53 protein-coding genes (2 of these 53 cut by a window edge) are annotated in these 56090 nt (G+C 62.8%); 16 read left to right on the top strand and 37 right to left on the bottom strand.

Features of this window, described 5'->3' with window-relative positions; all coding sequences use genetic code 11:
- Positions 1-442, bottom strand: partial view of a polysaccharide deacetylase family protein gene (locus tag KHO49_RS07910; protein ID WP_060837914.1) — the 5' portion only. Its footprint begins 440 nt before the window's first position; only the first 442 of its 882 coding nucleotides appear in the window; the start codon lies at positions 440-442; the stop codon falls past the left edge of the window.
- Positions 443-489: 47 nt separating this feature from the next.
- Positions 490-1848, bottom strand: coding sequence for an amidase (locus tag KHO49_RS07905; protein WP_213664849.1), 1359 nt, complete (start codon positions 1846-1848; stop codon positions 490-492).
- 366 nt (positions 1849-2214) lie between these two features.
- Between KHO49_RS07905 and KHO49_RS07900 the strand changes: the two genes are divergently transcribed.
- Entirely contained in the window at positions 2215-3216 is a 1002-nt protein-coding gene (locus KHO49_RS07900) for a GntR family transcriptional regulator (protein ID WP_102878668.1), read from the top strand.
- A 133-nt stretch (positions 3217-3349) separates the two neighbouring features.
- On the opposite strand, the gene KHO49_RS07895 is transcribed toward KHO49_RS07900, so the two are convergent.
- The 6 genes from KHO49_RS07895 to KHO49_RS07870 all read right to left on the bottom strand — a co-directional run bounded on the left by KHO49_RS07895 (position 3350) and on the right by KHO49_RS07870 (position 8130).
- A complete protein-coding gene (locus tag KHO49_RS07895) occupies positions 3350-3655 on the bottom strand; it encodes a ribbon-helix-helix domain-containing protein (protein WP_047302295.1) in 306 nt (101 codons plus the stop codon).
- Positions 3656-3669: 14 nt separating this feature from the next.
- Positions 3670-4251, bottom strand: a complete 582-nt coding sequence (locus tag KHO49_RS07890) for a DJ-1/PfpI family protein (RefSeq protein ID WP_102878666.1) — start codon at positions 4249-4251, stop codon at positions 3670-3672.
- A 155-nt stretch (positions 4252-4406) separates the two neighbouring features.
- Entirely contained in the window at positions 4407-5642 is a 1236-nt protein-coding gene (locus KHO49_RS07885) for a class I SAM-dependent methyltransferase (protein WP_213664848.1), read from the bottom strand.
- 281 nt (positions 5643-5923) lie between these two features.
- Positions 5924-6541 carry a TPM domain-containing protein gene (locus tag KHO49_RS07880; protein WP_102878664.1) on the bottom strand — a complete coding sequence of 206 codons (618 nt, stop codon included), beginning with the start codon at positions 6539-6541 and terminating at the stop codon, positions 5924-5926.
- A gap of 29 nt (positions 6542-6570) precedes the next feature.
- On the bottom strand, positions 6571-7329 hold the full coding sequence (locus KHO49_RS07875) for a TPM domain-containing protein (RefSeq protein WP_213664847.1): 759 nt from the start codon (positions 7327-7329) through the stop codon (positions 6571-6573).
- Between the two features lie 192 nt (positions 7330-7521).
- Positions 7522-8130, bottom strand: coding sequence for a LemA family protein (locus KHO49_RS07870; RefSeq protein WP_102878662.1), 609 nt, complete (start codon positions 8128-8130; stop codon positions 7522-7524).
- Positions 8131-8370: 240 nt separating this feature from the next.
- Here KHO49_RS07870 and bglX point away from each other — a divergent pair, with 240 nt between their 5' ends.
- Positions 8371-10662, top strand: a complete 2292-nt coding sequence (gene bglX / locus KHO49_RS07865; RefSeq protein WP_102878661.1) for a beta-glucosidase BglX — start codon at positions 8371-8373, stop codon at positions 10660-10662.
- A 238-nt stretch (positions 10663-10900) separates the two neighbouring features.
- Here the strand turns inward: bglX and KHO49_RS07860 are convergent, their stop codons facing one another.
- The 9 genes from KHO49_RS07860 to KHO49_RS07820 form a co-directional block, all read right to left on the bottom strand.
- Positions 10901-12058 carry a phospholipase D-like domain-containing protein gene (locus tag KHO49_RS07860; protein WP_102878660.1) on the bottom strand — a complete coding sequence of 386 codons (1158 nt, stop codon included), beginning with the start codon at positions 12056-12058 and terminating at the stop codon, positions 10901-10903.
- 1 nt (position 12059) lies between these two features.
- Positions 12060-12641, bottom strand: coding sequence for a YceI family protein (locus KHO49_RS07855; RefSeq protein WP_102861522.1), 582 nt, complete (start codon positions 12639-12641; stop codon positions 12060-12062).
- A gap of 100 nt (positions 12642-12741) precedes the next feature.
- Positions 12742-13512: an IclR family transcriptional regulator gene (locus KHO49_RS07850; protein ID WP_102861521.1), complete on the bottom strand. Its 771-nt coding sequence runs from the start codon at positions 13510-13512 to the stop codon at positions 12742-12744.
- 228 nt (positions 13513-13740) lie between these two features.
- On the bottom strand, positions 13741-15183 hold the full coding sequence (locus tag KHO49_RS07845) for an amidase (protein WP_102861724.1): 1443 nt from the start codon (positions 15181-15183) through the stop codon (positions 13741-13743).
- A 17-nt stretch (positions 15184-15200) separates the two neighbouring features.
- Entirely contained in the window at positions 15201-16511 is a 1311-nt protein-coding gene (locus KHO49_RS07840; RefSeq protein ID WP_102878659.1) for an MFS transporter, read from the bottom strand.
- Between the two features lie 98 nt (positions 16512-16609).
- A complete protein-coding gene (locus KHO49_RS07835; RefSeq protein WP_102878658.1) occupies positions 16610-17785 on the bottom strand; it encodes a M20 aminoacylase family protein in 1176 nt (391 codons plus the stop codon).
- A 172-nt stretch (positions 17786-17957) separates the two neighbouring features.
- A complete protein-coding gene (locus KHO49_RS07830) occupies positions 17958-18287 on the bottom strand; it encodes an amidase (protein ID WP_213664846.1) in 330 nt (109 codons plus the stop codon).
- On the bottom strand, positions 18284-19381 hold the full coding sequence (locus tag KHO49_RS07825; protein WP_213664845.1) for a serine hydrolase domain-containing protein: 1098 nt from the start codon (positions 19379-19381) through the stop codon (positions 18284-18286). Before KHO49_RS07825 ends, KHO49_RS07830 begins: the two co-directional genes overlap by 4 nt.
- A 153-nt stretch (positions 19382-19534) precedes the next feature.
- Positions 19535-20434, bottom strand: a complete 900-nt coding sequence (locus tag KHO49_RS07820) for an acyl-CoA dehydrogenase middle domain-containing protein (RefSeq protein ID WP_213664844.1) — start codon at positions 20432-20434, stop codon at positions 19535-19537.
- A 140-nt stretch (positions 20435-20574) separates the two neighbouring features.
- Here KHO49_RS07820 and olsB point away from each other — a divergent pair, with 140 nt between their 5' ends.
- The gene (olsB, locus tag KHO49_RS07815; protein WP_102861515.1) at positions 20575-21330 is read left to right on the top strand and encodes an L-ornithine N(alpha)-acyltransferase; all 756 of its coding nucleotides are present in this window, start codon (positions 20575-20577) and stop codon (positions 21328-21330) included.
- Positions 21330-22124, top strand: a complete 795-nt coding sequence (locus KHO49_RS07810) for a lysophospholipid acyltransferase family protein (RefSeq protein WP_102878654.1) — start codon at positions 21330-21332, stop codon at positions 22122-22124. Before olsB ends, KHO49_RS07810 begins: the two co-directional genes overlap by 1 nt.
- A 104-nt stretch (positions 22125-22228) precedes the next feature.
- Here KHO49_RS07810 and KHO49_RS07805 read toward each other — a convergent pair whose 3' ends face one another.
- A complete protein-coding gene (locus tag KHO49_RS07805) occupies positions 22229-22810 on the bottom strand; it encodes an acyl carrier protein phosphodiesterase (protein ID WP_213664843.1) in 582 nt (193 codons plus the stop codon).
- A gap of 153 nt (positions 22811-22963) precedes the next feature.
- Here KHO49_RS07805 and KHO49_RS07800 point away from each other — a divergent pair, with 153 nt between their 5' ends.
- From KHO49_RS07800 to KHO49_RS07790, 3 genes are read left to right on the top strand one after another with little or no spacing between them, the layout of a single operon-like run.
- Positions 22964-23266 carry an ArsR/SmtB family transcription factor gene (locus KHO49_RS07800; RefSeq protein WP_016965050.1) on the top strand — a complete coding sequence of 101 codons (303 nt, stop codon included), beginning with the start codon at positions 22964-22966 and terminating at the stop codon, positions 23264-23266.
- Positions 23267-23284: 18 nt separating this feature from the next.
- Positions 23285-24451: an MFS transporter gene (locus KHO49_RS07795; protein ID WP_110651862.1), complete on the top strand. Its 1167-nt coding sequence runs from the start codon at positions 23285-23287 to the stop codon at positions 24449-24451.
- A gap of 34 nt (positions 24452-24485) precedes the next feature.
- The gene (locus KHO49_RS07790; protein WP_213664842.1) at positions 24486-25535 is read left to right on the top strand and encodes an alkene reductase; all 1050 of its coding nucleotides are present in this window, start codon (positions 24486-24488) and stop codon (positions 25533-25535) included.
- A 64-nt stretch (positions 25536-25599) separates the two neighbouring features.
- Here KHO49_RS07790 and KHO49_RS07785 read toward each other — a convergent pair whose 3' ends face one another.
- Complete coding sequence (locus tag KHO49_RS07785) at positions 25600-26484, bottom strand: DMT family transporter (RefSeq protein ID WP_102878650.1); 885 nt, start codon at positions 26482-26484, stop codon at positions 25600-25602.
- 162 nt (positions 26485-26646) lie between these two features.
- Positions 26647-27279 (bottom strand): efflux system transcriptional repressor EmhR, encoded by a 633-nt coding sequence (gene emhR / locus KHO49_RS07780; protein ID WP_102861509.1) that lies wholly within the window; start codon positions 27277-27279, stop codon positions 26647-26649.
- 265 nt (positions 27280-27544) lie between these two features.
- Between emhR and emhA the strand changes: the two genes are divergently transcribed.
- Genes emhA through adeC form a run of 3 tightly spaced genes read left to right on the top strand, consistent with a single transcriptional unit; the run spans position 27545 to position 33306 of the window.
- Complete coding sequence (emhA, locus tag KHO49_RS07775) at positions 27545-28702, top strand: efflux RND transporter periplasmic adaptor subunit EmhA (protein ID WP_102861508.1); 1158 nt, start codon at positions 27545-27547, stop codon at positions 28700-28702.
- A 3-nt stretch (positions 28703-28705) separates the two neighbouring features.
- Positions 28706-31849, top strand: coding sequence for an efflux RND transporter permease subunit (locus KHO49_RS07770; protein ID WP_102861507.1), 3144 nt, complete (start codon positions 28706-28708; stop codon positions 31847-31849).
- Positions 31846-33306 carry an AdeC/AdeK/OprM family multidrug efflux complex outer membrane factor gene (adeC, locus tag KHO49_RS07765; protein WP_110651861.1) on the top strand — a complete coding sequence of 487 codons (1461 nt, stop codon included), beginning with the start codon at positions 31846-31848 and terminating at the stop codon, positions 33304-33306. Before KHO49_RS07770 ends, adeC begins: the two co-directional genes overlap by 4 nt.
- 67 nt (positions 33307-33373) lie before the next feature.
- Here the strand turns inward: adeC and KHO49_RS07760 are convergent, their stop codons facing one another.
- The 4 genes from KHO49_RS07760 to KHO49_RS07745 all read right to left on the bottom strand — a co-directional run bounded on the left by KHO49_RS07760 (position 33374) and on the right by KHO49_RS07745 (position 37338).
- On the bottom strand, positions 33374-35320 hold the full coding sequence (locus KHO49_RS07760; RefSeq protein ID WP_213664841.1) for a multinuclear nonheme iron-dependent oxidase: 1947 nt from the start codon (positions 35318-35320) through the stop codon (positions 33374-33376).
- A 15-nt stretch (positions 35321-35335) separates the two neighbouring features.
- The gene (locus KHO49_RS07755; protein ID WP_213664840.1) at positions 35336-36496 is read right to left on the bottom strand and encodes an aKG-HExxH-type peptide beta-hydroxylase; all 1161 of its coding nucleotides are present in this window, start codon (positions 36494-36496) and stop codon (positions 35336-35338) included.
- A gap of 20 nt (positions 36497-36516) precedes the next feature.
- On the bottom strand, positions 36517-36987 hold the full coding sequence (locus tag KHO49_RS07750; RefSeq protein ID WP_253083861.1) for a GNAT family N-acetyltransferase: 471 nt from the start codon (positions 36985-36987) through the stop codon (positions 36517-36519).
- Positions 36988-37080: 93 nt separating this feature from the next.
- Complete coding sequence (locus KHO49_RS07745) at positions 37081-37338, bottom strand: Os1348 family RiPP precursor (protein WP_102861503.1); 258 nt, start codon at positions 37336-37338, stop codon at positions 37081-37083.
- Positions 37339-37960: 622 nt separating this feature from the next.
- On the opposite strand from KHO49_RS07745, the gene KHO49_RS07740 reads away from it, so the two are divergent.
- On the top strand, positions 37961-39223 hold the full coding sequence (locus KHO49_RS07740; RefSeq protein WP_213664839.1) for an OprD family porin: 1263 nt from the start codon (positions 37961-37963) through the stop codon (positions 39221-39223).
- A 69-nt stretch (positions 39224-39292) separates the two neighbouring features.
- Here the strand turns inward: KHO49_RS07740 and pcaC are convergent, their stop codons facing one another.
- The 11 genes from pcaC to pcaR form a co-directional block, all read right to left on the bottom strand.
- Entirely contained in the window at positions 39293-39685 is a 393-nt protein-coding gene (pcaC, locus tag KHO49_RS07735; RefSeq protein WP_102861501.1) for a 4-carboxymuconolactone decarboxylase, read from the bottom strand.
- A 22-nt stretch (positions 39686-39707) separates the two neighbouring features.
- Entirely contained in the window at positions 39708-40496 is a 789-nt protein-coding gene (pcaD, locus tag KHO49_RS07730) for a 3-oxoadipate enol-lactonase (RefSeq protein ID WP_102861500.1), read from the bottom strand.
- A gap of 11 nt (positions 40497-40507) precedes the next feature.
- Complete coding sequence (locus tag KHO49_RS07725) at positions 40508-41872, bottom strand: 3-carboxy-cis,cis-muconate cycloisomerase (protein ID WP_213664838.1); 1365 nt, start codon at positions 41870-41872, stop codon at positions 40508-40510.
- Between the two features lie 48 nt (positions 41873-41920).
- The gene (locus KHO49_RS07720; RefSeq protein ID WP_102878644.1) at positions 41921-43216 is read right to left on the bottom strand and encodes an MFS family transporter; all 1296 of its coding nucleotides are present in this window, start codon (positions 43214-43216) and stop codon (positions 41921-41923) included.
- A gap of 251 nt (positions 43217-43467) precedes the next feature.
- On the bottom strand, positions 43468-44034 hold the full coding sequence (gene pcaG / locus KHO49_RS07715) for a protocatechuate 3,4-dioxygenase subunit alpha (protein WP_102861497.1): 567 nt from the start codon (positions 44032-44034) through the stop codon (positions 43468-43470).
- Between the two features lies 1 nt (position 44035).
- Positions 44036-44740 carry a protocatechuate 3,4-dioxygenase subunit beta gene (gene pcaH / locus KHO49_RS07710; RefSeq protein ID WP_102861496.1) on the bottom strand — a complete coding sequence of 235 codons (705 nt, stop codon included), beginning with the start codon at positions 44738-44740 and terminating at the stop codon, positions 44036-44038.
- A gap of 37 nt (positions 44741-44777) precedes the next feature.
- The gene (gene pcaF / locus KHO49_RS07705) at positions 44778-45983 is read right to left on the bottom strand and encodes a 3-oxoadipyl-CoA thiolase (protein WP_180988530.1); all 1206 of its coding nucleotides are present in this window, start codon (positions 45981-45983) and stop codon (positions 44778-44780) included.
- On the bottom strand, positions 45980-46759 hold the full coding sequence (locus tag KHO49_RS07700) for a CoA-transferase subunit beta (RefSeq protein WP_102861494.1): 780 nt from the start codon (positions 46757-46759) through the stop codon (positions 45980-45982). Before KHO49_RS07700 ends, pcaF begins: the two co-directional genes overlap by 4 nt.
- The gene (locus KHO49_RS07695) at positions 46759-47616 is read right to left on the bottom strand and encodes a CoA transferase subunit A (protein ID WP_102861493.1); all 858 of its coding nucleotides are present in this window, start codon (positions 47614-47616) and stop codon (positions 46759-46761) included. The genes KHO49_RS07700 and KHO49_RS07695 overlap by 1 nt, the downstream gene beginning before the upstream one ends.
- 190 nt (positions 47617-47806) lie before the next feature.
- A complete protein-coding gene (pcaK, locus tag KHO49_RS07690) occupies positions 47807-49153 on the bottom strand; it encodes a 4-hydroxybenzoate transporter PcaK (protein WP_102861492.1) in 1347 nt (448 codons plus the stop codon).
- Between the two features lie 289 nt (positions 49154-49442).
- Positions 49443-50285 carry a pca regulon transcriptional regulator PcaR gene (pcaR, locus tag KHO49_RS07685; RefSeq protein ID WP_016962563.1) on the bottom strand — a complete coding sequence of 281 codons (843 nt, stop codon included), beginning with the start codon at positions 50283-50285 and terminating at the stop codon, positions 49443-49445.
- Positions 50286-50971: 686 nt separating this feature from the next.
- Between pcaR and KHO49_RS07680 the strand changes: the two genes are divergently transcribed.
- Both KHO49_RS07680 and KHO49_RS07675 read left to right on the top strand, forming a co-directional pair.
- Complete coding sequence (locus KHO49_RS07680; RefSeq protein WP_102861491.1) at positions 50972-51172, top strand: hypothetical protein; 201 nt, start codon at positions 50972-50974, stop codon at positions 51170-51172.
- Positions 51173-51548: 376 nt separating this feature from the next.
- Complete coding sequence (locus tag KHO49_RS07675; RefSeq protein ID WP_170002626.1) at positions 51549-53024, top strand: inorganic phosphate transporter; 1476 nt, start codon at positions 51549-51551, stop codon at positions 53022-53024.
- A 127-nt stretch (positions 53025-53151) separates the two neighbouring features.
- Here KHO49_RS07675 and ccoM read toward each other — a convergent pair whose 3' ends face one another.
- Positions 53152-53268 carry a cytochrome c oxidase subunit CcoM gene (ccoM, locus tag KHO49_RS31255; protein ID WP_015634423.1) on the bottom strand — a complete coding sequence of 39 codons (117 nt, stop codon included), beginning with the start codon at positions 53266-53268 and terminating at the stop codon, positions 53152-53154.
- Between the two features lie 144 nt (positions 53269-53412).
- Entirely contained in the window at positions 53413-53574 is a 162-nt protein-coding gene (locus KHO49_RS07670) for a hypothetical protein (protein WP_162884110.1), read from the bottom strand.
- A gap of 205 nt (positions 53575-53779) precedes the next feature.
- Here KHO49_RS07670 and KHO49_RS07665 point away from each other — a divergent pair, with 205 nt between their 5' ends.
- The 3 genes from KHO49_RS07665 to KHO49_RS07655 form a co-directional block, all read left to right on the top strand.
- Entirely contained in the window at positions 53780-54646 is an 867-nt protein-coding gene (locus tag KHO49_RS07665; protein ID WP_123393817.1) for a LysR substrate-binding domain-containing protein, read from the top strand.
- A gap of 88 nt (positions 54647-54734) precedes the next feature.
- Entirely contained in the window at positions 54735-55205 is a 471-nt protein-coding gene (locus KHO49_RS07660; protein ID WP_102878640.1) for a RidA family protein, read from the top strand.
- Positions 55202-56090, top strand: partial view of an aminotransferase class V-fold PLP-dependent enzyme gene (locus KHO49_RS07655; RefSeq protein WP_213664837.1) — the 5' portion only. 320 nt of this gene lie beyond the right edge of the window; 889 of the gene's 1209 nt are visible here — the first part of the coding sequence; it begins with the start codon at positions 55202-55204; the stop codon falls past the right edge of the window. The genes KHO49_RS07660 and KHO49_RS07655 overlap by 4 nt, the downstream gene beginning before the upstream one ends.

Here is a 56090-nt window from a genome sequence, read left to right as displayed (position 1 = left end):
TGTGGTCGTACTTGATGCCCTTTTTCAGCAGCAGCTCGTTGGTTACCTTGCTGAATTCCCACCAGGGCGCGACGTAGCCGGTGGGGCGCTTGCCGGTGACCCGGGTGATCAGCTCGATGGACTTGTCGAGGACGATCTCCTCCTGTTCGGCGGTCATGGCAATGGGGTTCTCGTGGCTGTAGCCGTGCACGCCGATCTCGTGGCCTGCGTCGGCCACCGCCTTCATCTGCTCGGGAAAGGTCTCCATCGAGTGACCGGGGATGAACCAGGTGGTGCGCAGGCCGTAGCGCTCGAACAGCTTGAGCAGGCGCGGCGCGCCGACCTCGCCGGCGAACAGGCCGCGGGAGATGTCGTCGGGCGAGTCCTCGCCGCCGTAGGAACCGAGCCAGCCGGCCACCGCGTCCACATCGACACCAAATGCACAGAGAATTTCTTTAGCCATGAGCGGCCTCCAGTGATTGCTTGTTGTTGGAAAAAAGTCGTCGGGGCTTAGCGCGGCAACACCACCTCCAGCGCCAGGGCCGCGTTCAGCAACTGCCGGTCATGGCCCTGGGGCAGGCTCAGCAACAGCCCGGTGGGCAGGCCCTGGGCATCGCGGCCGCTGGGCAGGGCCACGCCGGGCATGTCGAGAAAACTGCCGGGCATGGTCAGGCGCAGGGTCGCCAGGTTGGTCCGGGCAAACAGCTCGTCGTCCTGCTCCAGCGGCGCCAGGGGCGGCGCCACATGTGCCACGGTGGGGGTGATCAGCACGGCGCCGTCCAGTTCGTCATGGATCTGCTGCTGCAACTGGCGCCGCGCCTGGTAAAGCCGCAGCAGTTGGCTGGCCGGCATCTGCCGGGCGCTTTCCAGGCGCCGGCGGACCCGTGGATCGAGCTGTTCGGCGTACTCGCTGTCGAGCAACGGCTGGTGCAGGGCGAAGGCCTCGGCGGCGCCCAGCCAGCCGTGCTCCTGAATCAGTTGCAGGGTGGCTTGCAGGCTGTGCAGCGGCCGTTGCTCCACCAGCGCCCCGGCCTGTTGCAGGCTTTCGATGACCACCAGCAGATTGGCCCGCACGGCGGCCTGGGTACGGCTGTCGTCAAGCACTTGCGAATCGACCCAGAAGCGTTGCCCGGCCAGGCTGCGGGGCGGCGGCAATTGCCGGGGATCGCCACCGCGCAACAAGCCGTCGATCAGCCAGGCATCACGCACGCTGCGGGTCAGCGGCCCGAGGCTGTCGAGGCTTTCGGCCAGGGGAAATACCCCCTCGCGGTCATAGCGCCGGGAGGTCGCGCGGTAACCCACCAGGCCATTGAAGGCCGCGGGAATGCGGATCGAACCGGCGGTGTCGGTGCCCATGGCGATCGGCACGATAGCGGCCGCCACCGCCACCGCGGAGCCTGCCGAGGAGCCACCGGGAATCCGTGGCTGGGCATCGCTGTGGGGGTTGATCGGCGTGCCGAAGTGCGGGTTCAAGCCGAGCCCGGAATAAGCGAATTCGCTGAGGTTGGTCTTGCCCAGGCTGACCAGCCCGGCGCGGCACAACTGCCGCACGCTGGGCGCATCGATGCTGGCCGGCGGTGCCTCGCGACGCACCTGGGCGGCGGCGGTGGTGATGCTGCCGACGAGGTCGAACAGGTCCTTCCAGGCCAGGGGCACGCCATCGAGCAGGCTCAGCGGCTGGCCATCGCGCCAACGAGCGGCAGCCGCCTCGGCCTCGCGCCGTGCCCGGGCCGGGCACAGGGAAATGAACACATGGGGCGTCGCCTCGGCCAACGCCAGGGCCTGCTCCAGGACCTGGACCGGATCGGTGCGGCCCTGGGCAAAGGCTTGGGCCATGGCCGTGGCATCGTTCAACGAATCAGCGTGCATGGTTCACTCCGCAAATCGATAAAATGTACTAATTATTAAAATATACATTTTATCCAGAGCAGATTCCGTGCCAGCTCAGGAGCACGCGCACCGCTCCAGCGACTCTGAAAACTCGCAAATCCTTCTGCAATATCGAGCCAGAGTGGGTTGCTGACACAGACCACGAGGCGATCGACGGAGAAAATCCTCGCGCCTGGTTCTGCCAATGAAATAATGTATCTTTTATTAAAAAGTACATTTTGGTGCAGAAAGGTAACAACTCAGCCCTGACGGCCCCAGGACGGGGCAGCCAAACGTGGCACTCAGTGACACTCGGCAACTGTGAGAGAATCCCCGGCCATCGCCGCCCAGCCCCTAGAGGAACCGATGAAAGCAGTGTCAGCAGAGGACCCGCGCACCGCATCGCGCTACGCCATGATCCGTCAGGTATTGCGCGACGCCATCCTTCAGGGCACCGCCCTGCAGGGCCTAGTGCTGCTGGAAGCGCCGCTGGCGGAACTGTTCGGCACCAGCCGGGTGCCGGTGCGAAAGGCCCTCGACCTGCTGCATGGCGAAGGCTTGATCAGCCGTTTTGACGGCCGCGGCTACCTGATCAACCCCCAGGGCCTGGAGATCGAACCGCTGCGCCTGCCCCTGAGCCATGCCCACCTGGGACTGGCCAGCGACGAAGAACTGGTGGACACCCGGCCCCTGGGGGAACGGATCTACGAAGAACTGGGCAGTGCCCTCTCCACCTGCATCGCCTTCGGCCACTTCCGCCTCGACGAACAGGCCGCCGCCGAGCACTACGGCGTCAGCCGCGCGGTGGTCCGCGAAGCACTGATGCGCCTGCGCGACCGCGGCCTTGTGGAAAAGGAGCCCTACTCCCAATGGCTGGCCGGGCCGCTGACCGCCCGCGAAGTCACCGAAGACTACGAACTGCGCGCCTGCCTGGAACCCGAAGCCCTGCGCCAGAGCGCGCCGGGCCTGGGCCGTGAATGGCTGGAACAGATGCTGGAACGGGTGACCCAGGCGCAACAGGCCGAGCATTGCGACCTGCAGGTGCTGGAGTGCCTGGAAGAAGACCTGCACCAGCACTGCCTGAGCGGCTTGCACAACCGCAAGATGGCGGCGCTGATCCGCCAGGCCCAGAGCCCGATGATCATCAACCGGATCTTCTACCGTCTGCTGGGCATCGGCGCCGACCCGGCGATGCTTGCCGAGCACCGACTGATTCTCGAACTGTTGCTGCACGGCGCCTTCGACGCCGCCGCCCTGAACCTTCGCGAACACCTACAACGCGCCGGCCAGCGCATGCTGCAACGCCTCAAGGTGCTGTCGGTGCTCCCGGAACCGGAACTACCAGGCTTCCTCAGCAAAATCAGCTGAGCCCTGTAGCCGCTGCCGAGCTCGCGAGGCTGCGCAAAGGTCCGCAGGACCTTGCTTGGCGATCGCCCGCCAAACCTCCGGCGCCCTGCAGAACCCCGCGTCCCTGCGGGCCGTTCGCAGCCTGCGGCAGCGGCTACAGTGCGTTGCGCCGTACCAGGCTGAGGTCAGGGGCAGCGGTGCGCCGCTGGCTCAGGTAGCGGGTGCAGCTGACCCGCAGGAAGGAGGCGAAATTCACCACTTCGCCGCGGTAATCCATGACCTCTTCATACAGCTTGGCGATCAGCTGGTTGGTGGTCATGCCGTCCACTTCGGCAATTTCGCTGAGGATGTCCCAGAACTGGTTTTCCAGGCGCAAGGTGGTGACCACGCCACAGATGCGCAGCGAGCGGGAACGGGATTCGTAGAGAATCGGGTCGGCCTTGACGTACAGCTCGCACATGGCGTGGTCCTCGCTTACAAGGTGATCTGGGTGCCCAGCAGGCCGAGGAAACCCGCCAGCCAGCTGGGGTGCGCCGGCCAGGCCGGGGCGGTGGCCAGATTGCCCTGGACGTGGCCTTCGGTCACCGGGATATCGATGTAGGTGCCACCGGCCAGCCGCACTTCCGGGGCACAGGCCGGGTAGGCGCTGCACTCGCGGCCTTCGAGGATACCCGCCGCCGCCAGCAGTTGCGCGCCATGGCACACCGCGGCAATGGGCTTGCCGGCTTGGTCGAATTCCTTGACCAGTTGCAGCACCTTGGCGTTCAGGCGCAGGTACTCCGGAGCACGTCCGCCGGGGATCAGCAGGGCGTCGTAATCAGCGGAGCTGACCTGGGCGAAGTCGTAGTTGAGGGCAAACAGGTGACCCGGTTTCTCGCTGTAGGTCTGGTCGCCCTCGAAGTCGTGGATCGCCGTGCGCACCGTCTGCCCGGCGATCTTGTCCGGGCACACGGCGTGCACCGTATGACCGACCATCAGCAGTGCCTGGAACGGCACCATCGCTTCGTAGTCTTCGACGTAATCGCCAACCAGCATGAGGATCTTTTTCGCGGCCATGGAGTGGACTCCTTTCAGGGAAAGACGTGGGCGGAAGGAGTACTCAAGGTAGTCCCATTGCGCCAGTCCGGGTAATAGCCACTTACTACAGCGGCAAGCTGTAAGCCTCAAGCTGCAAGCTGCTGGCGTGAAACTCCAGACTTGTGGCTTGCAGCTTACTGCTTGGCGCTGCTGCTCTGCAGATAGCCGTCGGCCTTGAGCAGGGTTTCCAGGCAGTGTTCGCTGATCTGGTAGAAGGCCTTGAGTTCTTCGATCCTGGCCAGCAACTGGGTCGGGTCAACCGGCTCGGCGCGTTTGACCGCCAGGATCATCTTGTTCTTGTTGGTGTGTTCCAGGGAGATGAACTCGAAGACCTTGGTTTCATAACCGCAGGCTTCGAGGAACAGCGCTCGCAGGCTGTCGGTGACCATCTCCGCCTGCTGTCCCAGGTGCAGACCGTATTGCAGCATCGGCTTGAGCAGCGCCGGGCTCTGGATCTGCAGGCGGATCTGCTTGTGGCAGCACGGCGAGCACATGATGATCGCCGCGCCGGAGCGAATGCCGGTGTGGATCGCGTAGTCGGTGGCGATGTCGCAGGCATGCAGGGCGATCATCACGTCCAGCTGGCTGGGGGCTACGCTGCGCACGTCACCGCACTTGAACACCAGGCCCGGGTGTTCCAGGCGCTGCGCGGCGGCGTTGCACAGGGTCACCATGTCCTCGCGCAATTCGACGCCGGTGACTTCGCCCTCGGCCTTGAGGGTGTTGCGCAGGTAATCGTGGATGGCGAACGTCAGGTAGCCCTTGCCGGAGCCGAAGTCCGCGACCCGCACCGGCTGATCGAGCTTGATCGGCGAGCTGCCCAGGGCGTGGCTGAAGACCTCGATGAACTTGTTGATCTGCTTCCACTTGCGCGACATGGCCGGGATCAGTTCGTGCTGCTTGTTGGTCACCCCAAGATCGGCGAGGAAAGGCCGGCTCAGGTCGAGAAAGCGGTTCTTCTCGCGGTTGTGCTCGGCCGACGGCACATCGCGCTGGGTTTGCGGCTTGCCCTTGAACAGCGAACTCTTGCCCTTCTTGCTGTATTCGAGCTGCACTTCGTCGGTCAGGGTCAGCAGGTGGGCGTTCTTGAACGCAGCCGGCAGCAGCCCAGCGATGGCGGCGATGCCTTCGTCCAGGGAGAAGTTCTTGGTGATGTCCCGGGTCTTGTAGCGGTAGACGAAGGACAGGCACGGCTGCTCCTTGACCGTCAGTTGCTTGATGATCAGGCGTTGCAGGTCCGCCTCCGGGCCCACGTGCTTGGCCAGTACCAGCTTGATAAAGGCGTTCTGCGCAAGGCTGGTGTCGAGCAATTGCAGGAACTGGGCGTGATGATCCGGCGCGGGACGGGCGGAAGGTGCGGTCACAGACATGGGGGCAGGTGCCTCGGGCGATGCGGGGTGTGAATCAGGGAGTGGCAGGTATTTTAGGGAGCTAGCCCCGTCGGGGCACGAAGTTATTCACTCGACGGTAAAAAATCCTCGCCCGAGGGCGGTGCAAGGCTCAGGGGCCATTCGCCGGCAAGCCGGCTCCTGCATGAACAACAGCGATATCGCACCGCCGTAGGAGCTGGCTTGCCAGCGAAGGCGTCCTCAAGGGCGGCGCAAGACTCAGGGGCCTGTTCGCCGGCAAGCCGGCTCCTACGGCGGTGAGCTCAGTTGAGCACCACCAGGCGGTTGGGCAATTCGTTGCGTACCTGGGTCAGGGGCACATGGGTCTTGAGCAACTCGCCGCTGGCTTCAATACAGTCGAGGAAGCCCTGCAGGGTCTGGCCCTGGCGGACTTGCTGGGTAAAGTTGCGCACGATGCCGTTCCACTGCTTGTTATCCAGACGCTTGGAAATGCCCTCGTCCACGAGGATTTCCACGTAACGCTCGGCTTCGCTGACAAAGATCAGCACCCCGGTGCCGCCCACGGTGTGGTGCAGGTTCTGTTCGAGAAACTGCCGTCGGGCCAGGTTGGAAGCCCGCCAATGGCGCACCGAGCGCGGGATCAGCCGGGTGGTGATCCAGGGTAGGCGAAACACCAGGCACAGCACGATAAAGGTCGCCCATTGCGCCAGCAGCAACAGGTGCATGTTCAGCCAGCCAGTGGCGTAGTGCACCAGCCCCGGCACCACCAGCGCCAGCAGGCTGGCCCAGAGCAGCGGGATATAGGCGTAGTCGTCGGCCCGGGCGGCCAGCACCGTCACCAGTTCGGCGTCGGTCTGCTGTTCCACCCGGGCAATGGCTTCGGCCACTTGCCGTTGTTCGTATTCACTGAGTAATGCCATGTCGTTGGATTTCCGCTTCTTATTTTGAGTTACCAGCCGCCGGAGGAACCGCCGCCGCCAAAGCTGCCACCGCCACCGCTGAAGCCGCCACCGCCACCGGACCCACCACCAAAACCGCCGAAGCCACCGCCTCCATCACCGCCGCGCCCGCTGGTGGTGGTGATGAACCCGAGCGCCTGCGCCACTATCACCACCAGGATGAACAGCAGCACCATGAAGATGAACAGCCACGGGTGACGCTGGACAAAATCGTCCTGGTCGCTGCTCTCGCCGCCGCTGTCATAGGCCGTGGCCGGCTCGTCCAGCGGCGTGCCACCGAGCACCAGGAGCATGCCCGAAACCCCGTCGCTGATGCCCTTGCTGAACTGCCCGGTCTTGAACGCCGGGGTGATCACCTGGTTGATGATCACCGAGGCCTGGGCGTCGGTCAGGCGCTCCTCCAGGCCGTAGCCCACTTCGATGCGCAGCTTGCGCTCGTCCCGAGCGACGATCAGCAGCGCGCCGTTGTTCTTGTCCTTCTGGCCGATGCCCCAGTGACGCCCCAACTGGTAGCCGTATTCCTCGATGCTGGCGCCTTGCAGGTCCGGCAGGGTCACCACCACCAACTGTTCGCCGGTGGCCTGTTCGTGGGCTTGCAGTTGCCGAGTCAGCAGGGCGCTGATGGTCGGCTCGATCATCTGCGCGTCGTCCACCACCCGCCCGCTCAGGGCCGGAAACCTCAGCTCGGCCTGGGCCGTGACCGCAAAGACCCAGAGCAACAGCACCAGGCCGATTTTATAAAGTCGCATCAGCACCTCATCCTTAATGTTTGTCCGCGTGTGCTACCAACTGCCGGACGCCCCGCCACCGCCAAAACTGCCGCCGCTACGGCGGCGGTCAGAGTCGGAACTGGAGCTGGAACGACTGTTGCGACAATACGGCGCCACTCACCAGCCATAGCGACAGCCGCGTGCTTGGCAGCACGCGCTGCCCGCGGCCCATCAGAATTTCACTTGCGGCGCTTTGTCGGCGTCAGGGCTGGTGGCCTCGAAGGTTTCACGCACCGGCAGATCGCTGTACATCAGGCTGTGCCACAGGCGACCGGGGAAGGTGCGGATCTCGGTGTTGTACTTCTGCACCGCGAGGATGAAGTCGCGGCGGGCCACGGCGATGCGGTTCTCGGTGCCTTCCAGCTGAGATTGCAGGGCCAGAAAGTTCTGGTTGGCCTTCAGATCCGGATAACGCTCGGAGACCACCATCAGACGACTCAGGGCACCACTCAACTGGTCCTGGGCCTGCTGGAACTGCTTGAGTTTTTCCGGGTTGTCCAGGGTGCTGGCGTCCACCTGGATCGAAGTGGCCTTGGCCCGCGCCTCGATCACCGCGGTCAGGGTGGCTTCCTCGTGCTTGGCGTAGCCCTTGACGGTCTCCACCAGGTTGGGGATCAGGTCGGCGCGGCGCTGGTACTGGTTCTGTACCTGGCCCCAGTCGGCCTTGACCTGCTCGTCCAGGGTCGGAATGTTGTTGATGCCGCAGCCGCTGAGCAGGCTGGTAAGCAGCAACAGGGCAGCGATGGGCCAGCTCGAGCGCAGGCTTTGGGTGATGTTCATGGGTGGGGCTCCTTGCACAACCTGATGGAAAAGAATCTTTTGCCCGGTTTCACACATCCTGTGGGGCAAAATCTGCCTGCGCCACTGGAATGCATCGGGCTGATGGGCTAAAAGATGCCCAGCGCGAAAAAGAGTTCAGAAGTGTGCTGGATTTATCTGAACAACAATAGCCGCTCCCTAAATTTTGGCTGTTCGACGCGTCACTCATGCGTCGGTCTTGAGCCCTTGAGAACACTATTCATGAATAAGCTGTGTTTGCTGGGCCTGCTGGTCAGCCTGGCCAGTCACCCTGTGTTGGCCGAATCTGCCCCGGTCCCCCTGGAAAACAAAGAAGCCTTTATCAGCGATCTGCTCAAGCGCATGACCCTGGAAGAGAAGATCGGCCAGTTGCGCCTGATCAGCATCGGCCCGGAAATGCCCCGTGAGCTGATCCGCAAGGAAATCGCCGCGGGTAATATCGGCGGCACGTTCAACTCCATCACCCGCCCGGAAAACCGGCCGATGCAGGACGCGGCCATGCGCAGCCGGCTGAAGATCCCGATGTTCTTCGCCTATGACGTGATCCACGGCCACCGGACCATCTTCCCCATCAGCCTGGCCCTGGCGTCCAGCTGGGATATGGACGCCATCGGCCGCTCCGGGCGCATCGCCGCCAAGGAGGCCAGCGCCGACAGCCTGGACATCACCTTCGCGCCGATGGTGGACATCTCCCGCGATCCTCGCTGGGGCCGTACCTCCGAAGGCTTCGGCGAAGACACCTACCTGGTCTCGCGCATCGCCAAGGTCATGGTCAATGCCTACCAGGGCCAGAGCCCGGCCTTGCCGGACAGCATCATGGCCAGCGTCAAGCACTTCGCCCTGTATGGCGCAGTAGAGGGCGGTCGCGACTACAACATCGTCGACATGAGCCCGGTGAAGATGTACCAGGACTACCTGCCGCCCTACCGCGCCGCCATTGACGCCGGTGCCGGCGGAGTGATGGTGGCCCTGAACTCCATCAACGGCGTGCCGGCCACCTCCAACACCTGGCTGATGAACGACCTGTTGCGCAAGGAATGGGGCTTCAAGGGCCTGGCGGTGAGCGACCACGGGGCGATCATCGAGCTGATCCGCCACGGCGTCGCCAAGGACGGTCGTGAAGCGGCCAAGCTGGCAATCAAGGCCGGCATCGACATGAGCATGAACGACTCGCTGTACGGCAAGGAACTGCCGGGGCTGCTCAAGTCCGGCGAGATCGAGCAGAAGGACATCGACAACGCGGTGCGTGAAGTGCTGGCGGCCAAGTACGACATGGGCCTGTTCAAGGACCCTTATGTGCGCATCGGCAAGGCCGAGGACGACCCGGCCGACACCAACGCCGAAAGCCGCCTGCACCGCAGCGACGCCCGGGACATCGCCCGCCGCAGCCTGGTGCTGCTGAAGAACCACAACGACACCTTGCCGCTGAAGAAAACCGCGAAGATCGCCCTGGTCGGCCCCCTGGCCAAGGCCCCCATCGACATGATGGGCAGCTGGGCCGCCGCTGGCGTACCGGCGCAGTCGGTGACGCTGTACGACGGCATGCGCAACGTCCTGGGTGACAAGGCCCAACTGGTGTACGCCCGGGGCTCGAACATCACCGCCGACAAGAAGGTGGTGGACTACCTGAACTTCCTCAACTTCGATGCCCCGGAAGTGGTGGACGACCCGCGTCCGGCGCAGCAGATGATCGACGAAGCGGTCAAGGCGGCCAAGCAGGCGGACGTGATCGTGGCCGCTGTGGGTGAGTCCCGTGGCATGTCCCACGAGTCTTCGAGCCGCACCGACCTGCACATTCCCGCCAGCCAGCGCGAGCTGATCAAGGCCCTCAAGGCCACCGGCAAGCCTCTGGTGCTGGTGCTGATGAATGGCCGGCCGCTGTCACTGCTGGAAGAAAACCAGCAAGCCGACGCCATCCTGGAAACCTGGTTCAGCGGCACCGAGGGCGGTAACGCCATTGCCGACGTGCTGTTCGGCGACTACAACCCGTCGGGCAAGCTGCCGATCACCTTCCCCCGCTCAGTGGGCCAGATTCCCACCTACTACAACCACCTGACCATTGGCCGGCCGTTCACGCCGGGCAAGCCGGGCAACTACACCTCGCAGTACTTCGACGACACCACCGGCCCGCTGTATCCGTTCGGCTATGGCTTGAGCTACACCAGCTTCAGCCTGTCGGACATGGCCCTGTCCTCCACCACCCTGAACAAGAGCGGCAAGCTCGATGCCAGCGTGACCGTGAAGAACACCGGCAAGCGTGACGGCGAAACCGTGGTGCAGCTGTACATCCAGGACGTGGCCGGCTCAATGATCCGCCCGATCAAGGAATTGAAGAACTTCCAGAAAGTCATGCTCAAGGCCGGCGAAGAGAAGTCCATTCACTTCACCATCACCGAGGATGACCTGAAGTTCTACAACGCGCAGCTCAAGTACGCCGCGGAACCGGGCGACTTCAATGTACAGATCGGCCTGGATTCCCAGGACGTCAAGCAACAGAGCTTCGAACTGCTCTGATGCCTGTCAGCGGCCGGCGCAGGACCTGCGCCCCGCCTCCTTCTGCAATCCCCGCAATCCCCACAATCGCTGCAATATCTGTAGCCGCTGCCGAGCCTGCGAGGCTGCGCAAAGGTCCGCAGGACCTTGCTTGTCGATCTACCGCCAAACCTCCATCGGACTCACGACCGCCGCGACCGCTTCGCGCTCGTTCGCAGCCTCCGGCAGCGGCTACAGCCAGCCATGTCAGCCGTGACGGTCAGCCGCGACGGTCCAGCAGGTTGACCACCAGGCGGTCGACCCAACCCCAGATCCGCTGTTTGACCCGCCGCCACAACGGCCGGTTGCGCCACTGTGCCAGGCTGATCTCTTCACTCTGGGCGAAGTCCGCCTCGAAGCTCGCCGCCACGGAGTGGGTCAGTGGCGGGTCCAGGGCCTCCAGGTTAGCTTCCAGGTTGAAGCGCAGGTTCCAGTGGTCGAAATTGCACGACCCCACACTGACCCAGTCGTCCACCAGCACCATCTTCAAATGCAGGAAACACGGCTGATACTCGAAAATCCGCACACCGGCCTTGAGCAAGCGCGGGTAGTAACGGTGCCCGGCATAGCGCACGGCCGGATGATCGGTGTGCGGCCCGGTCAGCAACAGGCGTACGTCGACGCCCCGGGCGGCCGCCTTGCGCAATGAGCGCCGCACCGACCACGTCGGCAAGAAGTAAGGCGTGGCCAGCCAGATGCGCTGCTGGCCGCTGTGCAGGGCACGAATCAGTGAATGCAGGATGTCGCGATGCTGACGCGAGTCGGCATACGCCACCCGGCCCATGCCCTCTCCCGAGTCAGGCACACGGGGCAGATGGGGCAGGCCGAAATCCACGTCGGGCCGCCAGGCGCCCTTGCGCAGGTTGGCGCTCCACTGGCGGTCGAACAGCCTTTGCCAGTCCAGCACCGCGGGCCCGGCGATCTCCACCATCACTTCATGCCAGTCGCAGCTGTTGTCCTCGGGCCGCCAGAATTCATCGGTAACCCCAGTACCGCCCACCACGGCCAGGGACTGGTCCACCAGCAACAGTTTTCGATGGTCGCGATACAGATTGAGAAAGCCCTGGCGCCACTTCAGGCGGTTGTAGAAACGCAGCTCGACACCAGCCGTAGTCAAGCGCAGGCGCAAGGCCTGGGTAAAAGCCAGGCTGCCATAGTCATCGAACAGACAGCGCACCCGCACCCCGCGCTCGGCAGCCTGGACCAGGGACTGGACCAGAGCGTCGGCACATGCGCCGGCTTCCACCAGATACAGCTCCAGCTCCACCTGCTGCCGGGCGCGGGCAATGGCCACCAGCATGCGCGGAAAGAACTGGGGACCGTCGATCAACAGCTCGAAGCGGTTGCCTTCACGCCAAGGGAACACCGCTCCGCGCATTTCAGCGCGCCGTGAAGATCAGTACCGCACCCACCGGTACCGAGAAACTGATGGCCGACAAGCCAGCCACTTTGCGCAGGCTGTCGAGGCCCGGTGCCAGGTTGAAGTCTTCGGCATTGAGAACCAGCGGTTCCAAGGTCACCACCTGGAAACGCCGCTCATCCAGGCGAGTGGCCAGCAGCTCGGCGTTGTAGGTGTGTTCCTGGCCGTGCAGGGCCACGGTGACCGGCAACAGCAGCTCGATCTGCGCCCCGGGGGCCAGGTCGTTGATCGGCCGCAGGTTGATCTGCGTCGTGATCTGCGCCTCGGGAAACTGCTGGACCTGGAACAGCTCCTGGCGCATGCGCTCATCGCGCAGGGGAATGCCGCTGCTGATCGAGTCCAGCTCGATCTGCAACCGGGCCTGACCCTTGGCGTCGACCTTGCCGTGCAACACCAGAAAGCGCTGGACCTCGGAAATACTGGCGTTCTTGGTGGTCACGAAGGACACCCGGGAAGACTCGTTGTCCAGGTACCAGTTGGCCTGGGCCGGCAGGGCGAGTACCCCGAGCAGGCTGATAAGAAGGCGGATCGGCGTACGCATGCAAGCTCCCGTGAACAGAAGGCGCCACCTTAACCGGCTGCCAGGGGGCTGGCAAACACCGCGCTCAAGTGGGGCCCAGCCGTTGCAGACGGGGAATGGCTCAGGCAATGGACTTCTGCAATTGCTCGATGGTGTCGGCCAGCAATCCCAAGTGACGATTGCGCACCTGCTCGACACAGCTCAGGTCCATCGGCCAATGCAGAGCGATGCTGCCGATCACCCGGCCTTCGGCCTGCAACGGCAGGGCCACGGCACGAATCAGAAAAGGCAGGCGCACCGGATATTCCCAGTGGCCCTCGGTACGCTGACCGAAGCCCAGATGCTGGGACTGGGCGCAAGCCTGCTGCTGGTCTTCGGCCGGTACTCGCTCACGCTCGGCCAGACGCTCGACTTCATCACTGGCCAGGGCCCCCAGGCAGGCCTTGCCCATGGCCGAATGAAACAGGCTGGCATGCTGGCCGACAATCCGGCTGTTGTTCGGGTAGCGCTTGCGCAACACCGCAGGCACCGCACTTTCCAGGACCTCAAGGTGCTCACCGTCAAAACTCGACAGGTCGCTGACCAGTCCGGTGCGTGCACTCAATTCCAACATCCAGGGCGCCGCCTGCTCCACCAGATGGCGCTTGAAGCGTTGCCGGCTGTCGCCGAACAGGCTGCGGGCGCTCAGGCGATAACGCCTGTCGCTCAGGCCACGGTAGATCCAGCCCTGCTCCTGCAGGGTCAGCAACATGCGCGACACCGTGGCCTTGGCTAGCCCCGTCAGGTAGTGCAACTCCTCCAGGCCCAAGGCCTGGTGCTGGCCCAGCAACTCGACGATGGCCAGGGCCCGTTCCACGGAACGCACGCTGCCGGTTTCTACCTTGCTGGCCATAGTCCGAACTCCCTGACTGAAGATGGGTAAAGGTTTTTCCCAGCAAGATGCGGGCCTTAGGCTCTGTACGAAAAGTTTTGAGACGAAGGTCAGGCAAGGCGAAAACGGTCGAGGAAGCGGAGTTTACGGGTTGTAAATGAGCATTCCGAGACCGTTTTCAACGCAGCATCACCGAGTATCAAGGCTTTTCGTACAGAGCCTAGAACCCTATCAACGGCATTTGCCTGGTTACAGCAGGTTACCCGGAGGGCGTTGCCGCACCCAGTGCGTCAGTTGTTCGTGGGCATAGGCCAGTTGCAGCACGGCGTGGTCGGCCTGGGCCGGCCCGATGATCTGCAAGCCCATGGGCAGGCCCGCCAGATTGAACCCCACCGGAATGCTGATACTGGGCAGGCCGGCCAGAGTCGGACCGATCACCACTTCCATCCAGCGGTGATAAGTGTCCATTTCCTGCCCATCGATCTGCCTTGGCCAGGCCTGCCGTGCATCGAAAGGGAACACCTGGGCCGTGGGCAGCAGCAGAAAATCGTAACGTTCGAACAGCCGCAGCAAGGCGCGATACCAATCGCTGCGACTCTGAGAAGCGCGATACACGTCCGCGGCACTGAGGCTGGCCGCGCCCTCCACTTCCCAACGCGCCTCGGGCTTGAGCCAGCGGCGCTGGTCCGGGTCGTTGTGCAACAGCCCCAGGGAACCCTGGACCAGCCAGTGCCGGTGCACCAGCCAGCAGTCCCACAATTGCGCCATGGAAAACTCCGGCTGGCAGCTTTCCACTTCACAGCCCAGATGGGTGAAGTCGGCCAAGGCCTTTTCGCACAGGCTCAGGACGCCCTGCTCCATAGCCAGGTAGCCGTTGTAGTCACCCAGCCAGCCCAGGCGCAGGCCGCGTACATCCCGTTGCAGAGGCGCCTGCAACAGCGCCGGATCGTCCTTGAGGGACAAGGGCACTCGCGGATCGTATCCGGCCTGGGTGCTCAACAACCGCGCCACATCAGCCACCGTGCGCCCCATCGGCCCTTCGGTAGCCAGTTGCTGCACGAACAGCTCAGGGGTCGGGCCGAATGGCACCCGCCCCTGGGAGGGACGCATGCCGAACACGTTGTTGAAGGCCGCCGGATTGCGCAGCGAGCCCATCATGTCGCTGCCATCGGCCACCGGCAGCATGCGCAAGGCCAGGGCCACCGCCGCCCCGCCGCTGCTGCCGCCGGCGCTCAGGCTGCTGTCATAGGCATTGCCGGTGGTGCCGAACAGCTGGTTGTAGGTATGGGAGCCCAGGCCGAACTCCGGCACGTTGCTCTTGCCGACAATGATCGCGCCGCTGGCCCGGACCCGGGCCACGCTGATGGCATCCACCTGGGGTACCTGATCGGCGAACAGCGGCGAGCCCATGCTGGTGGCCAGCCCTGCGGTGGCTGCCAGATCCTTGATCGCCTGGGGCATGCCATGCATCCAGCCCATGGACTGCCCCCGATCCAGTTGCCGGTCACGCTCATCGGCCTGGGCCAGCAGATCCTGCGGATCGCACAGGGAGACCAGGGCATTGACGCCCGGGTTGTAACGCTCGATCTGCTGCAGATAAGCCTGCATCACCTCGCGACAGGACAGCTCGCGCGCATGGATCGCCCGGGATAGTGCCAAGGCATCCAATTCGACGATGGACTCGTTGGCCATTGCTTCGCTGTGCTTGATCAAGACTCGCCTCCCAGGGTCACGGCATCGGGTTTGTCGTCTCTGACCGCGTCATGCATGCAGTAGATACCCAGCAGGCTGAGGATCGAGGTCAGCAAGACATAGAAGGATGGCGCCACCGGCGTGGCCATGACCTTGCTCAGCCAGGTCACGATCAAGGGCGCAAAGCCACCGAACAGCATCACCGTGACGTTATACGCCACCGACACCCCGGTGGAACGCACCTCGATGGGAAACTGCTCGGCCAGGGCCGTAGGACCGGGACCGAAAAAGCCGCCAATGGCACCGCACAGCAACATTTGCATCACCAGCAGGCGCTCAATGGACGGCGCCGCGGCGACCCACACATACAAGGGATAGACCATGACGAAAAACGCCAGGGTGAAGGCCATCAGCACTGGGCGCCGGCCGATGCGGTCCGACAGCGCCCCGGCAAAGGGAATCACCACGGTCATCAGGGCCACGGCGAACATCTGCACCAGCAGCACCTGATCCAGGGGCAGGCCGAGGTTGGTGTGGGCGAAGGTCGGCATGTTCACCAGCACCACATAGAAAGACACCGTGCTGCCGCAGCACAGGCCCATGGAGATCAGGATCGCCCGGCGATGGGCCGACACCACCTGCCACAGCCCCGGCCCCTCGCCACCTGCCTGCTTGCGCGCCTCGATGAAGGCCTCCGGCTCCTCCATGTACTTGCGAATCCACAGTCCCACCGGACCGATCAGCAGGCCGATCACGAACGGCAGGCGCCAGCCCCAGAGATCCAGGGTCTGCGGCGAAAAGAGGTGGGTCACCGCCGCCACCATCGCCGCTCCGCTGAACACCGCCAGGCACTGTCCTACCAACTGCCAGGAGCCATACAACCCCTTCTTGTCCACCGGGGCACTTTCCACCAGGTAGGCCGTGGCGCTGGCGTACTCCCCCCCGGTGGCAAAGCCCTGGAGCATCCGCGCCACCACGATCAGCAACGGCGCGCCCAGGCCAATGGCCGCGTAGTTGGGGGCAAAGACGATCATCGCAATGGCCACAGTCATCAGCTGGATGATCACCAGCATCGCCGCCTTGCGGCCTTTGCGGTCGGAATACATGCCCAGCAGCACGCCGCCCACCGGGCGCATGAAAAAGCCCACGCCGAAGGTGGCCAGGGCCATCAGCAGCGAGGTGTACTCGTCTTCAGCCGGGAAAAACTGGCGGGCGATAAAGCTGGCGAGAAAGCCATAGACGATGAAGTCGTACCATTCCAGGGCGTTGCCAACCACGGCGGCAACCACTTGCCGGGTCTTGGAAACAGCAGGTGTCGAGACGCTCATGGGAGGTTCCTTGATACTTTTGAGCCTTCTTGCGGGCTCGGAAAAGTGCCGGACGCATGGCACGCCCGGGCCGCACAGCGCTACAGGAACAGGAGGGCTCAGACGGGCTTGAGCCAGCTCTCCGCCAGGGCGCCCCAATAGGCCGCACCGGTGAGCAGGATGTCGTCGTTGAAGTCGTAACCCGGGTTATGCACCATCGGTTGCGCTACGCCATTGCCGATGAACAGGTAGCTGCCGGGGCAGCGCTGCAGCATCCAGCCGAAGTCTTCGCTGCCCATCAGCTTCGGCGTATTGCCATTGACCGCCTCGGCCCCCACCAGCTCGACACCGACCCGCCGGGCAAACTCGGTTTCTTCCGGGCTATTGATCAGCACCGGATAAGCCGGGCGATGGTCGATGCTGGCGCTGCAGCCAAAGCTTTCGGCCTGGGTGCGGATGATCGACTTGACTCGCTCCAGCATCTGCTCGCGCACCGGTGCGTTGAGGGCCCTGAGGCTCAGGCGCAGTAACGCCTGCTGGGGAATCACGTTGGCTGCCTCACCCGCCTGCAAGGCCCCCACCGTCACCACCGCCGCTTCCTGCGCGTCGATATTGCGCGCCACCACCGTCTGCAAGGCCATGACCATGCTGGCCGCGGCCACCAAGGGGTCCACCGCCAGGTGGGGCATGGAGCCGTGACCGCCGACGCCTTCGACAATCACCTCAAGCAGGTCCTGGGACGCCATCATCGGCCCTTCGCGAAAGCCCAGGTGACCGGCCGGCAGCCCAGGCATGTTGTGCAGGCCGAACAGCGCATCACAGGGGAAGCGTTCCAGCAGGCCATCGGCAAGCATCGCCTCGGCACCGCCCTGGCCTTCTTCCGCGGGCTGGAAGATCAGGTTCAGGGTGCCGTCGAACGCTCGGGTCGCCGCCAGGTAGCGCGCCGCCCCCAGCAGGATGGTGGTGTGGCCGTCATGCCCGCAGGCGTGCATGCAACCGCCATGGCGGCTGCTGTAGGGAACCCCGGTGTTCTCGATGATCGGCAAGGCGTCCATGTCCGCCCGCAGGCCCAGGGTGCGTGTGCCCGTGCCGTTGCGCAGAACACCCACGACCCCGGTTCGGCCGACGCCGGTGTGCACTTCATAACCCCACTCCTGCAGACAGCGAGCCACCAGCGCCGAAGTGCGTTGCTCTTCGAAACCCAGTTCCGGGTGGGCATGAATATCCTGGCGGATGGCCCGCAGATCGCTGGCAATGTCGTTGAGCCAGGCAAGGATGTGCTGGTGTCGGGTCATGGCGTATCTCCTCTGGGCCGGGTGGCTTCCCGTTCTTTTTTCGGAGCGTTGCACGAGGCGCCGGAGCGTGCTCGAAGCTCGGCGTCAGATAACCGCGAGCCGGAGCACAGGACAATCAAATGTGGTTCCACTGGATGGAACACATAATCTGCAGCGCTGCCTGATCCAGGGATCAGGGGGCGAGGCGACAGCCTTCCCGGGGGCCTAGCCAGAGCGCGCTGTGGGTGCGCCCCAGGGCGCTGGCGGTGACACGTCGGCTCTGCGGCTCATCGCTAAAACCGCTGATGGGCAGGTACTGGCGCACATAGGCGCGGCAGTAGTCGGCAGGTTGTTGCATCACGTAGCGGCAGGAGCAGTACTCCTTGGCGGTGTAGGCACCGAGGATATCCGGGAAGGCTTGCAGGGCCACCCGGTGCTGCCAGCTCCAGCCCAGCAGCAGGAATAGCGCCACCAACACCAGGCCGAGCAGCGGATGACGGCGGAAAAAGGCCCGACGCTTCATGGCTGCCCCTGGCTGGAAAACGCCGCCAGGACTCGCTTGAGCAACTCATTGTGCCGATAGCTGCCATCGCGATCGTCGCCGTAACGCACGATCACCAGGCGCTGCGCCGGCAGGACATACAGCGCCTGTCCCCAGTGCCCCAGGGCCGCATAGGCATCCGCCGGAGCATCGGGCCAGGGCTGAGGAGCACCGTCCACCGAGCGGTTGAGCCACCAGTGCCCGCCCGCCACCGCCTCATCCTGGTTGGCCCGATAGCCGGCAAAGGGCGTGCGGCTGAACTCGACCCAGGTCCTGGGCAGCAACTGCCGATCACGCCAGCGACCCTCGCGCAGCATCAACAGGCCGACACGGGCCAGATCGCGGGCCGTCAGGTAGAGGTAGGAAGACGCCACAAAGGTGCCGGCGGCATCGCGTTCCCACACCGCCTGGGTGATGCCCAGCGGTTCGAACAGGGCCTGCCAGGGGTAGTCCGCGTACTGGTCTGCCCCGACCATCCCCCGCAGGCTGGCCGCCAGCAGGTTGCTATCGCCGCTGGAATAACGGAAGACCTGCCCCGGTGGGGTGGAGCGCGCCTGCTGTGCAGCAAATGCCGCCATGTCCCGATGCCCGCGGGTGTAGAGCATGGCCACCACTGAGGAATTGAGGGGGGCGTACTCGTAGTCTTCCTGCCAGTCCAGACCCGAGGCCCAGTGCAACAAGTCACCCAGGGTGATGGCCGGATGCGGCTGCAGCGCCGGGTAATATTTTGCCGCGGGGTCCTGGAGCTGGAAGCGGCCTTCACCGTAGGCAACGCCCAACACCACCGCCAACAGGCTTTTGCTGGCGGACCAGATGAGATGGGGCGTCTGTGGTCCGGTGGCGCCGGCGTAGCGCTCGTAAAGCACCTGGCCATCGCGGATCACCAGCAAGGCGTCAGTGCGAATGCCTTTTTGGGACTGGTCGTCCCTGGGCACAAAGGCATAGTCCTCCAGAGCCTTGAGCGCCGGGCCACTGACAGTCGGCGCCCGACTCCATTGCTGCGCCGGCCACTCCTCGGCCCAGGCCGGCAAGCAGAGGTACACCAGTAACGCCAGCAAAATCGGAGCCTTGGCCATGGATGACACTCGAACAACGTCAGTGGCCGAGCCTAGTCCAGGCTGATGACAATTTCACTGCAAGTGCCCCCGTTTGTTGGAGCTGGCTGGCCAGCGCAGACGTCATCGAGCCTTGTGCGAGGCCCTCGGGCCCTTTCGCCGGCAAGCCGGCTCCTACGCAAGGGGAGGCCGCTGCTGAAACGAGGCCAGGGCTTTGGCCAGGCGTTGTTCCCGGGCGCTGGCCGCCAGGTCCAGCAGGGCCTGGTCACGGGACCATTGGTTGCGCCAATGCTCGGGGCCATTGGCGAATGCGGCGTCGATTTCAGGCCGCAATACCTGGAACTGCGTGAACAAACCAGCCAATAGAATGTGCCCGCCACTCAAGGAGGGATTCTGCCGACTGACTTCGGCACAACCTGCAAGCAACCCCAGCACCTGCAACTGCAAGGGCTGCGGCCAGCCGCTGTCCTGCCCCACGCCATACAGCCAGGCGAGCATGGCGCTCAGGACATAGATGTCCTCCAGGGTGCGGAAGGGTTTGACATAGGCGTCCCAGCCATCGCCGGCCAGCAGTTCGCAGGCGGCGTTTTCCAGCAACAGGCAGCCGTGGCTGATCTCTGGCATCAGGGCGATGGCGGGCAGGGTCTGGACCTTGACCCCAGGCTCCCCGGCATAGACCACGGTCAGGCGCAAGGCTGCCCGCTCACCCGGGGCCTCGCTGCGGGCCGCCACCAACAGCCAGTCGGCGGCATCGCCAGCGGTCACGAAATCCTTGCGCCCCTGCAGGCGCAGATCCTCCAGCCGGGTCTGCATGTCCGCCGGACGCAGACTGCGGCGTTCGGTCGCGCACATAGCCCCCAGGCTTTGCGGCGCACTGGGCCACAACATGCGCAACGCCGCCTGGTAACCCACCAGGAACGCCAGCCCCGGAGTCTCCATCAGGCGGCCGCCGAGCACCGCCAGTTCGAAGGGCGTAACACTGCCCAAATGGGCCAGCAAAGCCCCGTAGCCCTCGGCCAGATCGGGGTTGACGGGCAGTCGGTCACGGCTCTCGAGCAGGGCTTGCCAGGGCATTCGAAGATCCTCAGGGGCTGTCATATAAGCATCACCAAAGCTTCATGGCGATGACACCGGGGCTACATAGCCTGACTTTGCACAACAAAGTCGATTGGCTGCAACCCAAGGCGGGTCGGTAGCCCGCACGGAGATTCACGATGACTCAGATCGCCCGCATCAGCGACACCGGCACTGAACGCCGCCTGCAAGCCGAACGCCTGATTGGCGCCCAGGCCCTGCAAGAAGCCCAGGCCCTGCGTTTCAACGTCTTCAGCGGCGAGTTCAACGCCAAGCTCAAGGGCGCGGAATGGGGTCTGGACATGGATGACTATGATGTTCACTGCAGCCACATCGGTGTACGCGACTTGAACACCGGGCGTCTGGTGGCCACTACCCGCCTGCTGGACCATCAGGCCGCCAGCAGCCTGGGACGCTTCTACAGCGAGGAAGAGTTCAGCCTGCACGGCCTGGCGCACCTCAAGGGCCCCATCCTGGAAATCGGCCGCACCTGTGTCGACCCGGCCTATCGCAACGGCGGCACCATCGCCGTGCTCTGGGGCGAGCTGGCCGAAGTGCTCAACCAGGGCGGCTACAGCTACCTGATGGGTTGCGCCAGTATCCCCATGCAGGACGGCGGCATCCAGGCCCAGGCCATCATGCAACGGCTGCGCGAGCGCTACCTGAGTACCGAACACTTGCGGGCCGAGCCGAAGCACCCGCTGCCCAGCCTGGATATTCCTTCCAATGTCATCGCCGAGATGCCGCCACTGCTCAAGGCCTATATGCGCCTGGGGGCAAAGATCTGCGGCGAACCCTGCTGGGACCAGGACTTCCAGGTCGCCGACGTGTTCATCCTGCTCAAGCGCGACGAGTTGTGCCCGCGTTATGCCCGGCACTTCAAGGCGGCGGTCTGATGCGCCGGCTGCGGGTCTACGGGCGCATCGCCCGGGTACTGCTGGTGGTCGCGCTGGGCCTGAGCATGGCCAGTATCTTCGGCTTGCTGGAACGCCTGGGGGTCGCCAACTCCATGGTCCGGCGCCAGCGCTGGTCGCGGTTCTTCATGGCTCGCCTGAGCAATGCCCTGCCGTTTCGGGTCACGGTGCACGGCGAGTTGCCTCGCCAGCCGATGCTCTGGGTCAGCAATCACGTGTCCTGGACCGATATTCCGCTGCTGGGCATGTTGACGCCGCTGTCGTTCCTGTCCAAGGCCGAGGTGCGCACCTGGCCGGTGGCGGGCTGGCTGGCGGCCAAGGCCGGCAGCCTGTTCATCCGTCGTGGGGCCGGTGACAGCCAGCTGATCCGCAAGCAGATGACCCGACACCTGCAAGAGCAGCACCCGCTGCTGCTGTTTCCTGAAGGCACCACCACCGACGGCCGTGGCCTGCGCACCTTCCACGGGCGCCTGCTGGCCAGCGCCATCGATGCCGAGGTGTCCCTGCAACCCGTGGCGATCCGTTATTTGCGCGATGGCCAGATCGATACCCTGGCCCCCTTCATTGGCGACGACGACCTGCTCTCGCACCTGATGCGGCTGTTTGCCAACGATCAGGGCCGAGTGGAAATCCATGTGCTCAAGCCCATTGCCTGCCAGGGCCAGGAACGTGCGGCGCTGGCCTTCCAGGCTCAGCAAGCCGTGCAGAAAGCCCTGTTCGGTGATGTCGTGCAGCCCGCCGAACCACGCCGCAACGGCGAACTGGTCGCCGCCTGAAACTCGCTGTAGGAACCGGCTTGCCGGCGAAAAGGCCTTCAAGCCTGGCGTCAATCATGAAGGCGCCTTCGCTGGCAAGCCAGCTTCTACCGGAGGAACGTTCGTCAGAGCAACTGGGTGTGCTGCGCGGCGAATGCCTGCAACTGCGGGTAGAAGGCTCGGAAATCTTCGCTCAAGGGCTGATACAGCCGCTCCAGCTCAATCATCGCTGCAGTCAATTCCTCTGGCCGTGACAGGCGTCGGGCAATGCCCCGCAAGACCTGCTCCAGCACCGCGAAATCCCGATAGGAACCCAGCCAGTCATCAGCAGCCATGTAGGGCGCAATCCGCGCCAGGCGCGCCGGCAGTTGCGGCTCGGCCGCCAGCACCCGGTACACCTCGGCGGTGAACAGCGGCAAGGGACGATCGGCGTAATGAGCCCAGTCACGGGCCAGGCAGTGGTCGAAGAATACGTCGATGACGATGCCGGCATAGCGCCGCCGGGTCAGGGAGAAACGCGACAGTGCCGCCGTCACCAGAGGATGGCTGTCGGTGTAGGTATCGATGCGCCGATGCAGCTGGATCGCCGCCTCGACCTCGGGGGCAAACTGCCCTTGCAGGCGGCCTTTGACGAAATCGCCATACAGGCTGCCGAGTAATTGACCCGGACGCTGGCCGCCAAGGTGTAGATGTGCGAGATAATTCATTCGCGCAGCTTAGCACCGCGCCCAACATATCGTTATAACCCGATATACCGATAAGTGATGATTTAAGATCAAAATCATATTGGTATATCGCGAAATAACGATTTAAATTTCGCCTCATCGCGATACAACGTTTTATGGAAAACGAGCACCGCCATGTCCCTCGACCTCGACGAAATAATAAAAGCCCTGGCACATCCGGTTCGCAGGGAAATCCTGCACTGGCTGAAAGACCCGACAGTCGAATTTCCCGATCAGGCTCACAGCAATGAGCACGGCGTCTGTGCCGGACAAATCGATCAACGCTGCGGCCTGTCGCAGTCGACCGTGTCCGCCCACCTCGCCACGTTGCAACGCGCAGGCCTGATCAGCAGCCGGAAAGTCGGCCAATGGCATTTTTTCAAACGCAATGAGGAAGTCATCCAGCAGTTCCTCACGCAAATGAGCCAACAGCTCTGATCTGACAAGGACCCGACAATGCCCCTTTCACTCATCATCCTGGCCTTGAGTGCCTTCGCCATCGGCACCACCGAGTTCGTCATCATGGGGCTTTTGCCCGATGTGGCGGCGGACCTCGGGGTGTCGATTCCCGGTGCCGGCTGGCTGGTGACCGGCTACGCCCTGGGCGTGGCCATCGGCGCGCCGTTCATGGCCCTGGCCACCGCACGGCTGCCGCGCAAGGCAGCCCTGGTAGCACTGATGGGGATCTTCATTGTCGGCAACCTGCTGTGTGCACTGGCCAGTGATTACAACGTGCTGATGTTCGCCCGGGTAATCACGGCGCTGTGCCACGGTGCCTTCTTCGGTATCGGTTCAGTGGTGGCCGCCGGCCTGGTGCCCGCCAACAAGCGCGCCTCGGCCGTGGCCCTGATGTTCACCGGCCTGACCCTGGCCAACGTACTCGGCGTGCCCCTGGGTACTGCCCTGGGCCAGGCAGCCGGCTGGCGCTCGACCTTCTGGGCGGTGACGGTCATCGGTGTGGTGGCGCTGATCGGCCTGCTGCGCTTTTTGCCGGCCAAGCGCGATGAGGAAAAACTCGATATGCGCGCGGAACTGGCGGCCCTCAAGGGCGCGGGGATCTGGCTATCCCTGAGCATGACCGCACTGTTCGCCGCGTCGATGTTCACCCTCTTCACCTACGTTGCGCCGCTGCTCGGCGATGTCACCGGCGTCTCGCCCCGGGGCGTGACCTGGACCCTGCTGCTGATCGGCCTGGGCCTGACCCTGGGCAACATCATCGGCGGCAAGCTGGCGGACAAGCGCCTGGGCGCCACCCTGATCGGCGTGTTCGCGGCCATGGCCGTGGTCTCCACCGTACTGACCTGGACCAGCGTGGCGTTGATTCCCACCGAGATCACTCTGTTCCTCTGGGCCACCGCTTCGTTTGCTGCGGTGCCGGCCTTGCAGGTCAATGTGGTGACCTTCGGCAAAGCCGCACCCAACCTGGTTTCGACCCTGAACATCGGCGCTTTCAACATCGGCAACGCCCTGGGCGCCTGGGTCGGCGGCAGCGTCATCGCCCACGGTTTCGGCCTGACCAGCGTACCCCTGGCGGCGGCGGCCTTGGCGATCCTGGCCTTGCTGGTGACGCTGATTACCTTCCGCCAGGGCGGCAACGCCGAACTGGCTGCTGCAACCCACTGATCCGTTCCTTTCCTATTATAGAAGGCTGTATTCCATGACCACTCTCTTTGATCCGATCAAGATCGGCGACCTCGAGCTGTCCAACCGCATCATCATGGCCCCACTGACCCGCTGCCGCGCCGACGCCGGCCGCGTGCCCAATGCGCTGATGGCCGAGTACTACGTGCAGCGGGCCTCCGCTGGCCTGATCCTCAGCGAGGCCACCTCGGTGACCCCAATGGGGGTGGGCTACCCGGACACCCCCGGCATCTGGTCCAACGACCAGGTGCGTGGCTGGGCCAATGTAACCAAGGCCGTGCACGGCGCTGGCGGCAAGATCTTCCTGCAGCTGTGGCACGTGGGGCGGATTTCCCACCCGTCCTACCTGGACGGTGAAACGCCAGTGGCGCCAAGCGCCATCCAGCCCAAGGGCCATGTCAGCCTGGTGCGTCCACTGGCCGACTACCCAACCCCGCGAGCCCTGGAAACCGCTGAGATCGCCGACATCGTCGACGCTTACCGGGTCGGTGCGGAAAACGCCAAGGCCGCCGGTTTCGACGGTGTGGAAATCCACGGCGCCAACGGTTACCTGCTGGATCAGTTCCTGCAAAGCAGCACCAACCAGCGTACCGACCAGTACGGCGGTTCTCTGGAGAACCGTGCCCGCCTGCTGCTGGAAGTCACCGACGCCGCCATCGAGGTCTGGGGCGCTGGCCGAGTGGGCGTGCACCTGGCACCCCGTGCCGACTCCCATGACATGGGCGACGACAACCTGGCAGAGACGTTCACCTACGTAGCCCGCGAGCTGGGCAAACGCGGCATCGCCTTTATCTGCTCCCGCGAGAAAGAAGGCGCCGACAGCCTGGGCCCGCAGTTGAAAGCGGCTTTCGGTGGCCCCTACATCGCCAACGAGCGCTTCACCAAGGACAGTGCCAATGCCTGGCTGGCCGCCGGCAAGGCTGACGCCGTCGCGTTCGGTGTACCTTTCATCGCCAACCCAGACCTGCCGGCCCGCTTGAAGGCCGATGCTCCCTTGAATGAGGCGCATCCGGAAACCTTCTACGGCAAGGGCCCGGTGGGCTACATCGACTACCCGACGCTGTAAGCCTGCCTCTGTAAATAGAAAGCCCCGACTCTCGCGAGCCGGGGCTTTTCTTTGAGTACCAGGATTAACGCTTGCGTTGAGTCCAGGCCACCGCCAGGCCGCTCAGGCAGATCACCGCAATGCCGATAAGGCCGTAGCGGTCCGGGGTGTGGTCGAAGATCAGGTAGCCATAAAGGCCAGCGAACAGTATCTGTCCGTAGCTGAAAGGCGCCAGCATCGCCGGCGCGGCGTGGCGGAAGGCCTGGGTCAGCAGCATATGGCCCAGCATGCCGCAGGTGCCGAGGCCGATCATGAACAGGCCGTGGACAAAGCTTGGCGTGCTCCAGAAAAACGGCAACAACGCGCTCATGATCAGGCTGTTGAAGATCCCGGTCAGGAAGTTACTGGTGGTCGGGCTGTCGATGCCGCTGAGCTTGCGGGTGAGCAACTGATAAAAGCCGAAGCACAGCGCCGACCCCAGGGGCAGCAGGATCGCCGGAGTGAAGAGAACGCCACCAGGGCGCACCACGATCAGCACCCCGACGAAGCCCGCGAGCACCGCCAGCCATTGCCCGCGGCTGACCCGCTCGCCCAGGAACGGCACAGACAAGGCCGTGACCAGCAAGGGCGCAAGAAAGTTGACCGCGGTAGCTTCCGCCAGGGGGATATAGCGCAGGCCAGTGGTGAACAGCAGGCTGGTGCCGATCAGGCACAAGGCCCGGAGCAGTTGCAGGCCGGGACGCTTGGTTCGTACCACCGCGGAAAAACCGCTGCGAGGGACGAACACCACCAGCATCATCAAGGTATGAACCACGTAACGAGCCCAGACCACCATGACGATGGGGTAAAAGGCCGAGAGATATTTGGACAGCGTGTCGTGACTGGCGAAGAGCAGAACCGCCAGACAAATCAGGGCGATCCCCTTGATTGGCTGTTCTGCGCCTTTGAACGGTGAAGGGTTCACACTCATTCACACACCCGCAACAAAATCACTACAAAATACGTAGCTCGCTATCTATCAAGATGCAGCCAGCCCGTATATAAAAGCACCCCATCGCGATCCGGCGAGCGCGGTAATGAATCTCCCTCGCCGTAAATCTTGACATAACTGGACTCAATTACGCATTTTGTCTTAATGACGCAGGTTCGGGCTCAAGCGCAGCATGTCCAGCCCGATGTCGATCCAGCGCTCTGCCTCGGTGTGCAGAGCGAAGCTGTCAGGGGCCAGCAGCCATTGATAAAGGATGCCATCGATAAAGGCCCGCATGCTGATAGCCGCTCGCATAGTGTCGAGGTTTTCGGGCAATTGCCCACGATTCACTGCATTGGTCAGCGCCAACTCGATACGCAGGTTGCAGTCCAGGCTGGCGGCACGACGCTGGCGACGCAGGTCGCACATTTCATCGGTGAATTCGCACTTATGAAACAGAATTTCATTAATGCGTCGGGTTTTCGGGTCCAGGGCAACTTGATGAAACAAATGAATGAGCAACTTGCGCATCCAGCCCAACGGATCCATTTCATCTACATTTTCACTGGCGGCAGCCATCTCATCCAAGGGTTCACGCAGGCTGTCGAGCATGGCCTGTACCAGATCGGCCTTATTGCTGAAGTGCCAATAGATGGCACCCCGAGTCACCCCTGCCAGCGCCGCGATATCGGCCAGGGTGGTACGCGCCACGCCACGCTCGTAAAAGGCCTTTTCGGCGGCCTCGAGTATCTGGCTGCGAGTTTCTTGAGCTTCCTCTTTGGTACGACGGACCATGGCAGTAAAACCTCGATCAGGATCTTTCAGCGATGCGTGAAGACCTTCTGAATAAATATGGAACGGCATCTCGAGTGCCGTTTGCCCAACCTACAATTCAACACCTACAGGGGCTTTTGTAACCGGATGGGTACGCCGCCAGGGTATTTACAAACAACCATGAACGTAAGTATATTCCTTAGCAAGCTACTAATCCACTCAGCCAACTCTTTTTACCCTTCCACTTTTCTTGTGCGCATCTTGCGTGCCTGACCCGAGGATCTTCATGCAACTCAAGCCAGCTGTTACCGCTCTGGTCACTGCCGTCGCCCTGGCATCGCTGCTCAGCGGATGTAAAAAGGAAGAGGCGGCGCCAGCCCCTCAAGCCCCTCAGGTCGGCGTCGTTACCCTGCAACCACAAGCCTTTACCTTGACTTCCGAACTCCCGGGCCGGACCACTGCTTTCCGCATCGCCGAAGTTCGCCCACAGGTAAACGGGATCATTCTCAAGCGTCTGTTCAAAGAAGGCGGAGATGTTAAGGAAGGTCAGCAGCTTTATCAGATCGATCCATCGGTCTATGAGGCAACGCTGAAGAGCGCCGAGGCCAATCTGCAATCGACCAAGTCAATTGCAGATCGCTACAAGCAATTGGTCGATGAGCAGGCCGTGAGCCGCCAGGAATACGACACCGCCGTGGCCAACCGTCTGCAATCGGAAGCCTCCCTGCAAAGTGCCCAGATCAACCTGCGCTTCACCAAAGTGCTGTCGCCTTTGACCGGCCGCATTGGCCGCTCCTCGGTGACCGAAGGCGCCCTGGTCAGCAACGGCCAGGCCAATGCCATGGCGGTGATCCAGCAGTTGGACCCGATCTACGTCGACGTCACCCAGTCCTCGGTTGAGCTGCTGGAATTGCGCCGCGAGCTGGAAAGCGGTCGCCTGCAGAAAGTCGGCGACAACGCCGCCAAGGTCAAACTGACTCTGGAAGACGGCAGCCAGTACAAGCTCGACGGCAAGCTGGAGTTCTCCGAAGTCTCGGTGGATGAAACCACCGGCTCGGTGACCCTGCGCGCCGTGTTCCCCAACCCCCAGCACACCCTGTTGCCGGGCATGTTCGTCCACGCCCAGCTGCAAGCTGGGGTGAACAGTGCGGCGATCCTGGCCCCACAACAAGGCGTGACCCGCGACCTGAAAGGCACCCCGACCGCCCTGGTGGTTGGCCCGGACAACAAGGTCGAGCTGCGCCAGCTCAAGGCCAGCCGCACCGTCGGTAGCCAGTGGCTGGTGGAAGATGGCCTGAAAGCTGGTGATCGGCTGATCACCGAAGGCCTGCAATTCGTCAAGCCAGGCATTGAAGTCAAGGCCAGCGAAGCGACCAATGTAGCAACCAAGAACCCGGCCCCTGCACAGGCAACTGACAAAGCTGCAGGCGGCAAAGGGGAGTAAACCATGTCGAAATTTTTTATCGACCGTCCGATTTTCGCCTGGGTAATTGCCCTGGTGATCATGTTGGTCGGGGCTCTATCGATCCTCAAATTGCCGATCAACCAGTACCCGAGCATCGCCCCTCCGGCGATTGCGATCTCCGTGACCTACCCAGGCGCTTCTGCACAGACCGTGCAGGACACCGTGGTCCAGGTGATTGAGCAGCAGCTCAACGGTATCGACAACCTGCGTTACGTGTCCTCGGAAAGTAACTCCGACGGCAGCATGACCATCACCGCCACCTTCGAGCAGGGCACCAACTCGGACACCGCGCAGGTCCAGGTACAGAACAAGCTCAACCTGGCCACCCCGCTGCTGCCGCAAGAAGTGCAGCAACAGGGTATCCGCGTAACCAAGGCAGTGAAGAACTTCCTGCTGGTGATCGGCGTGGTTTCCGAGGACGGCAGCATGTCCAAGGACGACCTGTCGAACTACATCGTGTCGAACATGCAGGACCCGATCTCGCGGACCGCGGGTGTGGGTGACTTCCAGGTGTTCGGTGCCCAGTACGCCATGCGGATCTGGCTCGACCCGGCCAAGCTGAACAACTTCAACCTGACCCCGGTGGACGTGAAGACCGCGGTTGCCGCGCAGAACGTCCAGGTGTCCTCCGGCCAGCTCGGTGGCCTGCCCGCCCTGCCCGGCCAGCAGCTGAACGCCACCATCATCGGCAAGACTCGCCTGCAGACGGCCGAGCAGTTCAAGGCAATCCTGCTCAAGGTCAACAAGGACGGTTCGCAAGTACGCCTGGGTGATGTTGCCGATGTCGCGCTGGGCGGCGAAAACTACGCCATCAGCGCCCAGTTCAACGGCAAGCCGGCTTCCGGTCTGGCGGTGAAACTGGCCAACGGCGCCAACGCCCTGGACACCGCCAAGGCGCTGCGCAAGACCATCAGCGACCTGGAACCCTTCTTCCCGCAAGGCATGAAGGTGGTGTTCCCGTACGACACCACGCCAGTGGTGACCGAATCCATCAAGGGTGTGGTTGAAACCCTGGTGGAAGCGATTGTCCTGGTGTTCCTGGTGATGTTCCTGTTCCTGCAGAACTTCCGCGCCACGGTGATCACCACCATGACGGTGCCGGTGGTACTGCTGGGGACCTTCGGCATCCTTGCGGCGGCCGGCTTCAGCATCAACACCCTGACCATGTTCGGCATGGTACTGGCCATCGGCTTGCTGGTGGACGACGCCATCGTCGTGGTGGAAAACGTCGAACGGGTGATGCACGAGGAAGGTCTGTCACCCAAGGAAGCGACGAAGAAATCCATGGGCCAGATCCAGGGCGCCCTGGTGGGTATCGCCCTGGTGCTGTCCGCGGTACTGCTGCCGATGGCGTTCTTCAGCGGCTCCACGGGCGTGATCTACAAACAGTTCTCGATCACCGTGGTGTCGGCCATGGCCCTGTCGGTGCTGGTGGCCCTGATCTTCACCCCGGCCCTGTGCGCCACCATGCTCAAGCCTGTGGTTGCGGGGCAGAATCACGAGAAGCGCGGCTTCTTCGGCTGGTTCAACCGCACCTTCGATCGCAGCGTGAAAAGCTACGAGCGCGGCGTCGGCAACATGCTGCGCCACAAGGTCCCGTACCTGCTGGCCTACGTATTGATCGTCCTGGGCATGATCTGGCTGTTCACCCGCATCCCGACCGCGTTCCTGCCGGAAGAAGACCAGGGCGTTCTGTTCGCCCAGGTACAGACCCCAGCCGGCTCCAGTGCCGAACGGACCCAGGTGGTGGTGGACGAGATGCGCGCCTACCTGCTGGACAAGGAAAAGGACACCGTGGCCTCGGTGTTCACCGTGAACGGCTTCAACTTCGCCGGTCGCGGCCAGAGCTCGGGCATGGCCTTCATCATGCTCAAGCCCTGGGGCGAGCGCTCCGCAGAAAACAGCGTGTTCAACCTGGCGGCCCGCGCCCAGCAGCACTTCTTCAGCTTCCGTGACGCGATGGTGTTCGCCTTCGCCCCTCCGGCGGTACTGGAGTTGGGTAACGCCACCGGTTTCGACGTGTTCCTCCAGGACCGTGCCGGTATCGGCCACGAGAAACTCATGGCGGCACGCAACCAGTTCCTCGGCATGGCCGCCCAGAGCAAGGTGCTGTCCCAGGTGCGTCCGAACGGCCTGAACGATGAACCGCAGTACCAGTTGACCATCGATGACGAGCGCGCCAGTGCCTTGGGCGTGACCCTCACCGACATCAACAACACCCTGTCGATTGCCCTGGGCAGTAGCTACGTCAACGACTTCATCGACCGCGGTCGAGTGAAGAAAGTCTACATCCAGGGTCAGGCCGGTGCTCGCATGAGCCCTGAAGACCTGAAGAAGTGGTACGTACGCAACAGCGCCGGGACCATGGTGCCGTTCTCCGCCTTCGCCAAGGGCGAGTGGATCTACGGTTCGCCGAAACTGGCCCGTTACAACGGCGTGGAAGCCATGGAAGTCCTCGGTGCTCCAGCCCCTGGCTACAGTACCGGTGAGGCCATGGCCGAAGTCGAAGCCATTGCCGCCAAGCTGCCGCCGGGTGTGGGCATTTCCTGGACCGGTCTGTCCTACGAGGAACGCCTGTCGGGTTCCCAGGCCCCAGCGCTGTACGCCTTGTCCCTGCTGATGGTGTTCCTGTGTCTGGCAGCCCTGTATGAAAGCTGGTCGATTCCGATCGCGGTCATGCTGGTGGTGCCTCTGGGGATCATCGGTGCGCTCATGGCCACCAGCCTGCGGGGTCTGTCCAACGACGTGTACTTCCAGGTGGGGCTGTTGGTGACCATCGGCCTGGCGGCGAAAAACGCCATTCTGATCGTCGAGTTCGCCAAGGAACTGCACGAGCAGGGCCGCTCCCTGGTGGACGCGGCGGTAGAAGCCTGCCGCATGCGTCTGCGGCCGATCATCATGACCTCCCTGGCCTTCGTCCTCGGGGTTGTGCCACTGGCCATCTCCACCGGCGCCGGCTCGGGCAGCCAGCATGCGATCGGTACCGGGGTGATTGGCGGTATGCTCACCGCGACGATCCTGGCGATCTTCTGGGTGCCATTGTTCTTCGTCACCGTGTCGTCCATGGGCCGCAGGAAAGCGGACCAATCAGAAACTACTGCAACTGCTAATGAGGCTGGCCAATGAGCAAGTCGCTACTCTCCCTGGCAATCACCGCCATCGCGCTAAGTGGTTGCTCGCTGATACCGGATTATCAGCAACCGCAGGCGCCGGTGGCGGCGCAATTCCCCCAAGGTCCTGCCTACTCGCCCAAGGAGGCCGCCAACGTGGCGGCCGCCGAACAGGGCTGGCGGCAATTCTTCCATGACCCGGCATTGCAGCAGCTGATCCAGACTGCACTGGAAAACAATCGCGACCTCAAAGTCGCGGCGCTGAACATCGATGCCTACGCCGCGCAGTACCAGATCCAGCGGGCTGACCTGTTCCCTGCGGTTTCGGCCAACGCCAGCGGTAGCCGCCAGCGTACTCCAGCACGCATGTCGCAGACCGGCGAAGCCGGGATCACCAGCCAGTACTCGGCCACCGTGGGCGTCAGCGCCTATGAGCTGGACCTGTTCGGCCGGGTTCGCAGCCTGAGCGAGCAAGCCCTGCAGACCTACTTCTCCAGCGAAGAGGCCCGGCGCAGCACCCAGATCAGCCTGGTGGCCAGCGTGGCCAATGCCTACATGACCTGGCAGGCCGACAAGGAACTGCTGAAACTGACCCAGGACACCCTCGCTGCCTACGAGGAAAGCTACCGGCTGACCTCCCGCAGCAACGAAGTGGGCGTCGCCTCGGCACTGGACCTGAGCCAGGCACGAACCTCGGTGGAAAACGCCCGGGTTCAACTGGCCCGTTACACCCGCCAGGTGGCCCAGGATGAAAACAGCCTGACGCTGCTGCTGGGCACGGCGATTCCGAGCAATCTGCCGGCGGCCCAGCCGCTGTCGGCCAATCTGTTGAGCGAGCTGCCGGCCGGTCTGCCGTCGGAACTGCTGCAACGGCGTCCGGACATCCTCGAAGCCGAGTACAAGCTCAAAGCAGCCAACGCCAATATCGGCGCGGCGCGGGCGGCGTTCTTCCCGAGCATCAGCCTGACGGCCAACGCCGGCACCTTGAGCCCGGACCTTTCCGGGCTGTTCAAGGGTGGTTCGGGAACCTGGCTGTTCCAGCCGCAGATCAATCTGCCAATCTTCAACGCCGGCAGCCTGCGGGCCAGCCTGGACTACTCGAAGATCCAGAAAGACATCAGCGTCGCGCAGTACGAGAAGTCCATCCAGACCGCCTTCCAGGAAGTCTCCGATGGCTTGGCCGCACGCCAGACCTACAACCAGCAGTTGCAGGCCCAGCGTGACTTCGTCAACGCCAACCAGGACTACTACCGCCTGGCCGAGCGTCGCTATCGCATCGGGGTCGACAGCAACCTGACCTTCCTCGACGCCCAGCGCTCGCTGTTCAGTGCCCAGCAGGCCTTGATCACCGATCGCCTGTCGCAGCTGACCAGCGAGGTCAACCTGTACAAGGCCCTCGGCGGCGGCTGGAGCGAACAGACCGCGAAGAACGAGCCACTGGCTGAAAAGGCCCCGGCGCTGCACCTGTTCTGAAGCACAGTCTGTCTGTATGAAAAACCCACCTGACGGTGGGTTTTTTTATGCCTCGCTCGCCCTCCCCTCAGCCGCCGGCACCATTGAGCAGGAACACCGGCTCGCGCAGGTAATCCAGGCCCAGTCGGGTTTCGAAGGTCTCGTCGCGCAAGGCTGCCGTGGTGCAGCTCTTGAGCCCCAGCGCCGTGGCCACCAAGGCGAAGCTCTGGCTCAAGTGGCCGCAGTCCATCAAGGCCACGCGCAAGGCCCGGCTGCCCGGGTATTTCCAGGCCAGGCGCTCAAGCCGCGCGGTGGACAGAAACACCACGGCGGCCTTGCTGATCCAGTCCTGCTCGCCACAGGCTGCGCCAATCCACGCCCTGGGGTCCTCTCGCGACAGCAGTTCAAGCCCGTGCCGACGCACCGAATAGTGGTACAACCCCGCCTCGAAGCCCTGCACATTGAGCAGGATCGGATAGACCTCGATGGCATGCAGAGAGCCGCCGGAGGCCGAGGTTTTCTTCAGGAAGAAGTCGCCCATGGGGTTGCGGCGCATCTGGGTAGCGCCCCAGGTGTAATACAGCAGCAGGGACAACTGCCGGGCGCTCAAGGGCGAACCGTCGAAGGTCCGGCAAGTCGCACGATCGCTCAAGGTATCCACCAGGCTCTGCTGACCCAACGCCGGTGCAGATGCCAACAGAGGATTGTCCAGGGCAAGGAACGGGTGTGAAAAGTAGTCCTTGAACGCCGATGGCTGACGCTGCTGCAACGCCTTGCCAGCCAGCTGTTCTTCCATCTGCGCCACACTGATGTAGGGCGTAGCGGTTTGAGTGCGAGTCCCCAGGTAGAAATCCAGGGCGTCCTGCCAATGGGCCCAGATATCGCCGGCGTCCTCGGGCTCGGCAAGGCCCTGGGACTGCCCGGGCTGCAACAGGCCCAACTCAATCAGCTCCTGGAGCACCGCCAGGCTCTCGCCCTGCAACGCGCCGGGTAGCAAGAGTGCGCTGTCCAGGGTCCGCGGGCAGAGAAAATGCCGTACCAGCGGCAAAAACTCCGTCGACAACTCCAGGTCCAGGCCGCGCCGACGATCGCGCAGGGAAAAGGCCTGATGGGCGAAACCGAGCCAGGTCCCCGGCCGCAGTTCGAACAAGCTCTGGCCATCCACCGCGCCAACCGTCGGGGCCGGCGCGCTGGCAACAGGCGCGGCCTGCCAGAACAGAGGTTCGGGCCGCAGGGCCTTGATCTCCTTGATCAGCGCCGACAACTGCGGGTCCTCGGCTCGATCGGCGATGTCCCACTCGATGGTGACCGCCTTGAGCGGCGCACACTGCAAGAGTTGGCGCAATATGTCCCAGTCCCGGCGCGGATCGCCGATATGCACCTCAATCAGACGTTGCAGCGGCAATGAGCGCAGGTAATCGCGCAAGTCGTAGCCCAGGGCCCTGGCCGTGCTGATGGCGCTGTCCAGGTCCAGAAGAAAGCCACTGTCACTGCGCTCGACCACACTGCAAATGAACCCGCCTTCGGAGAGTTCCTGGCCAATGTCCATGGAAAACAGCCGGGGGGCGTTCTCCAGCACCAGGGGGGTCCGGGTGAAGGCCTGCAGCTCGATGGCATTGGCCACCACCGTATCGGCCACTTCACGGGCCAGGCTCGGCAGAATGAAATGCTGGGTATCACCACCCTGAAACCGTGACCAGGAAATATGCTCGGCCAGCCAGGGGGATGAGGTTCGGTCGCACAGACGACGGGTCATGCGCAAAAACTCCCGGTCCATCTCAATGCCGACGCTGCCCAGGGACAGGCTGGAAGAATGCAGCAGCACCGGCACCCGTCCGCCCAGCTCGTTCAGCCGCGGCTGCAGAATGCAGTGGGTGGGCTGGAACTCCAGGTAATCGAAGTACGGCAGCCCTTCATCCAGAATCCGCTCGATGGTGGGATCAAGCCCTGCTGAGCCGGCCCCGGCGCCATGTGGCAAATGGTATTCCAGCCCCACCCCGGCTTCGGGGAAACGCGAAGAATCGAAGTTTTGCATGTCCGCCTCCCTGGCTCAGGCCGTCAGGTGCAGGGGCGCGGCAACGGTGCTGGCACCCTCGCCCCGACTCAGCAACCCGGCATGACGACGCTCCAGCCGATGCACTTCCTGCATCAGGTTGCCCAGCAGTTCCCGCCCTTGCGCGGTGAAACCCGGTGCGGTTTCAAAATCCGCCAGCGCCTTGCTCAAGCCCCGCAGGATAAACAGCATGCGCTGCTCGGCCCGGCGCATTTCCTCTGCCGGACGGGCCTGGACCCGCTCCAGGTACTTGACCAGGGCGATGTAGACGTAGAAGGCGTGGAAGTAGCCATACAAGTCCCGCTGCTGCCCCGACCAGGGCAAGGAATACAGGGCCTCTTTGGAGGCGTGGGGCTCCACCACCGCAGCGACTTCGACGATGTTGTACAGCAGCTGGTGGGTCGCTTCATGCACCAGCGACTCTTCCATGTCGAGTATCGAGTTGTCCCGGCTCGACAGCAGGATCACCCCGGTATAGCGGGACGCCGAGCAACTGCGAAAACTGCCGTCGGGCAAATAGCACACGGCCTTGACCAGCACTTGCCACTGTTCATGACAGGCCGGCCAGGTGTGCTTGATCCGCAGCAGGGCAAGCTGCATGACGTCCTTGAAAAAGGCTTTGGAATAACCCGCCCGCTCCAACTGACGCCGGGTTTGCTCATCTGGCGGATAGTCATAACTGGGCGGCGTGACCTGGGTGATCAGCGGGTCGACATCGAATCGATAAACCGGCGGGTATTGCTCATCGACCTGTGCATCCTGCGAAGCTTCGATCCGTTGCAGTACTTGCGCAAACTCCAGCAGCCTGGCTTTAACTTCAGCATCATCCAGCGTCTTTCCGGTCAACAGATAGTTAACATCACGAAACGTCAGAATGTTCCAGATTTGAAACACTGGATGGGCGATAAGTTTGGCGCGAACACTGGGTGGAGACAGAATAATATCCAGCACCTGTTTAAAAAAAAGATTCAACGCAGAATCGGCAGCAAACAACTTTGACAGCTCGGCATATAACGCGACAAACATCGTATAACGATTCTTTTCGACTTGCTCCTGTAACTTTAAAAAACGTTCCGGCTCGCTGTCCGGGAGAAAAGTAGTGCCCTGAAATAGCTCATCAATGGAAAGTTCTGGTTGCTGACTGTTAACGCTGTCCATGGTTCAACCTTCCCTTAAGGTCACGGCAAGGGCTTGCTCATCGTCAGGCTGGCGACTTCATAGCCCAGCAGTTCATAAAGACGACGCGCCCCTTGGTTGTGCCCGAAGACATGCAAACGCATCTCGTCACACCCCCACTCACGCGCCGCCGACTCACCGGCCAGCAGCGTCTGCCTGGCGTAACCCCGGCGACGTTCGATCGGTTCGATATAAAGATCGAGGATGAAGGCAATCCGTCGAGAGCCCACCTGGCGCTCGGCGATCCACAACTCGCCCACCGCCCGTCCCGCACACAGCGCCCGCCACAAGTGATTGTGCGTACTCAGACGCCCCTGCGGCAGCAACTGGCGGAACACCTCTGCCGCCTGGAGCGACGCCTGCTCAGGCAACCATTCCCCGGCCGCCACCATGCCGGTGGCGTATTCATCCAGGGCTCGCTGGGCGAAACGACTGAAGTCGGCTTCCTGCATCGACACCAGGGTGATGGACACGGACAGGCACTCCACGATGACCTTGAATCCCGGTTCCGGTGTGCCGCACTGATGAAAACTTGAGCGCGGCACACCGGACTGCACACGCCTGGCTCAGTCCATGCGCGCCTGTTGCTGTTGAGTGTCAAAGATTGCCGCGACACCAATTTTGTCGCGAATCGCCGAACCGGCGCTGGTCAGTTTTGCCGTATCGATACTTTTCACTGCACCCACTTCGGTAACACTCAGGTGCACACCGATACCTTTGGCCGCTGCTTCTGGGTCCTTTTGCAACTGTGCGGCGAACTCCTTATCCAGAAGTGCGCGACCGACTACCGACGCCAAGCGTTCCTGATTGACTCTCGTACTCATGGTATTTCTCCTTGTATATTCACAACACGATAAAAAGCCCTCTCCCGACGAAACTTTAAACTTATCCTTGTCCGCCTTGAGGAACTTCAATATAGCAAGGCAAACCTGCTTTTCCAGCGAGCACAAACCTTTCACTTAAACCTTTTTACGATAATCGATAACACCGAATATCAAGTTTAACTGGCGATTAGCCCTATATCCTTTTATACAAGAACAACATCCAACAACAAGGATTTACTACTAAAGCAATAAGTCCTTTTTATTAACTAGTTGATGCCGCCCGCAGCGTCATGGAAATAGCGCAACTTCCAGCATTGATCGATCAGCGAGGACAACCTCAGGATTCATCAGGGATATATCCCCTGGCGCCCCACCACACCCGGCCCGATAACTGTTCGTTAATCGCCCAGAACCCGCATTCGCCAATTGATCGGCCCTGATCCGCGACGCACCATTCCCGGCACCCGAACACACCAATAACAACAGGTTCGATGCCATGCCCTCACGTCCTGCCCGCTCCGGCTGATCCTGCAAGCGCCACCTCCCACACCTTGAAAGCTGTCCGCATGGGCTTTTTGCGGCAGTGGATCGTTGCACCCCTAACAATTAGAGAGACCGACGAATGAAGCCAATCACCCCGCCGCACCACCTTCTGCCCAGCCTTCTGGCCCTGGCGCTGACCAGCGCCGCCCTGCCGGTCATGGCCGCAGAGTCGGGCTTTCTCGAAGATGCCCAGGCCAACCTGAACCTGCGCAACTTCTACATCAACCGCAACTTCACCAACCCGAGCAAGGCCCAGGGCAAGGCTGAAGAGTGGACCCAGAGCTTCATCCTCGACGCCAAGTCAGGATTCACCCAGGGCACGGTAGGCTTCGGCATGGATGTATTGGGCCTGTACTCGCTGAAGCTCGACGGTGGCAAGGGCACCGGCGGCACCCAGCTGCTGCCCCTGGACCACGACGGGCGCCCGGCGGACAACTTCGGGCGCCTGGGAGTGGCCTTCAAGGCCCGGCTGTCGCAGACCGAGGTCAAGGTTGGCGAATGGATGCCGGTGCTGCCGATCCTGCGTTCGGATGACGGTCGCTCGCTGCCGCAGACCTTCCGCGGCGGCCAGATCACCTCGAAGGAAATCGCCGGCCTGACCCTCTACGGCGGTCAGTTCCGTGGCAACAGCCCCCGCGACGACAGCAGCATGAGCGACATGACGATGTTCGGCAAAGCGGCCTTCACCTCGGATCGCTTCAACTTCCAGGGGGCCGAATACGCCTTCAATGACAAGCGCACCCAGATCGGTCTGTGGAATGCCGAGCTCAAGGACATCTACAGCCAGCAGTTCGTCAACCTGATCCACACCCAGCCGCTGGGCGACTGGACCCTGGGGGCCAACCTGGGCTTCTTCTACGGCAAGGAAGACGGCAGCGCCCGGGCCGGCGATCTGGAAAACCGCACTTGGTCCGGCCTGTTCTCGGCCAAATACGGCGGCAACACCTTCTACGTCGGCCTGCAGAAACTCACTGGCGACAGCGGCTGGATGCGGGTCAATGGCACCAGCGGCGGGACCCTGGCCAACGACAGCTACAACGCCAGCTACGACAACGCCAAGGAAAAATCCTGGCAACTGCGCCATGACTACAACTTCGCCGCCCTGGGCGTGCCTGGTTTGACCCTGATGAACCGCTACATCAGCGGCAGCAACGTGCACACCACCACCGTCAGCGATGGCAAGGAATGGGGCCGGGAAAGCGAGCTTGGGTACACGGTGCAGAGCGGCACCTTGAAGAACCTCAACCTGAAATGGCGCAACTCCACCATGCGCCGTGATTTCAGCAACAACGAGTTCGACGAGAACCGCCTGATCGTCAGCTATCCGCTGAGCCTGCTGTAACCGCACAACGCCCAACAAAAAGGCCAGCCCGGTGATCGGGCTGGCCTTTTTGTTGAGCCATGGAACGGGTTACACACGCGATTCGGTGCCCAGTTCGTCCCACACCGATTCGGCCAGGTGGAAGGTGGCATTGGCTGCCGGGATGCCGCAGTAGATCGCGCTCTGCATGATCACTTCCTTGATCTCGGCTCGGCTCACGCCGTTGTTGGCCGCTGCCCGCAGGTGCAGCTTGAGTTCTTCGTTGCGGTTCATGCCGATCAGCATGGCAATGGTGATCAGGCTGCGGGTATGCCGCGGCAGGCCCGGACGGGTCCAGATATCACCCCAGGCATGGCGGGTGATCATTTCCTGGAACTCCGAGTTGAACTCGTTCAGGGCATTCAGGCTGCGGTCCACATGGGCGTCGCCCAGTACGGCGCGGCGGACCTGCATGCCTTCGTCATAACGTTGTTTCTCGTCCACAAAGGGCTCCTTGAATCCGGGGTCAGGCCAGCAGGAATTCCACGACACGGTCGCTGAACGCGTCACCGGCCTGGACGTTGGACAGATGCGCGGCATAGAACTCGGCGTACTCGGCGCCGGCCACGTGCTGCTGGATGAAGTGACTGCCAGAAGGCGGCGTCACCGCGTCTTCGCTGCCGGCAATCACCAGGGTCGGCACCTTGATCGCTGCCAGTTGCTCACGGAAATCCGCATCCCGCACCGCTGCGCAGTTGGCGGCATAACCCTGGGGCGAGGTGGCGGCGAGCATGTCGGTGATCAGTTTGGCCTGATCAGGACGCGCGGCGGCAAAGTCCTCGGTGAACCAGCGGGCAATGGAGGCATCGCGTAGCGCCACCATGGCGGCCTGGCCGTCACGCAGCACGGTCTCGATCCGTGGGTTCCAGATGGACGGGTCGCCGATCTTCGCCGCGGTATTGCACACCACCAGCTTGTGCAGACGCTCGCCGGCATTGATCCCCAGCCACTGGCCGATCAGGCCGCCCATGGACAGACCGCAGAAATGCGCCCGGCGGATATCCAGGGCATCCAGCAGTGCCAGCACATCCTGGCCCAGTTGCTGGATGCTGTAAGGCCCCTCGGTCACCAGCGAACGGCCATGGCCGCGCGTGTCCATGCGCAACACCCGAAAGTGCCGGGTGAACGCCGCGATCTGCTTGTCCCACATGTGCAGATCGGTGCCCAGGGAGTTGGACAGCACCAGTACCGGCGCGCCCTCTGGCCCTTCGAGTTGATAGTGCAGATCGCCCTCGGCGAGTTTCACGAATCCCACAGCAGTCTCCTTCAGGCCTTCAAGGCAAAATGTTCAGCCACGGCGCGCTCGACCCAGGCCTGGGCCTGACCGAGGTAGTGCGCCGGGTCCATCAGACGATCCAGCTCTGGCGCCGACAGCTCGGCGCTGACCTGGGCATCGTCCGCCAATACCTCGCGCAGATGGCGTCGTTCAGCCACCGCACGCTTGCAGCATTGTTCCAACAGGTGATGGGCCGTCTCCCGCCCCAGGCGCTGGGCCAGTTCAATGCTCACCGCTTCCGCCAGAACCAGGCCCTGGGTCAGGTCAAGGTTGCGCGCCATGCGTGCGCTGTCGACCTCCAGGCCCTCGGCGACCAGCAAGGCCTGTTGCAGGGCTCCAGACACCAGGCAGCAGATCTCCGGCAGGGTTTCCCATTCAGCGTGCCACAAGCCGAGGCTGCGCTCGTGCTCCTGGGGCATGGCGGCAAACATCGTCGCCAAGAGGCCCGGAACCCGGGTCGCGGCGCTGATCAATACCGCCGCGCCCACCGGATTGCGCTTGTGCGGCATGGTGGACGAACCGCCCTTGCCCGACGCCGAAGGCTCGAAGACTTCCGCCGCCTCGGTCTGCATCAACAGGCTGATATCCCGCCCCAGCTTGCCCAGGCTGCCGGCCAGCAGGCCCAGCACCGAGGCGAACTCCACCAGACGGTCGCGCTGGGTGTGCCAGGGCTGTTCCGGCAGGCTCAGTTGCAGTTCTTGCGCCAGGGCCTGGGCAATCGGCAGGGCCTGTTCGCCCAGGGCCGCCAGGGTTCCGGAGGCACCGCCGAACTGCAGCACCAGCAGACGCGGCTTGAGTTGCTGCAGCCGTTCGCGGCTGCGGGTCACGGCCCCCAGCCAACCGGCGATCTTCATGCCCAGGGTCACCGGCGTGGCATGTTGCAGCCAGGTACGGCCGGCCAGGGGCGTGTCGGCATAGCGCTGGGCCTGGGCCGCGAGTATGCCGCCCAGACGGTTCAGGTCCTGCTCCAGCAAGTCCACGGCGCGGCGCAATTGCAGCACCAGCCCGCTGTCCATCACGTCCTGGCTGGTGGCGCCCAGGTGCACATAACGCTCGGCCTCGGCATCGGTCCGGGCGATCTGCTTGCCCAGGGCCTTGACCAGAGGAATCGCCGAATTGCCGGCCGTGGCGATCGCTTCACCCAGGGCCTGGAAGTCATAGAGATGGGCGTGGCAAGCCGCCTCGATGGGGGCAACCGCCGCGCTTGGAATCAACCCGGTGCGCGCCTCGGCCCGGGCCAGGGCAGCCTCGAAGTCGAGCATGGCCTGGACTCGCCCCTGGTCACAGAACACCCCACGCATTTCCCGGGCAGTAAAGTAGGCATCGAACAACTGGTTGCTCGCAGGTAAGGTCATAAACAGTCCTTGGTGCGCCTGTGCCCTGGGCGGGCACAGGCGTACGGGTCAAAGGTCATGGTGCAAGTATGCAGCCTGTTTCGGCAGACGCAGGCTGAACAGGAAAGCAATCGCCATCATCGCCGTGACATACCAGTAGAAGGTGTTTTCCATGCCCATGTTCTTGAAGTTCAGGGCCACCCATTCTGCCGAGCCACCGAAGATCGCATTGGCCACCGCATAAGCCAAGCCTACCCCCAGCGCCCGCACTTGTGGCGGGAACATCTCCGCCTTCACCAGACCGCTGATGGAGGTGTAGAAACTGACGATGGCCAGGGCCAGGGTGATCAGTACAAAGGCCAGGAACGGACTGGTGACGGTCTTGAGGGTCATCAGAATTGGCACCGTGAACAGGGTGCCCAGGGCGCCGAACCAGAGCATCGAGTTACGCCGGCCAATCCTGTCCGCGAGCATTCCGAACAGCGGCTGCATGCACATATAAAGGAACAGCGCGCCGGTCATGATGTAGCTGGCGGTCTTGGCGTGCATGCCCGCGGTGTTCACCAGGTACTTCTGCATGTAGGTGGTGAAGGTGTAGAAAATCAGCGAGCCGCCAGCGGTGTAGCCCAGCACGGTGATAAAGGCCGCCGAGTGATGCTTGAACAGCGCGGCGATGCTGCCGGCGTCCTTGTTCTCACGCATTTCCTTGCTGGTGGTTTCCTTCAGCGAACGCCGCAGCAGCAACGAGATCACCGCCGCGATGGCGCCGATCACGAAGGGAATGCGCCAACCCCAGGCCTTGAGCTCGGCCTCATCGAGGAACTGCTGGAGGATCACCACCACCGACACCGCCAGCAGTTGTCCGCCGATCAGGGTCACGTACTGGAAGGACGCGAAGAACCCACGCTGGCCCTTGAGCGCCACTTCACTCATGTAGGTGGCGGTGGTGCCGTACTCACCGCCCACCGACAAGCCCTGGAACAGGCGCGCCACCAGCAGCAGGAACGGCGCCCAGGCACCGATGCTGGCGTAGGTTGGCAGGAAGGCGATGACCAGGGAGCCGGCGCACATCATCAGCACCGAGATCATCATCGAGTTCTTGCGCCCATGACGATCGGCAACCCGGCCGAACAGCCAGCCGCCGATGGGACGCATCAGGAACCCCGCAGCGAATACCCCGGCCGTGTTGAGCAGTTGCACGGTGGGATCGTCAGAGGGGAAGAAAGCCGGAGCGAAGTAGATGGCGCAAAAGGCATAGACGTAGAAGTCGAACCACTCCACCAGGTTGCCGGAGGACGCACCGACAATGGCAAAGATCCTTTTGCTGCGCTCCTCTGCGGTGTAGTGACTTGTCGTTGTAGTCATGGTTTTTCACTCATGGGGGACAGTGCGAATCTAGACACACTTTGCAACAACCCCGTTCCCTACGGGACGTGGGCCCTGTGGTTCTGCCCTGTAGCCGCTGCCGAGCCACGGCGAGGCTGCGAAAGGCCGGGCCGCGTTCGGTACGCAGGGCCTTGCTCGGCAATCTCTCGCCAAACTCGCCGCAACCTTGAGAACCCCGCGCCCCTTCGGGTCGTTCGCAGCCTGCGGCAGCGGCTACACAGTGCTCCGGCTCAGTAGTCGAAGAACACGGTTTCGGCGTCGGTGCCCTGGAGGATCACGTTCCACTGATAGCGGCCCTCGGCATCGGACTTGGCCAGCAAGGTGCTGCGGCGTTCCTCGGGTACACAGGCCAGCAAGGGGTCAGTGGCATTGGCCGGTTCACCCTCGAAATAGATCCGGGTCAGCAAGTGCTTGACCAGGCCACGAGCGAACACCAGCACCACCAGGTGCGGCGCCTGGGTCGTGCCCTTCAGACCCGGCACCGCGCCCGGCTTGATGGTGGTGAAGCGGAAGCGCCCTTCGCCATCCACCGGGACCCGGCCAAAACCCTGGAAGCTCGGGTCCAGAGGTTTGTCCTGGTCGTCCTCGCAGTGGCGGTACTTGCCGGCAGCGTTGGCTTGCCAGACTTCCAGCATGGCGTCGTTGACGAAGTTGCCGTTGCCGTCCACCACCTGGCCGGTGATTGCCACTCGCTCGCCCAGGGTGCCTTCTTCGGTCAGGTCTTCGCGGTTCAGCCAGGTCAGGCCGATGTGGTAGTAGGGGCCGACGGTGTGGGAGGTAGTCGCGGTCAGGCTCATGTTATTTCTCCATCGGCGTGGCATCGCGGCCGCGCAGGACGATGTCCCAACGGTAACCGAGGGCGTAGGAAGGAATGGTTTTCTCCAGGTCGAAGCGGGCGATCAGGCGTTCCTTGGCACGGGTGTCCGGCACGCAGTTGTAGATCGGGTCATATTCCAGCAGCGGGTCCCCGGGGAAATACATCTGGGTCACCAGACGGGTGAGGATGCTCGGGCCGAACAACGAAAAATGGATATGCGCCGGACGCCAGGCATTGTGGTGGTTGCCCCAGGGGTAGGCGCCGGGCTTGATGGTCTGGAACTGATACCAGCCCTCAGCATCGGTGACGGTACGCCCGGTGCCGGTGAAGTTCGGGTCCAGGGGCGCGTCGTGCAGGTCGCGGTCGTGGTTGTAGCGACCGGCGGCGTTGGCCTGCCAGATCTCCACCAGGATGCCCGGCACCGGCAGGCCGTTCTCGTCCAGCACCCGGCCGTGGATGATGATCCGCTCGCCCTGGGGCTGGCCTTGGTGCTGGGCCGTCAGGTCGTTGTCCCGCTCCTGGATCGACTCGGCGCCGATGCTCGGGCCAGTGATTTCCGACAGCGAATGGGGCAGGAACACCAGCGGCTTGGACGGCGAGCGGGTGTTGGTCGACTGGTAGGCCGGGTGCAGGTAATCAGGCTGAGTACCCGCTTGCGGGCGCCGGTAACCGGGCTTGTCACTCATGGTGGTTCCTCGTTCTCTTCTTATATAGGGCAGGCATTCAAACCCGCTCGATGGCCAGTGCCAGCCCTTGGCCGACGCCCACGCACATGGTGGCCAGGCCTTTTTTACCGCCGCTCTTTTCCAGCTGATGCAGGGCTGTCAGCACCAGGCGCGCGCCGCTCATGCCCAAGGGGTGACCCAGGGCAATGGCGCCGCCATTGGGATTGACCTGCGGCGCATCGTCGGCAAGACCCAGCTCCCGCAGTACCGCCAACCCCTGGCTGGCGAAAGCTTCATTGAGTTCGATCACATCGAAGTCGCTGACGGCCACACCCAGGCGCTCGATCAGTTTGCGCACCGCCGGCACCGGGCCGATGCCCATCACTCGTGGCGCCACACCGGCGCTGGCCATGCCCAGCACTCGCGCACGTGGAGTCAGGCCGTGTTTCTTGACCGCCTCGGCCGAAGCCAGGATCAGTGCGGCAGCGCCGTCGTTGACTCCGGACGCGTTGCCGGCGGTGACGGTCTTGTCCGGGCCGTTGACCGGCTTGAGTTTGCCCAGGGCTTCCAGGGTCGTGTCGGCCCGTGGATGTTCGTCCTGTTCCACCACGCTCTCACCCTTCTTGTGGGCAATGCGCACCGGGACGATTTCCTCGGCGAAGAAACCGGCGGCCTGGGCCGCGGCGGTGCGCTGCTGGCTGCGCAGGGCGAAGGCGTCCTGGTCAGCGCGGGACACTTTATAGTCGTCGGCCACGTTGTCCGCGGTCTGGGGCATGGCATCCACACCGTACTGGGCTTTCATCAACGGGTTGATGAAACGCCAGCCGATGGTGGTGTCTTCCAGCTTCATGTTGCGCGAAAAGGCGGCATCGGCCTTGCCCATGACAAAGGGCGCACGGGACATGGACTCGACGCCGCCGGCAATCGCCAGTTCCATCTCGCCACTGGCAATGGCGCGGAAGGCGGTGCCGATGGCATCCATGCCCGAGGCGCAGAGGCGGTTGAGGGTGACGCCCGGCACGCTATCCGGCAAGCCCGCCAGCAGCAGCGCCATGCGCGCCACGTTGCGGTTGTCTTCACCGGCCTGGTTGGCGCAGCCGAGGAACACCTCGTCCACGGCAGTCCAGTCCACCGTCGGGTTGCGCTCCATCAGCGCCTTGATCGGCACCGCCGCCAAGTCGTCGGCGCGCACCGCCGACAGGCCGCCGCCAAAGCGGCCGATGGGGGTACGAATGGCATCACAGATGAATACGTCGCGCATCAGGCTTCTCCAGGTGCTTGGCCGTGGGCCGCAGCGGTGCGTGCTTCCAGCTCACGCAGGGCGGTCAGTTCGACTTCAGTAGGCGCGGCCGTCTCGGCCACGTGCTCGGCGAAACGGATCGCCCAACCGGTGGCGGCCACCACCTGCTCGCGGGTCACCCCCGGGTGCAGGGAAGTGACGACGAATTCGTGGGTACCGGCTTCCGGTTCCATGATGCACAGGTCGGTGATGATCCCCACCGGCCCGGCGCCGGGCAGGCCCAGACGCTTGCGCGAGTCGCCGCCCTCGCCGTGACCGACGGAGGTGATGAAGTCCAGCTTGTCGACAAAGGAACGGGAAGACTGCTTGAGGATGATCAGCACGCTTTTCGCCGAACCGGCGATCTCCGGAGCGCCGCCGGCCCCCGGCAGGCGCACCTTGGGCCGGTGGTAATCACCCACCACTGTGGTGTTGATGTTGCCGAAGCGGTCGACCTGGGCCGCGCCGAGGAACCCCACATCGATGCGCCCGCCTTGCAGCCAGTAGCGGAAAATCTCTCCGGTGGGGACTACGGTGTCGGCAGTTTCCGCCAGTTCACCGTCACCGATAGACAGCGGCAGCACGCTGGGCTTGGCGCCAATCGGGCCGGATTCGTAGATCAGCACCACGTCCGGCGACGAGGTCAGGCGCGCCAGGTTGGCGGCCTTGGACGGCAGGCCGATGCCGACGAAGCATACCGAACCGTTCTGCAGGCGACGGGCCGCGGCCACGGTCATCATTTCATTGGTGGAGTAGGTCATTACTGGGCCTCCGAAGCTGCGGCCAGCTTGGCCTGGAATTCGCTGAAGTCGGCACTGCCGTGGATGTATTCGTTGATCCACGCGGTGAAGGTCTCACGGTCGCGGGCGATCGGGTCCCAGGCCTGGTAGAAGCGGTTGTCGCGCTCGGAATAACCATGGGCGTAGGACGGATGGGCGCCGCCGGGCACATGGCACACCGCGCTCAGGGCCCAGGTCGGCAGCACGCAGGCGTTCATCGGCGCATTCAGGTCGTCGACGATTTCCTCGACGGTAACGATGCAGCGCTTGGCGGCCAGGGCGGCCTCTTTCTGCACCCCAAGGATGCCCCACAGCAGGACGTTGCCCTTGCGATCGGCTTTCTGCGCGTGAATCACCGTCACGTCAGGACGCACCGAAGGCACCGCCGCCAGCACTTCACCGGTGAAGGGACAGGTCACGGTCTTGATCAGTGGGTTGACCTTGGGCAGATCGGAGCCGGCATAGGCCCGCAGCACCGCGAATGGCAGGCCGGAGGCCCCGGCCACATAGGCGTTGGCCAGGTCGGCGTGGCTGTGCTCTTCAATTTCCAGGGGCTGTGGCCACTGCTTTTCCACGGCGTCGCGCAGACGATGCAGGGAGCCGACACCCGGGTTGCCGCCCCAGGAGAAAATCAGCTTGCGAGCGCAACCGGCACCGATCAACTGGTCGTAGATCAGGTCAGGCGTCATCCGTACCAGAGTCAGGTCTTTCTTGCCCTGGCGGATGATTTCATGACCTGCGGCCGTAGGAATCAGGTGGGTGAAGCCTTCGAGTGCGACGGTGTCACCGTCGTTGACGAATTGCTTCACCGCGTCGTGCAGCGAAAGGATTTCAGCCATGGATGGGGTCTCCCGATTGTTATTCAGCGACTGGAGAAAAAGGCGCTCTAGGCGCGCCGCAGTGACTGAAGATTAAGCCGGAGCAATACCCCAAACAATCCGATAATCGACTGAGCGTTCGATTATCGAACGGATTGTTGCAGGGCTATCGATTCTTCGCCCTGCACTCAATCCTGGCCTTTATTGCCTGTCAGGTGGCGTCGGCATGGCTGACCATGCCCTTGATCACCACCGCCGTGGTGGCCAGCGCCGCCGGGATCACCAGCGCGGTCAGCACCTGCTCGAAGTTCCAGCCCAGGCCCAACAGGGTGGCGCCCATCCAGGCACCGAGAATGGCGCCGAATCGACCGATGCCGAGCATCCAGGACACCCCGGTGGCCCGTCCCTGGGTCGGATAGAAACGCGCCGCCAGGGAAGGCATCGCCGATTGCGCACCGTTGACGCACATGCCGGCGATCAGCACCAGGGTGGCGAGCACGGTGATGTTGCCCAGGCTTTGTCCCACGGCGTAGGCGAAGACCCCGGCCAGCAGGTAGAAACAGCCAATCACCTTGTGCGGATTGAAACGGTCCATGGCCCAGCCCACGGCGACTGCACTGAGCACTCCGCCAAACTGGAACAAGGCGCCGATAAAGGCCGCCTGCTCCATGCTCGCGCCACTGTCGCGCATCAGGGTCGGCAGCCAGCTGGTCAGCAGGTAGACAATCACCAGGCCCATGAAATAGGTGAGCCACAGCAGCAGCGTGCCGACGCTGTAAGTGCCGGAGAAGATCACGGCAAAGACGTTGCGCGCCTTTACCGTCTTCTGCTCCGGCACGCTGAAACTGCCGGCCTCGCTGACGATGGCCGGAGCGATGGGGGCCAAGGTCTTGCGCACCTTGTCGGTGCCGCGATTGCGCACCACCAAGTAACGCGCCGACTCCGGCAGCCAGACCACCAGCACCAGGGCCAGGATCAGCGGCAGGACGCCGCCGATCAGCAGCAGGCTGTGCCAGCCGAAGGCCGGGATCAGCTTGGCGGAAATGAAACCACCGCCCGCCATGCCCAGGTTGAACCCACAAAACATGCTGGTCACCAACAGCGACTTATGACGTTCGGGGGTGTACTCCGAAAGCAGCGTGGTGGCATTGGGCATCCCCGCCCCCAATCCCAGGCCGGTGAGAAAGCGCAGCACCAGCAACTGGTCGACGTTGGTGCTGTAGGCCGAAGCCAGGCTGAAGGCGCCAAACAGCAGCACCGCCCCTACCAGCACCACCTTGCGACCAAAACGGTCAGCCAGGGGCCCGGACCCCAGGGCACCGAAGACCATGCCGATCAGCGCCGCACTCATCACCGGGCCCAGGCTGGCACGGTCGATGCCCCAGTCCTGGGACAGCGCCGGGGCGATGAAGCCCATGGCCGCGGTGTCCAGGCCATCGAGAAAGACAATCAGGAAACACAGGATCACGACTCGCCACTGGTAACGCGACAGCGGCTGGGAATTGATGAAGGACTGCACATCGAGGCAGTTCCCTACAGCGGATTGGGGTTGATTCATTGTTTTTATTTCCACACTAAAACGCAGGCGCGCACAGGCCGCCAAGGGCTGATCAGGTCACGTAGAAAAGGTGGCGAAAATCAGGCGATTCGAGCGGGACGGCAGGAACGGTCACGGCAACGACGCAGGGAGAGCATGCTCATGAGTTGGCCTCTTCATTATTATTGGACGGGTCATCGGCAGCAGGCTGGCAATGCCGGCTGGCCGCCGATGACGCTGGCGCGACATTAATGAGCCAGGGGAAAGAGCGTCAATTCGTCAAAGGCGGATCTGTGCGTTTATCGAACGCTTAAGCAAACAGCTGGGCGCTGAGATCGCGGCTGGCGCTCAGCAGGCCGGGGAGAAAACGCTGTTCCAATTCGGCGCGACTGACCCGGCCCGCGTGGGTGCTGACGTTCAATGCTGCCAGCACCTGGCCCGAGGCGTCGTACACCGGCACCGCTATGGAGCGCAGTCCCTGCTCCAGCTCCTGGTCGACGATGCACCAGCCTTGCTGACGCACTTGTTGCAAGCACTCCAGCAAGGCTTCGGGGGTATGCAGGGTACGGCTGGTCTTGGCCTGCAGGTCGGCGTGCTCCAGATACTCATGCAGCGAGGAGTCATCCAGCGCGGCCAACAGAATCCGCCCCATGGACGTGCAATAGGCCGGTAGCCGGCCGCCCACCGAAAGATCGACGGAAATCAACCGCTGGGTAGTGGCCGAACGGGCGATATAGAGGATGTCGTCACCTTCCAGGGTGGCCATGTTGCAGGCTTCGTGGAGTTGCTCGCTCATGCGGTCCAGATAAGGCTGCGCGGAAACCGCCAGGGGCGTCGACGACAGGTAAGCGTGCCCCAGGGTCAGCACCTTGGGCAGCAGCGAATAGGTACGCCCGTCGGTGGTGGCGTACCCCAGCTTGATCAGGGTATGCAGGCAGCGGCGCACTGCCGCTCGGGGAATCTCCGTGCGGTGGCTGATCTGGGCGATGGTCAGGTGACGCTTGCGTTCCTGAAACGCCTGCACCACCGCCAGGCCACGGGCCAGAGACGTCATGAAATCCGGGTCACCGGTCAACGCCTGAATCCTCTTCGCTGCCGAAGCCACGATAGGCGGCGCCACTGAGGTGAAGGAATTACGCATCTGATCGTTCATTTCAGGGTCTCTGCGATGAAATTCTTCCGTATTACAAGCCGTATTGGAGAGGCAGCACAAGTCAGCCCCTGCAAGATTGGGCGATTATCGAACCGTCGACCGATAATCGCAATCTGCGGTGCTTGCCGCTGCCAACCATTCGCCCACTCTTTTATTGCAAAAACTCATGGTAATAATCACCAGCAGGCGGTGGACTCAGTGACCATCTTCAGACCTGCCACTTGTATCAAGAGCGGATTAGCCCCATATAGATTTCTGCCAACGGAGTACGAAGACGGGAAGCGCCGTGTAGGAATTCATTAGAACTTCCGTGTCACAAAACGCTCACAATAAAGTTGACAGTTTTAAACTTGCCGAGCGTAGAGTTATTCTTTGCCGAGGCTATACTGCCGAAGTGAGTAACGCGCAATCAGTCCCGCTCGTACCTCGCTCAGGTGACCCAAGGCTGCAATCGGTCACCTGTCGCAAGCGCTTGACCCCTAACCAGATTCGGCCAATCCGCTTGCAACAAACAACACTGTTGCTACGACAGTCGTTTTCATCCGGTGACGTGGCCGCATGCAACAAAAGGCTGGCTGGAAAGAGCAGGCCCCAAGGCTTCGGCAGGCAATCAGTCTGCTTTCTTGATAGTCGCCCACAAGCAATGCGTTGCACCGGAATGGACCCTTACTCAATTAGGTAACACTGTGACGAAAGACGAACTGCGCGCGGAACTTGAGCGCCAGGAACAACGTTACAAGGAAGTTTACGGCGGCGAGATCACCCGTTATGCCGCCCAACCGGAACCTGAACGCAAACCTTGGCGCAAACGCGCAAGTATTCGCGACCAGGCGTTCACCCAAGAACTGCAAAAGATGGAAAAAGAGCTCAAGGCCGAACAGCCATAATGCCGGCGGCCTGAGCTTCTCAGGGCTTGCTCTCTTGTCCGCTCGATCACCCCAGCGGCCAGGCAGACCATTGATGCTCGCTACCCCGGGCCCCTCACCGCCTCGCCCCACCCACAGCGAGAAACGGTACCCGGCAGGCCCTTTCGTTGAAATTTCATACAAGCGTTTGAACCTTCTCACTCCCGGGCTCAAACCCTCGTCATCGTGCTTTGGCCCAATAAACTCAATGACTTGCCACATTTGGCGAGAATTGGCGAAAACTCTGCTCCCGGTCAGTTTTTTCGTTGAAGAATGTTACCGGTTAGCACCTTGTGCATTGATTAGCAGGGTTTTCTGGCATAATCGCGCCCCCTTATGACCGGGTCAGAAAACCTTCATGATCGATTTATTCAGCGGACTGGATGCTTGGGTGCTTGTGAGCCTCTTGCTCGCCCTGGCTTTTGTCCTCGCCTACGAGTTCATCAACGGCTTTCATGACACCGCAAACGCGGTTGCCACTGTCATCTACACCAAAGCCATGCCGCCACACCTGGCCGTGTTCTTTTCCGGTGTCTTCAATTTCCTCGGTGTGCTGCTGGGCGGCGTCGGCGTGGCCTATGCCATCGTTCACCTGCTGCCGGTCGAGCTGCTGATCAATGTCAACACCGGTCACGGTCTGGCCATGGTCTTCTCGCTGCTGGCCGCGGCCATCGCCTGGAACCTGGGCACCTGGTACTTCGGCATCCCGGCTTCCAGTTCCCACACCCTGATCGGCTCGATCCTCGGTGTCGGCCTGGCCAACGCCCTGATCAACGACATTCCCCTGGGGGACGGCGTGAACTGGCAGAAAGCGATCGATATCGGGGCGTCCCTGGTGTTCTCGCCGATGGCCGGCTTCCTTATAGCTGCGCTGGTACTGATCGGTCTGAAATGGTGGCGTCCGATCTCGAAGATGCACAAGACCCCGGAACAGCGCCGCAAGGTCGATGACAAGAAGCACCCACCGTTCTGGAACCGCCTGGTTCTAGTGATCTCGGCGATGGCCGTGAGCTTCGTCCACGGTTCCAACGATGGTCAGAAAGGCATTGGCCTGATCATGCTGGTGCTGATCGGCATCGTGCCTGCGCAGTTCGTGCTGGACCTCAACAGCACCACCTACCAGATCGAGCGTACCCGCGACGCGACCCTGCACCTGAGTCAGTTCTACGAGCGCAACCACGACTCCCTGGGCGAGTTCCTGGCCCTGGGCAAGAGCGTGAAAGACGACCTGCCGGGCAAGTTCCGCTGCAACCCGCAACAGACCGAGCCCACCATCAGCGCCCTGCTGAGCAGCCTCAAGGGTGTCGCCGACTACCACTCGCTGTCGCCGGAAAGCCGCATCGAAGTGCGTCGCTACCTGCTGTGTCTGGACGACACGGCGAAGAAAGTGGGCAAACTGCCGAACCTGTCGGCCCGTGAAAAGGCTGACCTGGACAAGCTGCGCAAGGACCTGACCGCCACCACCGAGTACGCACCGTTCTGGGTGATCCTGGCCGTCGCCCTGGCACTGGGCCTGGGCACCATGATCGGCTGGAAGCGTGTGGTGCTGACCATTGGCGAGAAGATCGGCAAGCAAGGCATGACCTACGCCCAGGGCATGTCGGCACAGATCACCGCCGCGGGCCTGATCGGCCTGGCGAACATCTTCAGCCTGCCGGTTTCCACCACCCACGTACTCTCCTCCGGCGTGGCCGGGACCATGGTCGCCAACAAGAGCGGCCTGCAAGGCGGTACGGTGAGAACCATCCTCCTGGCCTGGGTCCTCACCCTGCCGGCGACCGTGGCCCTGTCTGCCGGTCTGTTCTGGGCGGCCTCCAAAGTCCTGGGTAGCTGATACCCCAGCGCCAACAAAAAAGGTGCGCCCCTCGGGACGCACCTTTTTTTATGCCTTTTCCACAGGCAAAAAAAAGGGCAACCGAAGTTGCCCAAAATGCCTTGCGTGCTCGTTGTTCTGGAGAGACTTAAGGTTTTTTACGCTTATTCGCGTCTTTCCAGATGAAGAAACCAAACCCTGCGAAAAACAGAACCATGAGGCCGACAGTCAGCACTCCGGCGATCACCACATTGTCGAAAAACATGACTGGCCTCCTGCTCTTGCCCTGTTGCGATGGGGCTAAGTTAACCAAAGAGGCCGCGGGGAAAATTGACCGGGGTCAATGTCGCCCAAGACTGGGCGCGAGGAAGGGGAAATAACTGACCTGTATCAACAGAAAGCGCCCAGTTCAGCGCTTTTTCGGTTTGTTTTTCGGCTTTTTCTTGGCCTTGCCCAAAGGCATGGCCTGCTCGAATGCCTGGCGTACTTCATTCAGGCGTTTCTCGTTCAGGTCATGCACACGCTTGGCGCGTTCGGCATTCAGGTCGATCAGCTTGTCGTCTTGATTCATGGCTTGGCTGGCATCACTGGGAGGTCAATATCAACCGCACTGCTACAGGATGCAGAGCGGCCCTGGCGGATAGGCCAATAATGCGGCGTGCCGCCGCACCTGACCAGTGATCAGACCGGCACAAAGGCAATAAAGTCGCTGCCGTGAAGAGTTTTTATCCGCACAATGGCCCTTTGCAAACCGCCCCACGGAGCCTGATGTGGAAATGCCCAAGCACCTGCCGCCACTGCTGGCCCTGCGCGCATTTGAGGCCGTGGCCCGCCACCTGAGCTTTATCAAGGCGGCTCGGGAACTGTGCGTGAGCCAGAGCGCGGTCAGCCATCAAGTGCAGAAACTCGAACAGCACCTGGGCCAACGCCTGTTCATACGTCGGACTCGCGCCATCGACCTGACCGCCACCGGCGACACCTATTACCGACAGATTCGCCCGGCCCTGGAGCAGATCGCCCAAGCCACCCAGGCGCTGCTTGCGCCCGCAGGGCAACAGGTGTTGCGCATCGGTCTGTTGGCGTCCTTCGCCACCTTGTGGCTGGCGCCTCGCCTGGCAGACTTCAACCGCCGCCATCCAAAGATCCAGTTGGAATTGCTACCGGCCATCGACCTGGCGGATGTCGCCGGCGCCGAGGTCGACCTGGCTATTCGCTACGGCAAGGGCAACTGGCCAAAGGTCCGGGCCACGCGTTTTCTCGCCGAGCAGCTATCGCCAGTCTGCAGCCCTGCCTTCAAAGCCACCTCACTGGCCAATGGCCCCTTGCTGATGGCTCGCTCCCATCAACCCTTCGAGTGGGATGACTGGAGCAGGCAACAGGCTATGGACCTTGCCTCCCACCCCAGGGTGATGCTGCACGACTACAACATCGTGGTAGAGGCCGCGGTGGCCGGCCAGGGCATCGCCATGGGGCGTCGCCAGTTGATCCAACGCCATCTGGCCCAGGGCAGCCTGGTGGATGCCTTCGACCTGCCGCCCTTGTGCAGTCAGATCGGCTACTGGCTGGTGACCGCTGAAGGAGCGTCGAACCCGGCCCTGGAGTGCTTTGCACAGTGGCTACTGGAGCAAGGCCTCGACCCATGAGAAATTCAGATACGTCGAATTAGATCTATCCGTTTGTCGCTCCTGGACTGAACGCGGATGCTGCAGGCCTTGCATCCGAGGACTTCCCATGAGCGACTCCCTGAAACACCGCGTGCAGCAACTGGGGCTTGAACTACCCGCCCCCAGCCAGCCAATCGCCAACTACGTCAACCATGTACGCAGCCAGAACCTGCTGCTGATCTCCGGACAAATTCCCTTGTTGCAAGGTCAACCGACCCTGCAGGGCCGTCTCGGCGAAAGCCTGACGGTGGAGCAAGGCACCCAGGCCGCCGAGCTCGCGGCCCTGGCCTTGCTGGCCCAGTTGAGCGCGGCGCTGGACGACGACCTGTCGCGGCTTCAGCGCATCAGCCAGCTCGGTGTATTCATTGCCGCCAGTGCCGATTTCCAGAGCCATGGCATCGTGGCCAATGGCGCTTCCAACCTGCTGGTCAACGCCCTGGGCGAGAAAGGCCGGCATGCACGCACCGCGGTGGGCGTGGCCAGCCTGCCCGCCGGGGTCGCCGTGGAGGTCGACGCGATTTTCGAACTCAAGCCATGAGTCCCCTGGACCCAGCGCACCTCGCCCGTCTGCGCGAGGCCACACCCGGCTGTGCCCAGGTCTGCCACTTCAACCACGCGGGTGCTTCATTGCCCAGCCAGGGCACCCTGGACGCGATGCTCGGGCAACTGCAACGGGAAGCCCGTGAAGGGCCGATGGAGGCCGCCATCACCGGCGCACAGCTGCAGGAACAGGCCCGTGAGGCCGCCGCCCGGCTGCTCAATACCCACCCCGCTGCAATCGCCTTTGCCAGCAGCGGCTCGGCAGCCTGGAGCATGGCCTTCAGCGCCCTGCCGCCGTGGCAAGCGGGAGACCGGATTCTGGTGGGGCGCCACGAATGGGGGGGCAACCTGGCCTGCCTGGCCCAGGCGGTAAGTGCCGGCGCCCAACTGGAAGTCATCCCCTGCGACCGCCATGGCGCGGTTTCGGTGGAGGCGCTGGAATCCATGCTCGACTCCCACGTGCGCCTGATCGCCCTGACCTGGCTGCCGGCCAACGGCGGCTTGATCAATCCGGCCGCCGCCGTCGGCCAACTGGCCCGAAAAAGGCGCATTCCCTATTTCATCGACGCCGGCCAGGCCCTGGGGCAACTGCCCTGTGATGTACAGGCGCTGGGGTGCGACGTGCTCAAAGGCGCGGGACGCAAATACCTGCGCGGGCCACGGGGCACGGCCCTGCTCTATGTCAGGCCGGGCTTCCTGGAACAGTTGCAGCCACTGCCGCGGGATGTCTTGTCTGCTCCCTGGAACGGCCAGGGCTTCAGTTTGCGAGACGATGCACGGCGCTTCGAAACCAGCGAAGTTTCGCTGGTGCTGCTGGCGGGGCTGGCCAATGCCTTGCAGGAACTGAACAGCATCGGTATCGACGCCATACACCAGCGGATCA

Source organism: Pseudomonas sp. RC4D1 (genome assembly GCF_018390395.1).
Taxonomy (GTDB): domain Bacteria; phylum Pseudomonadota; class Gammaproteobacteria; order Pseudomonadales; family Pseudomonadaceae; genus Aquipseudomonas; species Aquipseudomonas danubii.
This window is presented reverse-complemented; position numbering and strand designations above follow the sequence as displayed.

Bases quoted from the DNA above. Each gene is read 5' to 3' on its own strand.
- KHO49_RS07905 (WP_213664849.1), bottom strand. From the start codon at position 1,848: ATGCACGCTGATTCGTTGAACGATGCCACGGCCATGGCCCAAGCCTTT.
- KHO49_RS07900 (WP_102878668.1), top strand. From the start codon at position 2,215: ATGAAAGCAGTGTCAGCAGAGGACCCGCGCACCGCATCGCGCTACGCC.
- KHO49_RS07895 (WP_047302295.1), bottom strand. From the start codon at position 3,655: ATGTGCGAGCTGTACGTCAAGGCCGACCCGATTCTCTACGAATCCCGT.
- KHO49_RS07890 (WP_102878666.1), bottom strand. From the start codon at position 4,251: ATGGCCGCGAAAAAGATCCTCATGCTGGTTGGCGATTACGTCGAAGAC.
- KHO49_RS07885 (WP_213664848.1), bottom strand. From the start codon at position 5,642: ATGTCTGTGACCGCACCTTCCGCCCGTCCCGCGCCGGATCATCACGCC.
- KHO49_RS07880 (WP_102878664.1), bottom strand. From the start codon at position 6,541: ATGGCATTACTCAGTGAATACGAACAACGGCAAGTGGCCGAAGCCATT.
- KHO49_RS07875 (WP_213664847.1), bottom strand. From the start codon at position 7,329: ATGCGACTTTATAAAATCGGCCTGGTGCTGTTGCTCTGGGTCTTTGCG.
- KHO49_RS07870 (WP_102878662.1), bottom strand. From the start codon at position 8,130: ATGAACATCACCCAAAGCCTGCGCTCGAGCTGGCCCATCGCTGCCCTG.
- bglX (WP_102878661.1), top strand. From the start codon at position 8,371: ATGAATAAGCTGTGTTTGCTGGGCCTGCTGGTCAGCCTGGCCAGTCAC.
- KHO49_RS07860 (WP_102878660.1), bottom strand. From the start codon at position 12,058: ATGCGCGGAGCGGTGTTCCCTTGGCGTGAAGGCAACCGCTTCGAGCTG.
- KHO49_RS07855 (WP_102861522.1), bottom strand. From the start codon at position 12,641: ATGCGTACGCCGATCCGCCTTCTTATCAGCCTGCTCGGGGTACTCGCC.
- KHO49_RS07850 (WP_102861521.1), bottom strand. From the start codon at position 13,512: ATGGCCAGCAAGGTAGAAACCGGCAGCGTGCGTTCCGTGGAACGGGCC.
- KHO49_RS07845 (WP_102861724.1), bottom strand. From the start codon at position 15,183: ATGGCCAACGAGTCCATCGTCGAATTGGATGCCTTGGCACTATCCCGG.
- KHO49_RS07840 (WP_102878659.1), bottom strand. From the start codon at position 16,511: ATGAGCGTCTCGACACCTGCTGTTTCCAAGACCCGGCAAGTGGTTGCC.
- KHO49_RS07835 (WP_102878658.1), bottom strand. From the start codon at position 17,785: ATGACCCGACACCAGCACATCCTTGCCTGGCTCAACGACATTGCCAGC.
- KHO49_RS07830 (WP_213664846.1), bottom strand. From the start codon at position 18,287: ATGAAGCGTCGGGCCTTTTTCCGCCGTCATCCGCTGCTCGGCCTGGTG.
- KHO49_RS07825 (WP_213664845.1), bottom strand. From the start codon at position 19,381: ATGGCCAAGGCTCCGATTTTGCTGGCGTTACTGGTGTACCTCTGCTTG.
- KHO49_RS07820 (WP_213664844.1), bottom strand. From the start codon at position 20,434: ATGCCCTGGCAAGCCCTGCTCGAGAGCCGTGACCGACTGCCCGTCAAC.
- olsB (WP_102861515.1), top strand. From the start codon at position 20,575: ATGACTCAGATCGCCCGCATCAGCGACACCGGCACTGAACGCCGCCTG.
- KHO49_RS07810 (WP_102878654.1), top strand. From the start codon at position 21,330: ATGCGCCGGCTGCGGGTCTACGGGCGCATCGCCCGGGTACTGCTGGTG.
- KHO49_RS07805 (WP_213664843.1), bottom strand. From the start codon at position 22,810: ATGAATTATCTCGCACATCTACACCTTGGCGGCCAGCGTCCGGGTCAA.
- KHO49_RS07800 (WP_016965050.1), top strand. From the start codon at position 22,964: ATGTCCCTCGACCTCGACGAAATAATAAAAGCCCTGGCACATCCGGTT.
- KHO49_RS07795 (WP_110651862.1), top strand. From the start codon at position 23,285: ATGCCCCTTTCACTCATCATCCTGGCCTTGAGTGCCTTCGCCATCGGC.
- KHO49_RS07790 (WP_213664842.1), top strand. From the start codon at position 24,486: ATGACCACTCTCTTTGATCCGATCAAGATCGGCGACCTCGAGCTGTCC.
- KHO49_RS07785 (WP_102878650.1), bottom strand. From the start codon at position 26,484: ATGAGTGTGAACCCTTCACCGTTCAAAGGCGCAGAACAGCCAATCAAG.
- emhR (WP_102861509.1), bottom strand. From the start codon at position 27,279: ATGGTCCGTCGTACCAAAGAGGAAGCTCAAGAAACTCGCAGCCAGATA.
- emhA (WP_102861508.1), top strand. From the start codon at position 27,545: ATGCAACTCAAGCCAGCTGTTACCGCTCTGGTCACTGCCGTCGCCCTG.
- KHO49_RS07770 (WP_102861507.1), top strand. From the start codon at position 28,706: ATGTCGAAATTTTTTATCGACCGTCCGATTTTCGCCTGGGTAATTGCC.
- adeC (WP_110651861.1), top strand. From the start codon at position 31,846: ATGAGCAAGTCGCTACTCTCCCTGGCAATCACCGCCATCGCGCTAAGT.
- KHO49_RS07760 (WP_213664841.1), bottom strand. From the start codon at position 35,320: ATGCAAAACTTCGATTCTTCGCGTTTCCCCGAAGCCGGGGTGGGGCTG.
- KHO49_RS07755 (WP_213664840.1), bottom strand. From the start codon at position 36,496: ATGGACAGCGTTAACAGTCAGCAACCAGAACTTTCCATTGATGAGCTA.
- KHO49_RS07745 (WP_102861503.1), bottom strand. From the start codon at position 37,338: ATGAGTACGAGAGTCAATCAGGAACGCTTGGCGTCGGTAGTCGGTCGC.
- KHO49_RS07740 (WP_213664839.1), top strand. From the start codon at position 37,961: ATGAAGCCAATCACCCCGCCGCACCACCTTCTGCCCAGCCTTCTGGCC.
- KHO49_RS07725 (WP_213664838.1), bottom strand. From the start codon at position 41,872: ATGACCTTACCTGCGAGCAACCAGTTGTTCGATGCCTACTTTACTGCC.
- KHO49_RS07720 (WP_102878644.1), bottom strand. From the start codon at position 43,216: ATGACTACAACGACAAGTCACTACACCGCAGAGGAGCGCAGCAAAAGG.
- pcaG (WP_102861497.1), bottom strand. From the start codon at position 44,034: ATGAGCCTGACCGCGACTACCTCCCACACCGTCGGCCCCTACTACCAC.
- pcaH (WP_102861496.1), bottom strand. From the start codon at position 44,740: ATGAGTGACAAGCCCGGTTACCGGCGCCCGCAAGCGGGTACTCAGCCT.
- KHO49_RS07700 (WP_102861494.1), bottom strand. From the start codon at position 46,759: ATGACCTACTCCACCAATGAAATGATGACCGTGGCCGCGGCCCGTCGC.
- KHO49_RS07695 (WP_102861493.1), bottom strand. From the start codon at position 47,616: ATGGCTGAAATCCTTTCGCTGCACGACGCGGTGAAGCAATTCGTCAAC.
- pcaK (WP_102861492.1), bottom strand. From the start codon at position 49,153: ATGAATCAACCCCAATCCGCTGTAGGGAACTGCCTCGATGTGCAGTCC.
- pcaR (WP_016962563.1), bottom strand. From the start codon at position 50,285: ATGAACGATCAGATGCGTAATTCCTTCACCTCAGTGGCGCCGCCTATC.
- KHO49_RS07675 (WP_170002626.1), top strand. From the start codon at position 51,549: ATGATCGATTTATTCAGCGGACTGGATGCTTGGGTGCTTGTGAGCCTC.
- ccoM (WP_015634423.1), bottom strand. From the start codon at position 53,268: ATGTTTTTCGACAATGTGGTGATCGCCGGAGTGCTGACTGTCGGCCTC.
- KHO49_RS07670 (WP_162884110.1), bottom strand. From the start codon at position 53,574: ATGAATCAAGACGACAAGCTGATCGACCTGAATGCCGAACGCGCCAAG.
- KHO49_RS07665 (WP_123393817.1), top strand. From the start codon at position 53,780: ATGCCCAAGCACCTGCCGCCACTGCTGGCCCTGCGCGCATTTGAGGCC.
- KHO49_RS07660 (WP_102878640.1), top strand. From the start codon at position 54,735: ATGAGCGACTCCCTGAAACACCGCGTGCAGCAACTGGGGCTTGAACTA.